Source organism: Pseudomonas sp. Pseusp21, from assembly GCF_059492145.1.
The window spans coordinates 633,085-690,433 of record NZ_CP168520.1 but is presented as its reverse complement, the minus strand read 5'-3'; the positions used below and the strand labels follow the sequence as shown (position 1 = coordinate 690,433).

Here is a 57,349-nt window from a genome sequence, read left to right as displayed (position 1 = left end):
GTAGCCGCACAGCAGGCTCGCGGCGATGGCCAGATACGGGTTGGCGTCGGCGCCGGGCAGACGGTTTTCAACCCGCATCGCCTCAGGGCCGGAGGTCGGCACCCGCAGGCCGACGGTGCGGTTTTCTTCGCCCCATTCGACGTTGACCGGTGCCGAGGTGTCCGGCAGGAAGCGGCGGAACGAGTTCACGTTCGGCGCGAACATCGGCAGCACCTTCGGGATGTACTTCTGCAGACCGCCGATGTGATGGCGGAACAGGTCGCTCATGCTGCCGTCGGCATTGGCGAAAATCGGCTGGCCGCTGGCGATCTCGACCACGCTCTGGTGCAGGTGCATGGCGCTGCCGGGCTCATCGCCGATCGGCTTGGCCATGAAGGTTGCGGTGACGTTGTGCTTGAGCGCCGCTTCACGCAGGGTGCGTTTGAACACGGTGATCTGGTCGGCCAGATCCAGTGCATCGCCGTGGCGGAAGTTGATTTCCATCTGCGCCGGGCCGTCTTCGTGGATCAGCGTGTCCAGGTCCAGGCCTTGCAGTTCGCACCAGTCGTAGACGTCTTCGAACAGCGGATCGAACTCGTTGGCGGCGTCGATGGAGAACGACTGACGACCGCTTTCGGCGCGACCGGAACGGCCCAGCGGTGCCTTCAATGGCAAGTCCGGGTCTTCGCAGCGCTGGGTCAGGTAGAACTCCATTTCCGGCGCCACGATCGGCTTCCAGCCTTTGTCGGTGTACAGCTGCAGGACTTTCTTCAGCACGTTGCGCGGCGACAGTTCGATCGGGTTGCCGAACTTGTCGAAGGTGTCGTGGATGACGATGGCGGTCGGCTCGATGGCCCACGGAATCACGTACACCGCATCGCTCACCGGCTTGCAGACCATGTCGATGTCGGCCGGGTCGAGCAGGTCGTAGTAGACGTCGTCGTCGACAAAATCCCCGGTTACCGTTTGCAGCAGCACACTTTCCGGCAGGCGCATGCCTCGCTCATGCAGGAACTTGTTGGTCGGTGCGATCTTGCCGCGGGCGATGCCGGTCAGGTCGCTGACCACGCATTCCACTTCGGTAATCTTGTGATCTTTCAGCCATGTGAACAGCTGATCGAAAGGGGCATTCATAAAGACCTCGTCGTTGGTTTTGTTGACGCGGGGGAACGCGATTTCATCTTTCGCAGGCTTCCCCTGTGGCGCGTTGACGACTATCTTGGGCGGGCCTTGCCGTTCCATCTATCCACTTTCAGCAGCACCAAAGCGCACCAAAAGAGTGCGCAAGGTTCCCCATGACGACGTGCAATCCGCTTCAGGTTCAAGCGTTCAACACCGCCGATGTCACCGAACAAATCCGCGCCACGCCGGGTTGGGTGCAGCATTACCAGCAGATGTCGCCAGGGCATTTCGCGGGGCAGATCCGCTATCTGGATTTGCAGGGAGTGGAGGTTTACGAAGAACAGATGAACACCCGGGTCGAGCAGAATTTCAGCGCGCCGCAAGGGGCTCTGGCGTTCTGTTTCGATCGCAGCGACAACGCGCTGTATCTGCTCAATGAAGAGAGCCGCAACATCTGGATCACCCCGGAGAACTACCAGGAAATCGCTGTGGTGTTCGGCCCGGAATTCGTCCAGCGCAACGGACTGGACATGGCCCGGCTGGAGGGTTTGTTCATGGCGCCGCTCAATGGCGCGCAGAATGGATTGTTCAGTCGCTGGTTAAGCTCCACTCTCACGAAGTTGTCGCAAGCCCTTGATCTGCCGAGTAAAGAGGCACTGACTCAGCAGCTATTGGAGGACTGCCTGTTCATCCTCGACAACGCGAGCGTGTGTCTGGACGGCGGCGGTTTGCAGCGTCGCGCCGAGGAGCGAATCACCCTCAAACGCGTGGGCGAGTGGGCGGCGGATTCGCCGGAAGAAACCCTCAATCTGCTCGAGTTATCGCGGGTCGCCGGGGTTTCCCTGCGCCAGTTGCAGCAGACCTTCAAGGCTTACACGGGGATGTCGCCGAGCCACTGGCTACGGTTGCGCCGGCTCAACAGTGCGCGGCGCGAATTGCTCAAGCGTTCGCCTGCGGAGACCACCGTGGCGGAAGTGGCGATGAACTGGTCATTCTGGCATTTAGGCCGTTTTTCAAGCAGTTATCGAGCATTGTTCAAGGAGTTACCGAGCGAGACGTTGAAGCGCTCATCGTCCTTGTGACGGGCGCTCTGCGCCACAAACAAAAAAAGGCGGGAGAGGTTTCGGTATTCACCGAAGCCTCTCCCGCCTTTTTCATCTGCCGATATTGCCAAGCCTGTTGCGTTACCGGCTAACCAACTCTGAGACGCTTGAAGGAGGACGAAAGGGATCTTTTCATCAGTCTGGCCATCGGGGTTTCTATTTCCTTATGGATGACATGGGACGCACCTATCATCAAAGCGATGGTGCCCCAGAGCAGCACGTGTGGATTGATGGTCGGATAAGCGATGTTGAAGATCATGAAGCCGATCATTTGATGCAGCAGGTAAAGCGGGTAAGTCAGTGCGCCCAATGCTGTCCAGTCGAACTTCCCCACGGCTGACGTCTTATGCGTCGCGATAAAAAGGAAGGTCATGAAAAACAGGGCAATGACGCCGCAGATGATCAAGGAGTCGTAGTCAGTCGAATATTTCAGTTCAATCGACTCGGCCCACTTGATCGCGTTGAAGCTGGCCAATGCCTGCGCAGCCGCCAGCAGGGAAATACGGGATTTGGTAAACCCCTTGTCCCAGATGATGTAGAACGTCGCGCCAGCGATGAAATAGGCCGCGTAGTCGGTGATCAGGACCGAGCGCAGTTTTTCGAAAGCAAAGACTTCCGCTGCGGCCGAGATCAGCAGCCAGAGTACGAGGAAGGTTTCTATTTTCTCTATCTTCTTGAAAGCCAGCAGGACGGCGATCATCAGGTAGAACTTTATTTCGACGAACAGAGACCAGTAGACCCCGTCTATGGGGGGCACACCAAGCAGGTCGCCCAGAAAGGTCAGGTTGATCAGGTATTGATAGAAATCGGCCGAAAATCGTGGCTGCCCGATGGCCAGCGTGATGAGAAACGTGATCGTGCAACACACCCAGAATGCCGGGCAGAGGCGGATGACCCGAGAAATAAAGAACACTTTGAGGTTGTTGCTCGAAGCGGTCATCAGGATCACGAATCCGCTGATCATGAAAAACAGTTCGACGCCCAGATACCCGTATTTGGCAATGTCAGCCAAAAGTGGATAGGGCATGACCGACATCTCACCCCTCGCATAGCCGCGAAACGCATAGTGAAAAATCACCACGGCGAACGCCGCAAGAAAGCGCAGCAAATCCAGTTCTGTCAGCCGTCGGTTGTTCATGTGCATGCGCTCCGGGGGTGTTCGCGCGAATTGAAAACTGACGACTGTGCCGAGTGAAAATCGACTCAAGGCGAAAGCTATGACGGTCGGGGCGGCTCATCGTCTGGCCCCAGGCCTGGTGTGAGGGTCAAGGATTGCGTTGCCACATGCGGATGTAATCGACTTCAAAAGTGGAGGGCAGGTCAGCATCGTCGACCACGCCGAACCATTTCCACATGGCCTCGCTGTCGAAGACGATCTGCATGGGGAAGAAGAAATAATGGTTCTTCGATTCTCTGACCAGCACACCATCGACGTACCAGCGCAGGGTATCGGGCTGCCAGTCGAAGCCGTAGACATGAAAGTCGCCGGCCAGCCGCCAGGGACTGGTCCAGGTGCTGCCGTTGGCGATATGTTCGGTGCTGTGCGGCGTGGCCCAGAGGTGGGCGTTCATGTTGTAGGCGCGGTCTGAAAGCGCATTTTTGGTCTTGCCGCCGATTTCAAAGATGTCGATTTCGGTAGCGTTGTCAGTCATGCCCGTCCATGCCAGCCAAAAGGCGCTGGACGCCGCGGAATTCATGGGTTTGGCCCGCGCTTCGTAGTACCCGTAGAAGCCGCGTTCAAGGGTACGCACCATGGCTGAGGTGTAGTCCTTGAAGCCGAGCTCGACGTATTTCTGCGCCAAGGTTTCCTTGCGAAAGACAATGTTCAGGTTGCCATTGCCGACACTGGCGTTGCGCTCGGTGAACAGCGCCGGCTTGCGGCCCAGTGACTCATTCCCGACAGCATTGTTGACGTGCCAGCGTGTGCGGTCGAGGGTGGTGCCATCGAACTCGTCGGACAGCTTCGTGTTGAGCACCCATTGACCGGCATTGGCCTGATCGGACAAGGGCAGTTGGGCGTTGATGCGCGTCGGCAATGTCCCCAATGGGCCGACGCGGGTCCAGGTGTCGGCATGCGTGGGGATGGCCACGGACCATTTGTCTGCCAGGTATTGAAAGGCTTGCTGGCGCTCGGCGAGCGAGGCGAATGGACGGTCATACACCAGCACTTCGGCGATGTCGCCGCGAAAATTTTCCGAGTGACCGACGGCATTGCGCCCGACCCCGTAGGGGCCGATCGGCACGTCGTGCAGTTCCAGCACGGAAACCGTCGGCTCGTACTCCCCGGTTTGCGCCAGGCTGACCGCGAAATTCGGCAGCACGTTGTCGTTGCTGGCGGCCTGCGGGCGTGAACTGAACAAGCGTTGCCAGGGATCGACTCCGGCCTGTTCCGGCAACCGCCGGGACACGATCAGTACGGTCACAGATCCTTTAGCCGTGCGCAGGGCCCGGCCGAGTAATCCCGAATTGCCGTCGAAGCGCACCACCGCATGGCCATTGAGGCTGTTTCCTATCCACTGTGGCGGTGAGCTGGCGTCAGCGACCGTCGCGTCATTGGCCTTGCCGGATTTGTCGCTCCAGCGCTGGAGCCGGTTCTGCGCATCCAGGGTCATCGCGGATGAGTCGGCCGCGTCCAGCCACAACACGAGGCCGGTGGTCGGTACAGGCGCTGGCGCCTGCGCGGCGTTGCTTGCCAGCGCAACCGAAAACAGCACGACCAGCAGACATTCCTTGAGCATCGGCATCACTTCACCGCAACGGGTGCCGGAATCTTGAATGACGATTGATACCCCTGCGGATTGCACGACTGCCAGCGCCAGCTATCGGTGATCATCTGTTCCAGGCCGCGTTGCGCGCTCCAGCCCAGTTCGCGTCCCGCCTTGGCCGGATCGGCCCAGCACTTGGCGATGTCGCCGAGACGTCGAGGGGCGAAGCGGTAGGGAATGCTGATGCCGGTGATGTCCTCGAAACTGTGGATGATCTGCAGCACGCTGTAGCCGACGCCGGTGCCGAGGTTCCAGAAGTGAATGCCATTGTCGTGCTGCAGCACTTGCAGGGCCTTGAGGTGACCGATGGCCAGGTCGACCACGTGGATGTAGTCGCGCACGCAGGTTCCGTCCACGGTGGGATAGTCGCTGCCGTACACCGTGAGTTCGGGTATCCGGCCTATGGCAACCTGGGTCAGGCAGGGCAGCAGGTTGTTGGGGCGGCCGCTCGGGTCTTCGCCGATCATTCCGCTTTCGTGGGCGCCGATCGGGTTGAAGTAACGCAACAATCCAATGCTCCAGCGCGGATCGGAGTTGCACAGATCCGTCAGCAACTCCTCGATCATGAGCTTGGTGCGGCCATAGGGATTGACCGGTTTGCCGGTGCCGAAATCTTCGGCAATCGGCGTGCGCGTCGGCTCCCCGTACACCGTGGCTGACGAGCTGAACACCAGCCGGAATACGTTATTGCGGGCCATCGCCTGACACAGGCCAAGCGTGCCGGCAACGTTGTTGACGTAGTAGTCCAGCGGCTTGCGCACGCTTTCTTCGACGGATTTGAGACTGGCAAAGTGCACGACGGCGTCGATGTCGTATCGGCTGAAGATATCGTCGAGCAGGGCCGGGTCGCGAATATCGCCCTTGATGAAGTCGACCCGGGTCAGGGTCAGTTGCTCAAGGCGCCGGATGCACTCTCGACAGCTGTTGCACAGGTTGTCGAGCACCAGCACCTTGTGGCCGGCGTTAATGAGGGCCAGAGCCGTATGCGAGCCAATGTAGCCGGCTCCGCCAGTAATCAACGTGGTTTTGCGCATGGTGAGGCCTTCCTGTCTCAGGGCTGAACTCAGCGGGAGGTGAAAACCGATTTGAATTCCTGTGGCCAGTGCGGGTGCAGGGCGCTGTAACCCACGGCATAACTCAGTGCGCCGAGTACGACGCTGCCGATCAAATGCAGGTAACCCTGGAGACCCAGCTGCGGTAGCACCAGCAGCACGGTTGCAGCCATGACCAGGGAAGCGATCACGCTGCGGTAACTGGCTTCGAAAAAGCCGCGCCAGCTGTAGCCGATCGCCGTGTTCAGGCCGCGGATTTGCAACGGCGTGATGACCAGCATGCGCGCCAGCAGAGCGACGGCTGCAGCCATGCCGCCGTACAGGTTGCCGAGGGCGTAGACCAGCGCCAGGGCCAGCGCGGTGGTCAGCACTTCAGCCTTGATCGTCAGGTGACTGCGGTTGACCGCCACCAGTGCGGTGGTGGCGTACATGGCGCTGTTGCCGATGGCGGCGGTGCAGGCCAGCACTTGCAGCAGCGGGATGGCCTCTGCCCATTTGGCGCCGAAGATCAACAGGATCAGGTCGCTTGCGGTGAGTGCGAGTCCGATGAACAGGGGCGTCAACAGAAAACCGCTGACGGCGGTTGAATCGCCAACGATCCCGATCAATCGCTTGGGTTCTGCGCTGCGCCGGGAGAACGCCGGCAGCGCGTAGCTCAGCAAGCCGTTGTAGATCGCGGTACGTGGCAGTTCGATGATGCGCATCGCCATGTTGAACATGCCGACCGCGTTGGCGCCGGCGGTGATGCCCAGAACCACATTGACTCCGCGCTGCAGGGTTTGCGAGCTCAGCGCGTTGACGGCAACCGGTGCGCCTGACCTCAACAACTCGCGCAGGATCGGGCCGTCGATGTGAAAGGGGATGTGGCGTGGGTCTGCGCGCATCAACACAATGATCGACACCAGTTCCATGATCAGCGCCTGGGCAATGACCGCCCACGCACCCAGTCCCCAAAGCGCCACGGCAATCCCGCCGACACCACCCGCCACTTTGCCCAGCAATGTGCGCGAAGCCAGCATCTTGAAGTTACCGCTGCGGCGCATCTGCGCCACATAGACCCGCGCCATCATGGTGAACAGGATCTTTATCGAGGCTATCGCCGTCATCCATTGCAGCAGCGGGTCGGGGGTGTACAGCATGACCGCGCCGGAAATGACGCCAATGCTCGCCAGACTGACCAGCACCGCCGCCCAGTAGGCGGTGCTGATGTGCTTGTCCTCCAGTCGCTCAAGCCGGACCAGCGGGTCTTCGAGCACCGAGGAGTACACCAGACCGATCAACTCGACGATGGCGATGATTACCGTGCCCACACCCAGCTCGGCAGGCGACAGCAGCCTGGCGTAGGCGACAAAGGTAATCATCGACAGCAGGATCAGGCCGAATTTCTCGGTGAAGATCCAGGTCAATGTCGTCAGACGGTGGTTGGCCATGGCGGATTCCGGATCAATGAGCCGTGGTTGACGCCGTTGCCTTGCGCAAGGTTCTGGCGCGGGCATACAGGTAGCGCAAGGTCGGTTTGCCGCTGGCGAAGATCAGGGCCTGCCAGGAGCAATCCAGCATTCGCCGGTACACGCCGAGGACCTGGTCATGCTCGCCACGTCGGGAAAACGCCTCGAGAAAATCGGTGTGGTTGCCCAGCACGAAATCGATCCGCTGCTGCCGGGTCAGCTGCGCGCCGTAGCGGGCGAGGTACACCTCGATGAAGCGGATTTTGTTCTGGTAGTACTTTTTCGGATTCGCGGTCATGTTGCCGCCATTGACCGTGCGCTCCAGCAACACCTCCGGCACCGTGTGGATCTCCCAGTGTTCGGCGATCCGGGTCCACATGAAGCGGTCTTCGGAATAACGCAGGCTGGCATCGAAGCCGCCGAGTTGCATGATCACGTCACGCTTGACCAGCGCGGTGGAAACGCCATTGACGACGTTGGCGTGGATGAAATCGTAGAAATGCCGGCCGTTCTTCAACCGGTCGTCCCGCTGACGTCTGCCATCGCTGTAATTGACCTGCGCATAGCAGTCGATCAGCCCCACCGGTCGACCCTGTCGCGTGAGCTCGTCATACAGTGCCAGCTGTAACTCCAGCTTTCGCGGATGCCATTGATCATCGGCGTCGAGCATTGCCACAAACGTCTCTTTAGAGTGGCGCATCCCATGGTTACGGGCACTGGCCTGGCCTTCGTTGGCTTGCTGCAACAGGGTCAGGCGAAACGGCGCGGTGAAGTCTCGAACCCGTTGTGGTCCGTCATCGGTGGACCCGTCGTCGATGACGATGACGTGATCGGGCAGTCGGGTTTGCCGGGCCAGGGAGGTCAGTGTCTGCTCGATGCTGTCGGCGCCGTTGTACATCGGGATGATGACGCACACCGAATCTGCTGAAGGGGAGGATTGGTTGGGCACGGTGATTCTCCTTGGGTTACGCGCGGGCGGAATCGCGCGGTAGTGCGCGGCCCGACGAGCGCTGACGCAGCGCTGCCGGTGAGGATTCGGGGTAGGTCGCGTGGTGGTGCCGGAAGGTCAGGGCCAGGGTGCAGAACACCAGAAACTCGGCGGAGCGGTAGTTGGGAATCACGTACGCCACATAATTGGTGACGGCGAACAGGCCGATGATGACCAGCGCACTGGCACGAAACCGGGCTGCCTGATTCGCCGTCACCGCGCGGTATTGCTTGAACAGTGCCTCACCCAACATCAATGCCAGCGCCGTCAACTGGATGAGGCCGCCGTTGAGCAAGGTCTCCATGTAGCCACTGTGGGCGTTGCCGATGTAACCCCAGCGGGTGATGAACGCATCGGCATCGGGGCTTGCCCAGAAGGCGCCGAAGCCGTAGCCCTTGAGTAACTGGCTGTCGATGAAAGGCGCGAGCAGTTCCCAGATAAGGGTCCGATCGGTCAGTGACGGATCGCGCCCGGCCATTTCCAGCAGCACCGCAAAGTTGCTGTACAGAAACAGGCAAACCAGCAGGTAAAGGAGGGTGCATCCGAGGAACAGCAACTGTGAGCGATTGATGCCCAAGCGGATCATCGTGAGGAAGTACCAGTAGCTGATCGTGCCGGAAATAATCAGCGCTACACCGGTGGCTGACTGGGCAAGCAGGATCGCGACCAGCGAAAAGAACGAACAGAAGAGCGCCCAGCGATTGCGCTGCCGGATCATCGGCAGCAACAGCATGATGGCGATCGCATTGAGTCGGGCGCCGGCATTCTTTTCGGCGAAAACGCCTTTGAACGCGCCGTCGCGAATGCCCCCGGAGAGAAACGCCACTTCAGGCATGACCACGGCGAGCAACAATCCGATCAACGCCGCGATGCCGATAGCGCAGCCGAGCATGAAGGCGATTTTTTCAAGGGAGTAGTTATAGGCAATGAAGCCTGCAAAAAACACCACGCCGAGCAGGGCGATAAACCGTTTGAGACTGAGCATCGGGTCGTGGGACCAGCCGATTGATGCGATGACACAGAGCAGGAACACCAGCAGAAAGAAATTGCTGCGATAAAAGGTCTTGCTGAGGAACACCTTGTTGCGGATGAAAAAGAACAACGGCACCAGCAGCGTGATGAGGCCGCAGATCTGATTGGCGACATTGCCTTCGAGGTCTTTGTTGATATCGCCAAAGTTCGCGGCACTGCCCAGACCGAGGACAAAGGTAATCACCTGGATGTAGAACAGGATGCCGAACAGCGTGAAGGCGTCGCGCAGTGTCGAATAGCGGATCGTCAGGGGGCTCATGATGACGGGTCTCCAACCAGTGCTTTGAGGTAGGTCTGCACTGCACTGGCACTCACGAATCGTGCGGCCGCATCAAGGCGTGATTGACGCTGCAGATCGCGCGGTATGGACAATTGCTCGGCGATGGCCTGTGCCAGGGCGATCGGATCTTCCACTGCGACCAGCGGGGCAACCACGCCGCCGCCGAGAATCTCCTGAGGGCCATGGGGGCAGCGGGTCGCCACCACCGGCGTACCCGTGGATAACGCCTCGACCAGCGCGTTGGGGCTGCCCTCGAAACGCGACGACAGCACGAAGCAATCGGCTGCGGCCACTTCTGCCAGGGGATCGTTGGCATAGCCCGGCAGATCGAAGCGTTCCGCCACCCCCAGCTGTTTCGCCTGTTCAAGCAGTTCGGACCTGAGGACGCCTTCGCCAAAAATAATCAGGCGGGCATGCTGATCCGGCAGTGCGGCGAACGCTGTGATCAGCGTGTCGAAACCTTTTTGTGGCGCCAGGCGCCCCACGGCGACTATCACGGTGCCGGACTTTTCCAGCAGCCAGCGGTGGCGGGGCGGTCCCGGTGTCTTCTCGCGAAAGTCGTTGTCGAGCACCGGGTTGTCGGCAATGGTCACGTCCCGGCGTCGGGCGAGGGTGGTATCGACCAGATCCTGGGCGACGCCGCGCGAAACACAGATCACCGGATTGGGAATCAGCCTGTACAACAGGGGCGCTACCCGATAAGCGATGCGCACCATCAAATCGGGGTTCACGTGCCGGTCATGGGAAAAGGCATTGCGCTCGCTGACGTGCAGCCGGGCCAGCGTGCCTGACAGTGCCGCCGCGATGATCGCCACCACGTTGACGTGGGTGAGGGCTGCCAGCTGGGCGTCAAAGCGATTGTCACGCAGGAATCGCGTGAGTGCCGGCACCGCACGGACGCTGCGCGGGCTGTGCAATTCGACTTTTTTCACACGCGGATCGAGATGCGCTGCGTGAAGGCCACCGCCGGTGAGCATCAGCAATGTCACGTCGTTGCCTGCATCCACCAGCGCTTTGGCCAGGCGCGCCATCATTTTTTCAGCACCGCCGGCGCTGAGGTCATGGAGGATGATCAGTAACTTTTTCATTGATTCCAGACCTGGTAGTACGCCTGCGCCGCGTACTGACTGGTGTACGGGCGCAGGGTGGCAGTGAGCGTCTCTTCGCCGGGGGCGATGGCATGACTTGAGATCAGGTTGCGCAGCATTCCCTCGGCCAGTGCCTGTACGTCGTTGACGATCACCAGTTGACCGAGTCGGCCGTGGTCCAGCAGTTCTCTGGGCCCGGTCTCGCAATCGCAGGCCAGCACCGGCGTGCCCAGCGCCAACGCCTCGATCAGCACGGTCGGCATGCCTTCTTGCAGCGAACTCAGAATGAACAGTCGGGCGTGCCTGAGCACGGGATAGGGATTGCTCATGAACCCGCTGAAATGCACACGTTGCGCGATACCCAATTGCCTGGCCTGGGTGACCAAGGCTTCGCGCAACGGGCCATCGCCGACGATCACCAGATCCGGCAGCGCCGCGCTGCGCAGCGCCAAGGCGTAGGCATCGAGCAGCAGATGAAACCCTTTGGGTTCGACCAGACGCCCCAGGCTCAGCCAGTAGTTGCGGGGCAAGTCGGCGGGCCGGGGCGCCCGGGCGGCTTGAAACAGTTGATCGGTGACGACGGCGTTGGGGCAATAGCGGATGCGCTGTCGCCCCCATGGCACGGCGTCGGCGAGGGTCTGGCGCAACGCCGAGGACACCGTCACCACCTTGCCGCTGCCACACAGGTACAAGGCGTAGAGAAAGCGCAGGCTTGAGGGGCCGGTTTTCTGTTCGCTGCAATCGAGGGTCGCATGGCGGCTGTAGATGACTTTGCAGGCACTGCCCAGGGTGGCGAACCACGTGCAGAGGTTGGCCTGCTCCTTGGCTGAAATGAGATGGGTGACACCTTCGTGCCGTATGAGCCGGCGCAGCAAAACGATGGACTTGAACAGGCCGACGAGGCCGTTGCCGCCACCGCTGTAGCATTGAATGTCCCGGGCGTCGGGCATGTCTGCGTTCATGACGAAAAAACTCACCCGCCGACCGTCCTTGAGAAACTGCTCGGACAGCCGCTGCTGAACGCGCTCGACGCCACCGCCGGGCTTGAAATCCTTGAGGGTAAACAGGATGTGCATGGTCATTCCCCAACGCTGATGGCGACTTTGTGTCGAACGATCATGTTCAGCAGGTGCAGGAAGTTGCTCGGGTAATCGATGAGGTAGCGTTTGATCGTGTGGGGCTCGCGGTACATGCGATAGAACGCGCGCAAGTGCAGGCGATTGATCAGCGCCGGGTAGTACTGCCGCGTGGCCAAAGCTTCCTGGCGGATGAACCCGCCACAGCTGAAGGCGACCCCGCGAAAGCCTGCGCGCAGGGCATCCTGCTCGAACTGCTCTTGCCGTCCGGCGCCCAGGCCGACGATCAGAATGTCCGCTGCGCTGCGACAGATGTCGTACCGAATGTCTTCGGCCTGGGAAGCGTCGAAATAACCGTTGTGATAGCCGGCGATGCTCAGTTGCGGATAAAGGCTCTTGATCTTGCTGATGAACAGGTCGAGTTCGGCTTGTCGGGCGCCGACGAAATAGACGCGTTTGCCCTGTTGCTCGGCGCTGCGCAGCACGACGTCGGCTATCGAGGTGAAGTCGAAGCTGACCCGGCCAATCGGTCTGCCGGTGATGCGAGACATGAAGGTTGACATCAGCATGCCGTCGCAAAAATAGGCAACGCTGCTCGGGTTCTGCTCGAAAAAACTGCCGATCGAGGCAAAGTTGATGAAGGAATAGGCCTGGTTGGCCTCCAGCAATTTCGCCGAGTAGTGGCCGACTATCTCCAGTTTGAACATGGCGCGGCTCCTCTCAGAGAACTGAAGGGGTCTGCCGACCCACGGAGACGTAGGTGAACCCACGTTTGCTCAACCGCTGCGGATCGAACAGATTGCGCCCGTCGAAAATCAGTGGCTGTTTGAGCAACCGGCTGAGCTGGTCGAAGTCCGGTGCCCGAAACGATTGCCACTCGGTGACGATGATCAGGGCGTCGGCATTTTTCAGCGCCGCCTCCTTGGTGCCTGTCAGCGTCAGGTCGTCGCGCGAGCCGTATAGGCGCTGGGCCTCTTCCATGGCTTTGGGATCAAACGCCTGCACGCTGGCGCCCGCTTGCCACAAAGCCTCCATCAGTACCCGGCTGGGGGCTTCGCGCATGTCGTCGGTGTTGGGTTTGAAACTCAGCCCCCACAGGGCAAACGTCTTGCCGCGAAGGTGGCCGTCGAAGTGATCGAATACCTTGCGATAGAGGCTGGCTTTCTGTTCCTGGTTGCGCGCCTCCACGGCCTTGAGCACCCGGGCGTCAATGTCGACACCGTCGGCCGCCTGTATCAGCGCTTTCACGTCTTTGGGAAAGCACGAGCCGCCGTAGCCCAGACCTGGGTAGATAAACTGGTAACCGATGCGCGGGTCGGCGCCGATGCCGTGGCGCACTTTTTCAATGTCGGCGCCGAGCCTTTCGGCGAGGCAGGCCATTTCGTTCATGAAGCTGATTTTGGTCGCCAGCATGCAGTTGGCGGCGTACTTGGTCAGCTCGGCGCTGCGAACATCCATGACGATGATTTTTTCGCGGCTGCGATTGAACGGTTCATACAGTTCGCGCATGACCTCTTCGGCACGCGGGCTGTCGGTGCCGATGATGATCCGGTCCGGGCGCATGCAGTCCTCGACCGCGCAGCCTTCCTTGAGAAATTCCGGGTTTGAAACCACATCGAACGTCAGATCGCCGCGACCGTTGTCGGCCAATACTTGCTCGATACAGGCTCGCACCCGATCGCCCGTACCGACGGGCACGGTGGATTTGTCGACGATGATCTGGTGCCGATCCATGTTCAGCGCGATGGTCTGCGCCACGCTCAGCACGTATTGGAGATCCGCCGAACCGTCTTCGTCGGGCGGTGTGCCGACGGCGATCAACAGCACATCGCCATGGTGAACGGCGTCCACCAGGTCTGTGCCGAACCGCAGCCGGCCGCTTTGGTAGTTGTCGCGCACCAGGCTTTTCAGGCCCGGTTCGTAGAGCGGCAGCGTGCCCTCTTTCAATGCCTCGACCCTGCCGGCGTCGACGTCGACGCAGAGCACGTTGTGCCCGACCTCGGCCAATGCAGCACCCTGGACAAGGCCTACGTAACCAATACCGAATACGCTCACATTCATGGTCGAACCTCAGATCGTGGTGACGGTTATCAACGGTCGGGCAGGGGACGGCAGCGTTGGGGCGGGCTTAGTAGATGTTTTTCGAGAACAGGGTGAAGGGGGTCTTGATGAGGATTTTGATGTCGAGCCACAGCGACCACTGGTTGATGTAGTTGAGGTCCTGCGCGACGCGCAGCTGCATCTTTTCCACGGTCTCGGTTTCGCCACGATGGCCGGTGATCTGGGCCAGCCCGGTGATCCCCGGCTTGAGGCGATGCCGGGCCATGTAGGCGCGGACCTTGCCGGTGTAATAAAGGTTGTGGGTGACGGCGTGCGGACGCGGGCCGACCAGGGCCATGCGGCCGGACAGCACGTTGAACAGTTGTGGCAATTCGTCGATGGAACTGCGGCGCAGAAAACCGCCGATCGGCGTCAGGCGGTCATCGTTGCGGGTGGCCTGCCGAACCTGCTGGTCGTCGTGGACGTGCATCGAGCGAAACTTCCAGACCTTGATCACTTCGCCGTTGCAACCGTGACGGTTCTGCTTGAACAGCACCGGGCCGGCGGAGGTCAGCTTGACGGCTATGGCCACCACCAGCAGCACCGGGCTGAGCAGAATAATCGCCAGGGCGGCAAGGCTGCGTTCAAACAGATCCTTGCAAAACAGGCTGGCAGGGTGCGAGCTGATCAGGCTCTCGTTGAGGTAGATGGCCGGCATTCGCTCGATTTCCGAGATCGAATGGTTGAGCAACACCATGCTGCCGAAATCCGGGATCCACACCACGTCGACGTTCATGTCCAGCAGGTCGATGTAGAGGGCTTCGATGGTGGCGGCATGGGCCATTGGCAGCACGATATAGACACGACGCACTTCCAGGCCCGTGATGATCTCGCGGATGGCGGAAACGTGGCCGAGCAACGGCAGAATGCTGGGTGCAGGGCCGCAGCTGTCCTCGGCGGCAATGAAGCCCAGCACCAGCGCGCGGTTCGGTCGGGACAGTTTTTTCGCCAGTTCATGGGCCGTCGGGCAGGTACCGATGATCACCGAACGGCGTCCGTTGCAGACCTTGCGTGAATACAGGCGGGCCAGGTAATGCAGGGGCAGAAAGCTCAAGGCCTGAACCACGAAACCCAGCACCGCCCAGACCATGATCACCTGGCGTGAATAAATGGCGCTGGTCTGGGTGAAGAACGCAATCGCCGCCAGTACGGCCAGCAGGGTCAACCACCCGGCCAGCAATCTGCCGAGCCCGACCAGCAGGCCATGGCGCTTGTGGTAGACCTGCATCACGCTGTAGATCGGCACCGAGCCGAGCACCGTCAGAATGATCAGGATGCGGTATTCGCTGGTCAGACTGCCGACGCGCCAATGCACGAGCAATATCAACAGCGCGGTGACCAGCGACAGCGCGCACAGCCACTGGCCCCAGAACGTCAGGCCTCGGCGGTGTGTCATGTGAGCGGTATAGAGCGATGTCATGGGCTTAACCTCGAGACAGCATTCATGCATCAGCGCGAATCGAGCAGGCACGGCGTGCCTCCCGATGGCTTTTCCGTAGCTCGGCGGAGGTGAAGCGAGTGGTGCGTTGGCAGAAGAGGGCGTAGCGGCGGGCGTATGCGCCCGATGGTTACCTGGGCGCGAAATCGTAGTTATAGAACGCCCGGGAGTGGTGGTAGCCGTACTTGCGCGCCTTGCGCAGGTCGACCTGGTTGAGCACCGTGCCGAAGACCGGCACATGGCTTTGTTGCAACATGGCAATCCCTCGCTGAACCTGGCTGATCGACGTGCTGTCAGCCTTGACGACATAGATCACCGCGTCCGAATGTTTTGCCAGCAGCAGCGCGTCACTGATCATCTCCGCTGGGGGAGAATCGATGATGATGTGGCGATAACGTGACCTGAGCGCTTCGAGCATGCGCGCCATGCGCGGCGAGCTGAGCAAATCCTGTGGCGGTGGCTGAACCGGGTTGAGCGGATCGCCAGGGGACGGCAGGCGCGGCGCAACGAACATATCCAGCGACGGCGGCAAGACCTTCCCGGCCGGCAGCATGTCCAGATTGCCCACTGAAACAATGCAGTCTTCAAGCCTGGCCGTGCCGGCAATGACATTCGCCAGTCCGGGGCTGTCCGGCGGAAAATCGAAGTTCAGCGACAGGGTTGGCTGACGCATGTCGGCATCGATCAGCAGCACGCGTTCCAGCGGCGTGAGCGAACTGGCGAGGTTGGTGGCGATGGTGCTTTTACCCTCGCCGGCAACCGTGGAGGTCACGAGCACCACTTGTGACGGTTTTTCGCTGCTTTGCAGCATCAGCCAGGTGCGCAGGTTGCGAATGGTCTCGGAAAAACGCGGGTTGTCGTTGTCCTCGAACAGGCGCGCCAGTTGCCGACGACTTTTCTTTATCACCAGCGGCACGACGCTGAGCAGTGGAACATTCAACACGCTCTCGATCGATTCATCGGTTTTGAAGGTATTGCTCAGACTCTCGAAGAGCAGTGCCAAACCGACGCCGATCACCGCCGCAATCAGCCCGACGATCGCGACAATCAATGTCTTGCGCGGTTTGCTCGCGTCGACGGGAACGATGGCCGGGTCGACGATGCGCACTTTCGTCGAGTCCATGTCGGCGGTGGCCGTGGTTTCTTTCAGGCGTGTGACGAAGGTTTCATATAGCGCGCGCGTGCTGTCGACCTCACGCTGGAATTCGCGCAACTGGAACTCTTTGCGCGCGATGTCCTGGATTTGCGCCTTGTTGCTGTTGAAGGACTGACGCAGCGACGCTTCACTCGCCGTGGCGAGCTGGTATTGCCGCTCGATACCGGCCACCACTTGCTGCACCTGCAATTGCAGACTGGTGGTGGCGGTGCGCAACTCGGTTTGTGCGGAGATCAGGCTGGGGTGCTTCGGACCATAGCGCCCGGCCAGTTCATCAACCTTGGCCTGGGCCACCGCGCGATCGGCCTGGAATTTCTGCACCAGAGGGTTGCTCAAGACCGCCGGCACGCTGGACAGTCGGCTCAGGTCGCCGTTGCCCAGGGCCTTCGCCTGCCGGTACTCGCTCTCGGCTTCAGCGCGGTTGCGTCGGGCGTCGACCATGCGGTTGCCGGTCATTTCCAGTTCGTTGGCGCTGATGGTGGCAACGCCGCCAACATCCACCAGACCTTGTTCTTCGCGGTAACCCTGCAGCTTTTTCTCGGCCGCCCGCAGGTTGTCGCGCAGCTTGATCAGACGCGTGTTCATCCAGGCCGTGGTGGTTTGCGACGATTTCTCGCTGGTATCGAGCTGGCTGTCGGTAAAGCCCTGAGCCAGTGCGTTGGCCGCCGCCGCTGCGAGAACAGGGTCTGGCAACTCGACTTCGATTTCGAGCAACTGGCTTTTGCCAACGAACTTGACGCTGGTGTGCAGCATGAGGTTCTGCGTGACCTGATTGAAGACGTCTGCTTCAGTGAGTGGCTCTTTCTTTTGCGGTAGATATCGACCTAACCCCGGGATCCATTGATCAAGGTCCAGATCGGCCAGCCATTGGCGCGGCGCAAACCAGGACTTTGGCTGCTGGCGCGGATCGGTGACCGGGTGAGTCGTCAGCCCGAGTTTTTTCACCGCGCGTTCGGCGAGGTCTCGCGATTGCAGGAGCGCCTGCTGAGTCTGCAAGTAATCTGTGGCGTTGCCGCCTGAGTCCTTGACTTGCTGGAACGACATCAGCGGAGGTGTTTTGTCGTTGAACAGCAGGGTGGTGCTGCCAATGTATTGCGGCGTGATATTGGAGACCACCACGGCCGCCAATACGCAACTGAGCAGCACCAGCCAGCCGATGCGCCACTTGGCGCGCCAGATGATCCTCCACAGATTGAGCAGATCCAGGGTGTCCTTGTCTTCGGCGTGCTGCGGATGCAGATGCGCTTGAAGAGGACGTTCGACGTAGTTGCTTGGGCTGTTGTCCATGATCAGAAAAAGCCTTGTGCAATGGAAATGGTGTCGCCGGGGGCGATCGTGGTGCTGCGTGAAATGTTATCGGTGACGCTTTCGCCACTCTCGCTGCGCAAGATGGTCACTCGCTTCATCGAGGCCCGCTCGGTCAAGCCACCGCCCAGTGCAATGGCTTTTTCCAGTGTCAGTCCGGGCACGAACGGATAGCTGCCGGGCTTTTTCACTTCGCCATTGATGTAGAACGAGCGGTATTCAATCTGGCTGAGACTGACTTTCGGGTCGATCAGATAACCCTGCTTGAGCCCGTCGACGATGATTTTCTCGACCTGGCTGGGGGTCAGTCCCTTGGCGGAAATCTCTCCCAGAAACGGATAGGAGAAGGTGCCGGCATCGCTGAGTCGGATCTTTTTGATGCTCAACTCCGGTTCACCGAAAACGATGATTCGCAACACGTCGCCGGCAGCGAGTTTGTATTGCGTGGCAGGATCTGCCGCATGGACGTGAGGCAAGAGAAACAACGCGAACAAAAGGACAAGTGTGCGAGTGTTCATGTCGAGACCCTCTTAAAGGCTGACGTTGAAGCTGATCTGGAACACGTTGCGGGTGAAGCTTTCGTTGTCGGCATCGGAATCGTTGTCGCGATATCGATAACCCAGTTCAATATCCAGCCAACGGCGCATGGCGTACACCACGGCCAGGTTGTAGTCCTGAAGATTGTCGGTACGGCTTTGGCCTTCGTAGACATAACGCCCGTAGCCGGCCTGTGCCACCGTGGTGATCCGTTCGGTCCAGCCGTGACGCCAGCCGACCTGGGTGAACGTGGACTTCACGGCATCCGCGCCGTCGTCACCCTCGGCGAGGGCCTGGCGAGCGACGAAGGTGAATGTCGAATAGGTCCGCGGTTTCCATTGCAGATCGACTTGCCAGGTCGGGTTGTCGAGGTCTTTGGATTCGCTGTTGTCGAAGTTCTTTTTCTCGTAACCGACGCGGACTTTACCCGTCGTGCGTGCCGTGAAATCCCATACGGCACCGGCCATGACGGCGTCGGATTTACTGCTGCGCGGGCTGTTGGCCTGCTGGTAATCAAAGTCGGTGTGGTTATATTCCACCAGACCCCGGGTGTTGCTGCCGATGCGGTGATACCAGGTGCTCGTCAGGGCAGTGGTATTGCGTTCCTTGTCGTCGTTGATGCCATCGGCGTTGTCGTAGCGCAGTTGTGCGTAACTGGCCCCGAGATCGATTTGGTTGTCAGCGCTTTTCGCCCCGAAGGTGTAGAGACCGCCCACCCGTTTGTTGTTGAGCTTGTCGTTGATGCCTTCGACCGCCGTCGATTCCGTGCGCTCCCATTTCCGGTACTCGGCGTCGAGCTTCAGACGATGCCGGTCAGTGAACTCCATGATGCTGTCGGCACGCACGCGTTGTGCCGTGTTCGAGGCATCCGACTCGTCGTGATAAATGTAGCGAGTGGGTTGCCAGATCAGTCGCGTGGCACTGTTGCGATCCTCGGCCTTGAGCTCGAAAGAAGGCGCCAGCTTGGTGACCATGGAGGACTGTTTGCTGTTTTCCAGTTCGCGAAAGTTGTCGTCATAACTTTCTGAAAACAGGAACGATGGCGTGAAGTCGAATCCATACACATCAATGGCTTGCGGATTGATGCTCCAGGCCATTTCGGGATAGAGACAGGCCATCATCAGCGCGACAGGGCATCGTGACTTCAAAGCCATGTTATAGCTCCTGAGCAAGGGCATATAAGGCAAGTCGTTAGTTGTAGGGGTGAAAACCGGCTTGTTGTCGTTCAATCACGCTGAGTGGCAGGCAGACCGGCTGCTCACGGTTGAGAAACTGCAGGAGGATCATCACGCGGTCGGTTCCGTGCAATCCGAGGAACACGCCCTCCAGTGGCGCGAGCGGGCCGCTGACAATCTGTAGATTCTCTCCGGGTTTCAGCGCTTCATCCGGCCCCGACGTCATTGATTCGATGCAACGCGTACGCAGATGCTCGATGACGTGCTCAGGCACGGTCGCGGGACCATGATTGAATTCGACAAAGCGACTGACCCCTCGGGTGGAACGCAAGGGTGCCCAGTTGTCGTCACGACTGAGCTGGATGAACAAATATCCAGGAAAGAGGGATTCGTGCACTCGCTGGCGTTTTCCGCGAATAATGCGCTCGCTGACGAGTTGGGGATGAAAGACCACGTAATTCTGTTGAAGCAGATTGAGATGAGCACGCTCATCCTGACGTGGCTTGCATTGCAAAAGGTACCAATTTGGGTGGTCCGAGCTGATGACTGGCATGCTGGTAAACTCTGTAATGATCGAAAGTTTATGGCAGGCAGAAGCTCTATTGAGGGCTAAGTAAGGGCAGTCAGCGAAAGTGCTTTTTTATTATGGGTTATTGAAGTGTTTCAAACATGAATCACAAAGTGTTTCATTGGTGTGCATCGAGCAGTGAAGTTTCGCTCTGTTATGCGGCACCTCTGGAGGAGTCATCGGTTCAACTTTTTAGAGGGCAAAGCTACCGCACGGTCTGTTCATGCAGGCTTAAGGTTAGGTAACTAAGTAGTTGTCCCTGAAGCGACAGGGCGCGAGTAAGTAACTGCTCGCGCCCTGCAAAAAATCAACCTTGGTAGTTATCGGCCAGTCTTTCTGGTCTGTCAAACGTTAGCAGTCAAAAAACACGCCATCCATCCAGTAATGCTTTTGCCGATGGATAACTAACTGTTTTTTAATGACTTATTCTTTTGGCTGAACGGTAGAAACTTTTTCTGCCTGTTATGGTCGCGACTATTATTTAGATCGAAAGCTTTCCCCACTATTGGGTGCTGTTATAAAACCTGGACTGAATAAGTCATCCAGCGCTATAACTTATCGCCTGTCGGCTTGTGTGGAGCAGGGATTATGACCGTTCTTGTTACAGGCGCTGCGGGCTTTATCGGCTATCACGCGGTCAAACGATTGGCGCAGCAAGGCCAGGAAGTTGTCGGTATCGACAACCTTAACGATTACTACAGTGTGGATCTCAAACAGTCGCGGCTTGAACAGTTGAGCAGTCTGCAGAGTTTCAGTTTTGAAACACTGGATATTGTCGACAAGCCTGCCTTGATGGCGTTATTCAAAGCGCACGATTTCACCGAGGTGGTGCATCTGGCCGCTCAGGCGGGTGTGCGCTATTCGCTCGACAACCCGGATGCCTATGCGCAATCGAACCTGGTGGGGTTTCTGAATGTGCTGGAAGCCTGCCGACATTATCCGCCCGCGCATCTGATCTACGCGTCGAGCAGCTCGGTATACGGGGCCAACAGCCAGTTGCCATACAGCGTCGATGATGCGGTCGAGCACCCTGTCTCGCTGTATGCCGCCACCAAGCGCGCCAATGAGCTTCTCGCCGACAGCTATTGCCATCTCTACGGCTTGAAGGCCAGCGGCCTGCGCTTTTTCACGGTTTACGGGCCCTGGGGCAGGCCGGATATGGCGCTGTTCAAATTTACCGAAGCCATTCTTCAGGGACGACCGATCGACATCTACAACCAGGGTCAGATGGCGCGGGACTTTACTTACGTCGATGACGTTGTCGAAAGCATCGTCCGCCTGTGTCTGAAACCGCCAGCGCCGGAGAAGGAGGCGAGTGGCGTCAACCGGATTTTCAACCTGGGGCGCGGCAAACCGGTCGCGTTACTGGATTTCGTCGACTGCCTCGAACAGGCACTGGGCATAAAAGCCCAGCGCAATCTGTTGCCGATGCAGGCCGGCGATGTCATCAAGACCTGGGCTGATGTTTCGGCATTGGAACAATGGATCGGGTTTTCTCCGCGAGTGGAAGTTGCAGAGGGTGTGGCGCAGTTTGTGAGTTGGTATCGCCAGTACTATCGAATTTGAGCGGTGCTTCATGCGCCTGGAGTACGGTCATGAGCCGAGACCCACCCGGTTGTTGCGCATGATCGAAAAATTAAGCGCCGCAGCAACACACAGCCAGGCCAGATAAGGAAACAGGATCAACCCGGTGATCACATCCAGGCGCAGGGCCAGGACCACCATCACGGCGACGACCAGCCACAACAGTACGAGAATAATCATCGCGGCAACGATCCGCTGCGCGCCGAAAAACACCGGCGTCCACAGCGTGTTCAGGGCAATCTGCGCCGCCCACAACGCCAGGACCATTTCGCTGCCGGGAATCATGGTCAAGCGATAGCCAACCCAGGCCAGCAGCAGATAAATCGTCGTCCAGGCCACCGGAAACACCCAGTTGGGTGGCGTGAACTTCGGTTTGTTGAGCTGCGCGTACCATTGGCCGGGCTTGAAAACCATGCCGGTGGTTGCCGCCGCACCGCACGCGATCAGAAAAATCAGGAAATTCACCATTTCACACTCCTTGGCCGCAGCCCGTTTGCCTGGTTTGTTCCGCCGCAGCGGTCGTTCATTCGGATCTTGAGCACATCAGTTCACTGACCCGCGCCACCAGCGTATCGACCGCGAACGGCTTGGTCAGCACCTGCATGCCCGGGCCCAGTTGGGCGGCGCCGATGACTGCGTTCTCCGCGTAACCGGTAATGAAGAGGGTCGTCAGGTTCGGGCGGATCTCCCGGCCGGCGTCGGCCAGTTGCCGGCCGTTCATGCCACCTGGCAGGCCGACATCGGTGATCAGCAGGTCGATATGCACGTTTGATTGCAATACTTTCAGCCCGGCAACGCTGTCGCCTGCCTCAAGCAAGTTGTAGCCGAGATCGCCAAGCACATCGGTCAGCAGCGCGCGCACCGTGGGTTCGTCGTCCACCACCAGAATGGTCTCGCTGGCCTTGGGCACCACCGCCGGTGCGATGTGCTTGTCATCGTGGCTCTGCACGGGATCGCCACGGTGACGAGGCAGGTAGATGCACATCGTGGTGCCCCGGTCGACCTGCGAGTGCACGCGCACCTGGCCGCCGGACTGTTTGGCGAACCCGTAGATCATCGACAAGCCCAGCCCCGTGCCCTGGCCCAGCGGCTTGGTGGTAAAGAACGGGTCGAAGGCCTTGGCGATGACATCGGCCGACATGCCGGTGCCGGTATCGGTGACGCACAGGCACACATACTCGCCCTCGGGCATGTCCAGCGCGCCGGCGATCTCGGTGTCGACGATGCGATTGGCCGTCTCGATGGTGATGCGTCCGCCATCGGGCATTGCATCGCGCGCGTTGATACACAGATTGAGCAGCGCGTTCTCCAGTTGACTGGCATCGACCAGCGTTGGCCAGAGCACGGGCGAACCGATGGTTTCCAGGAGAATGCTTGGGCCCACGGTGCGCTGGATCAGCTCGGTCATGCCGGTCATCAGTGTGTTGACGTCGGTCGGTCGTGGATCGAGGGTCTGGCGTCTGGAGAACGCCAGCAGGCGGTGGGTAAGGGCGGCGGCTCGCTTGACCGCGCCCTGGGCGGTCACCATGTACTTGTCGACTTCGTTCAAACGGCCCTGATTGATCCGCGCGCCCATCAGCTCCAGTGCGCCGGAAATGCCGGCCAACAAGTTGTTGAAATCGTGAGCGAGGCCTCCCGTCAGCTGGCCGACCGCTTCCATCTTCTGCGACTGACGCAGTTTTTCCTCTGCCTGCATCAACTCGGAAGTGCGCGATGAAACCCGTTGCTCGAGGGTGTCGTTGAGCGAACGCAACGCGGCAAGAGCCCGGTCGCGCTCCGCCTCGACGGTGCGCCGCTCCTCGACGTCGATCAGCACGCCGGGAAACCGCAGGGGAACTCCGTCATCTGCACACTCAACGCGTCCGTTGGCTTCGATCCACTGGAATCTGCCGTCCTCGCGCCGTACACGGTACTGGTGGGAATAGGCGCCCCCACGGCCAATGGCTTCGTCGATTGCCATGGTCAGGCTATCGCGGTCGTCGGGGTGCACGCTGGTGATGACTTGTTCGAGGCTGAGGCCTTCGCGCCCCAGTGCCGGGTCGAGGTTGAACACCTGAGCGAAGCCTTCGTCGATGGCAAAACGGTCGGTCAGCAGGTCCCAGTGCCAGGTGCCGATGATGGCGCCGGCGGCAAGGGCCAGTTGCACTCGTTCGACGTTTTCCCGGGCAATTGCCTCGCTGGCGCGCAAGCGTTCCTCGGCGGCGCGCCGCTCGGTGACGTCGTTGAACAGGATCGCGATCTGCCGGTCGGCCGGATCGCCGACCCGCACCGCGCGCACATCGAACCAGCGTTCAAAGGTATTGGCGTAATTTTCGAAGTTCGCCGGTTCCCCGGTCTTGGCCACGTGGCCGTAGGTTTCGAACCAGAAGCGTTCAAGATTGGGCGCGAACTCGGTGACCCATTTACCGCGCAGGTTGACCCCGCACTGGCGCTCGAAGGCCGGGTTGGCCTCGACGAAGTAGTAGTCGACAGGCTCGTCGTTGGCGTCGAATTTGACTTTGACGATGGCAAACGCCGACTCGATGGTTTCCAGAATGGTACTGAAACGCTCTTCACTCCGGCGCAACGCCGTTTCGGCACTGCGCGAGCGCGTCAGGTCAAGCATCGCGCCGATCATGCGTTCGGCCTGGCCGGCGGGATTGCGAATCAAGTGGCCGCGATCGAGCACCTCGGCGTAGGAGCCGTCCTGACAGCAGAACCGATACTCCGCGCTCCATGTCGTGCCGTCGCCTTCGATGGCGGCGCGGATCGATGCCTGCACCCGCGCCTGATCCTGCGGATGGATCCGCGCGAATCGCCAGTCGCCACTGGGATCAACATTCTCCAGCGGGAACCCGTACGCCTGTTGCAACGCCTGGTTCCAGATGATCTGGTTGGTTTGCAGGTCCCAGTCCCACACCGCATCGCTGGTCGCCATGACGGCCAGTCGATAGCGTTCTTTTGTTTCGATGATGGCGCGCCCGTAGAGATGCTCCTGAGTACGGTCGCGGAGTATTTTCACGAAACCCAAGTGAGTCTGGTCTGGATCGTAAAGCGGCATCAGCTCGCCAGAGGCCCAGAATCGCTCGCCGTCCTTGCGCAAATGCCATCGCTCATCGTAGGCACGGCCTTCGACAAGGGCGCGCTGCATTTCATCTTCTACACGGCCGGCAGCGCGGTCCTCAGGTGTGAAAAAGCAGGCCGCGCTCTGGCCGCGAACCTCTTCGGCAGACCAGCCGAGCACGTTGGTCGCGCCGCAGTTCCACTCGGTGATGTACCCGGCAAGGTCGGTGACGACCATGGCAAAATCCACGGCACTTTCGAATACCGCCCGCTGCCGCGCTTCACTGCGGGCGAGCGCGGCTTGACTGGCGTGCAGTCGCGCCGTGATGTCGCGCTCAATGTCGACTTCATTGCTCTGCAGCGCGGCGCGTAATCGCTTGACCTCGCATTCGAGCGCTTCGCGACTAAGGTGTTTGAGGGTGTCCATCTCACCTTCTTGGTCAGGTTTTTCATGGGGTGGGTAAGCCCGTCAGGTGCAACCATCAGCGCGAAGCGGTGTGGCTCTGTGGTTGCTCATCCGTTGACAGGTTGCGTCGTCGTTAAGTTTCACTGATGAAGCAAGGTCGCTTCGGGTGAACGCTGATTTCAAATCGAATCGCCGTTATCCAGGCGCGCCAACAGTGCCTGGCCGCGTTGCCAGAGTGCCTGTTGCCTGGTTTGCGGCATGCGGTCGAGGTTCTTGTACATCATGCTCATGCGCTGATTGCCGCGCAGCAGCTCACCGTGGCGCATCAGGAAATGCCAATACAGCGCGTTGAACGGGCAGGCATTGTCTGCCGTGCTTTCGCTGACCTTGTACGCGCAGCCGCGGCAGTAATCCGACATGCGATTGATGTACTGGCCGCTGGCGCAATAGGGTTTGGAACCGAGATAACCGCCATCGGCGTGCATGACCATGCCCAGCGTGTTGGGCAGCTCGACCCAATCAAAGGCGTCCATGTAGATCGCCAGATACCACTCGCAGATCTGGCTCGGCGCGATGCCGGCGAGCAGGGCGAAGTTGCCGGTGACCATCAGCCGCTGAATGTGATGCGCATAGGCATGCTGCAGGCTTTGCCCGATGGCCTGGCGCATGCAGTTCATCTGCGTCTCACCCGTCCAGTAGAACTCGGGCAGCGGCCGGCTGTTGCCAAAAGAGTTGCCCAGCGCGTAATCCGGCATCTTCAGCCAGTACACGCCCCGCACATATTCCCGCCAGCCAATCAGTTGCCGAATGAAGCCTTCGGCGGCATTGAGCGCAACGCTGCCGGCCCAGTACGCCGACTCCACATCACTGCAAATTTGCCGCAAATCCAGTAGGCCAATGTTGAGCGCTGCGCTGATGCGCGCATGAAACAGGAACGGCTCGTCACTGGCCATGGCGTCCTGGTAATCGCCAAACCCCGCCAGGCCATAATCGAGAAAGTAAGCCCAGAGTGCCTGTGCATCGGTATGGGTGACGGGGTAGTTGAAGTCATCAAGCGCACCGTAGTGCTGGCTGAAGCGCGCCTTGACCAGTGCCAGCACATCGAGGGTGATGGCGTCGTTATTGAAGCGTACCGGGTAGGGCGCTTTGACGCCTTTGGGCAGGGCCTTGCGATTCTCGGCATCGAAGTTCCATGCGCCGCCCACTGGTGAACCGTCGCCATTGAGCAGCAAGCGGCTCTTGCGCCGCATCTCACGGTAGAAAAACTCCATGCGCAGCTGTTTCTTGCCCTCGGCCCAGGCGGCGAACTCTTCGCGACTGCACAGAAAACGCGTGTCGGCGTGCCAGTGAATCGGCAAGCCGGATTCCTTCATCGAAAGCTCCAGCCGCCAGTCGCCACACTCGGTGATGTGCACTTGCTCGGCCTGCAACAGCGCTTGCCAGCGATTTAGTTCACCCGGCACCGAGCCGCTGTTTTGCGGGTCATCCAGGGTCACGTATTCAACACGTATGCCTTGGTCTCGCAACGCCTGGGCAAAATGGCGCATGGCGCTGAAGATCAGAGCAATCTTCTGTGGATGGTGGGGCACATGGCTGGCTTCTTCCATGACCTCGACCAGCAGCACCGTATCGCGCTCCGCATCGAGTGCCTGTAAGGAAGCGAGGTCGAAGGACAACTGGTCGCCCAGGACCAGGCACAAGCGGCGGGTAGTATTCATTTTTTGCGGTTCATTGGCTTGCTTCGGTGCTCTGGCGACGGAAGAACAAGGTCACCTGGCCGACCTCCACGCCGAACTTGGACATGCGGGTGCGGTTGATCAACGTGTCCTCGTCCATCAGGTACATCCAGTCGTCCATGCTCATTTCATAGGTCGAATCGTCGACCGGTACGTTCAGCCGATAGCGCCAGTGAAATGTGTTGCCCGCCACCTGGCCTTGGGCAACGCCGACTACATCGCCGGCGCGACCGCTCCAGCGTCCCTGGCCCTCGGGCGTCAATGTCCATACGCGGTGCTGGCGGGTGCCATCGCTGTACAGAAAGCGCTCGTCGAGAATCAGGTTGTTGCCTTCGCGACGGCTGACGATATTGACTTCGAAACGCTTGGTCACTTCGCCGCTGCGCTTCTGAAACATTCCCCAGGCCTTGACGGGCTGGCTGAAAAACCGATGCAGATCCAGGGCTGGTTGTTGATCGGCATAACGGGCGACGTCCACGCTGGTGCAGCTTGCGATGCTGAGCATCAGTGTCAGTAACAGCAGTAATCGCGTCATTGCCTTACTCCCTGATTGCAAAGGTGTCGAAGGCCAGGTTCGAACCATTTGCTTGTACGGTGGGCTGGACATGTACAGGTTTATCGTTTTCCCCGGCTGGTCTTGACGCTCGAGTTTTGACGACGTCAACGAGAGTCTTACGGCGATGGCCGGCTTTTTTTTCCTCGCGGCAGCGCTGTACGTGAGGGCAAGCCATCGCTAAATAGTTGTACGTAGTTGGATGGTTTGTACAGGTATAAATCAAGATAGGCTGAAAAAAACCATCTGACAATACTTCTTCCCCCACGCAGGGCGCTTGCTGCGCCTTAACGCGATGCCGAACGTTTTGCCCTGGAAACAGCGGTTGGTCGGTCTGCCGGGCGAGCGCTGGTACTGGGCAATATCCAGCGCAGTGAACGCCGGACCGTGAGGCGCAGGATGCTCAGTGAGCATCCTGCGGGGATAGGAGTGGCCGACAGATCAATGCGCTGTCGGACTTGGCTGTGCACCGAATTGCGCAATGATGTGAGTACCCAGCTCCTCAATAACCTCCGCTGCCGGGCGCTTTCCGTATTTGAGATTCAGGATGACGTGATCGACGCCGATTTCCTCAAGCGACTCCAGCAAAAACCGCAAATGGTAGCGCCCGAGTTTGAACCCCAAATGAATGCGAGCGGGTGGCGTGGACGGGTTTTCATCAAGGTCGATGTAAAGCGACTGAGTGAAGGGCTTATAGACGGAACCACATTGCTTCGTGACCTCCAGCCGCCAATCTTCCACGACCAGTCTCTGCATGTTCGGTATGCGTGGATAGTTGATCCATCCGTTGCTTTCGCGCGCGATCCAATCCAGTGACTGACGGCTATTGCCGGTCACGAGCATTGGAATGAATTGGGTGGTCGGTTTCGGAATCAGATCCGCGCCGCGCATTTCCCCGGCGCTCCAGTGGATGGGTTCGAAACTGGTGCTGTGGGCTCGGCGAATCACCGCGTAGTGCTCGCGAAAGATATCCCCGCGCCTTTCGGGATCGACGCCAAAAGCCGAGAACTCCACCGGGCGGTCGCCGGACGCCACCCCAAGAATCAAGCGACCTGCGCTCAACTGATCGACGCTGGCTGACGCCTTGGCCGTGTGCAGGGGATGGTGCAAAGGGATGGCGATGGAGGCGGTGCCAAGCGCAATTTCCGATGTATGGGCGGCCATATAACCCAGGTAGACCCAGGGGTCGAAGACTTGGCCGACATCGCCGAATCCGGGATCGCGAAGCGGCACGTCACGAAACCAGAGCGCGCTGAAACCCAATGCCTCGGCCTGTTTCGCCAATGCGACCTGGTTGAGCATGCTCGGCGTGTCGCCGTCGAAGGCCTCCATGGGAAAGAACAATCCGAGGCTCAAATGCCCCGGCGTGAAGGTTCGGCTGAACCCTCGATGCTGCTGATAAGGAATCGTGCTCGGCCGATACATACTGATTTTCCTCAGTGGCAGAACGTGAACAGCGCCCCGTTGCCAGAGGTGCTGCGGCATCGGTCGCTTGGGAACGACAGGTGGGGGGACTGAGTGCAGCTTTGCCCATTGCGCCGTACTGCCGGTCGGGTGGACCGGATTGAGGAGCCAGTTGCTGGCGATATGCGCGGGCAGGTCCGGATGGGTGATAAGCGGACGGTAAAAGGAATCATCTCCCGGCTCGATACCGTCAACTCGGAAACGGGCCCAGAGGTTACCTCATCAGCGTAGGCGGTATTGCCGTGTTGCGCCATTGTGCCTCGCACATCGTGGGAGACCTTTGCGACTTCAACCGATCACAAGCAGGTGGCAGGATTACGATCCATCGAGTCCCACTCGACATGACTTCGGTCATTGGGCGAATCATCAATGAATCTCGAGCGGTTCCAGCAAAGGGTGATAGCTGCATGCCATGAGGCATGCAGGGCCGAGCGGGCAGGTTCAGTCTTGGAGATGGATTCAATCCGTTTCAATTTGCAGCCAGCAGTCGCCTGGCGGTAGCAAGGATTGAATCGATATTGAAAGGCTTTTCCAGGACAGCATTGAACAAGTCCGATCTCTCCATGCCGAGGTGGGCTTGCGCGCCGCTGATCAGAATGATGGGCAAGAGATGCGCTGAGGGCAGGGCGCGGACGGCCGTGGCGAATTCGAGTCCGTCCATTACCGGCATCATGAAGTCGGTAATGATCAGGTCAGGGCGCTCTCGCTCAAGTACCTCAAGCCCTTTTTTGCCATTGCTGGCCTTCACGACCATGAAGCCTTCATCCTCCAGCGCAAAGCCGAGAATGTCAGCGATCAAATATTCGTCGTCGACAACCAGGATGGTGGTCATGAGAATGCAACCTGAATAGAAGACCTAGGAAAATGAACCTGGCAGGGCTGCAGGATTAGGAACTGGCGGTTCATTTCTTGAAGCCTTTTTCAGATCAACGTCCTGGTCACGGATGACCACTTCAAATCGCGAAGGGTCATAAGAGCTATCTCTGACTTTAAGAATGGAAATGGTTCTGCTTAGTTCAGAGTCATTCTCGAAGAACCGCATCAGCATCAGATTGTCGACGATGCTGGACAGGTCAGAGTTTGGTGAACTGATCTCGGAGCCGAACAGATCTCGCATCTCCCAAGAGGCAAACACGGTCACGCCCCTGGAACGTAATTCGTTCATGAGGGCACTGTAAAAGTCAGTAATTCGGGCTGGATTCGTCGAGACGCGCGTCATGCCGCTAAGGCTGTCGATGAATAAACGCTTGATGCCCTTTTCTTCGACGATGCTCAGCAACCTTGAGCCCAGGCCGTCCAGGAGACCTTCGGTGGTCGGTTGCCACGCGATGCTCAACGCACCGCTTTCTTCCATGCCTTTGATGTCGATTCCTAGTGACTGGCCCTTCAGGCGTAACCGCTCCGGGCTTTCATAAAAGCCAAAATGCAGGCCCGGTGCCTTCACCGTCGACTCACCCAGGAATTTAAGACCTAGGGTTGTCTTGCCTATTCCTGACGGGCCCATGACCAGCGTCACGCTGGAACTGTGCAGCCCGCCACCCAGTATCGTGTCCAGAGAATGTATACCGCTGGGGATGCGCGTCATGTTGGCGCTGTCGGGCGAAGAGGGGTGGCTGTAGAGGCTTTCCAGGCGCGGATAAACCACCAGACCGTTCTCGGTGATTTCGCACTCGTGAAGCCCGGTCAGTGCCGCGCTGCCCCGGGTTTTACGCAGTTGAATACGACGCACCGAGCGGGTGCCATAAAGCTCCTCTCCCATTTCGATCACGCCATCCACCATGGTGTGCTCGGGGCTGCCGTCATCCAGTCGGGAACTGGTGAGAAACAACACGGTGCATCCAGCAAATGCAGCGTGCCCTTGCAATTCAGAGATGAACTTCTTGGTGTCGATGGGCGAGTCGGCTTTAGAGCGTGCGTTCAGCAAGCCGTCGACAACCATGACTGTGGCCTTCTGGCGGCTGATCTCACGCCTCAGCAGTTTTACGACTTCATCCAGACCTTCATTTTCCAGCGTATCGAATGCGCTGACGAACTGGATTTCAGCGCCAACTTTGGAAGCGTCGTAAAAGCTCAAGGTGGACAGAAACTGAAAAAGCCGGTCATGGGATTCGGCAAGCAGTGTCGCTACCAGAACACGGCCGCCGTTGCGCGCATGATGGAATCCAAGTTGGTTGGCGAGGATCGTTTTGCCCGACCCTGGACGCCCCTGAATAATGTAGGAAGCGCCTGAGACCAATCCGCCCTTGAGCAGAGCATCCAGGCCTTCGATTCCACTCTGAAGGCGATTTAACTTTTCCACTATGCGACCCTGATCTTGAAATCATGCTGTTAAACCGAATGTACGGGATGCTAACGCCATTTGTGTGCCGGAGCTATCTGCACTTCACTGACGTTTCAGGCAGCAGTGCCGGTAAAGCTATTCATTCGCCGCTGAACATGCGTTGGAGCAGCAACGCAACTTACTCAACCTGGTTGCACACTCTTTTCCACCCTGGGCGGCTCCAGCATTGTCAGCGGATGAACTACGCTCCTGAAACAACCCCCGCAGATTGAAGAAAACAGTACAAAGGGTCGATATGACCAGAAGGCTGGAGGGAACCAACAGGCCATTCTTCAGGATCCGGTTTTCCTGATGTTCATTGCCCGGAGTACGCTCTGTGAGAAACCAGCAGCGATGAGCCTTGGAGATGAAGGCTTTGCCTGATGCTGGCGGCTGGATTTCATATAGCCTAAGCGTAGCTTTTTATTCCTAAAACGAAGTACATATTAATTTTATAGTGCGTTTTAATCTAACCAGGCATTTCCTGATTGGAGCATTCGCACTTGAAGATCCCCACACATTTGACACTTGGCCTGGCGCTCGCCGTCAGTTGCGCGGCAGCCTTCGCCGGGCCCACCCTCGATCGCGTGACGCAAAAAGGTGAGCTCACGGGTGTCCTGATGGAGAGTTACCCGCCGTTCTCTTTTCTCAATGACCAGAACCAGCTCGACGGCTTTGATGTGGATGTCGCTAAAGCTGTGGCCGAGCGCCTTGGGGTCAAGCTGAAACTTGAAACGCCTTCCTGGGACGTGATTGCCGCGGGGCACTGGAACGGTCGATACGACATCTGCGTGTGCTCGATGACACCGAGCAAGGCGCGGGCCGAAGTGTTCGACTTCCCCGTGGAGTATTACCAGTCACCGGCGGTGATCGTGGTCAATGCGAAGGACAAGGACATCGTCACTGGCAAAGATTTGTCCGGCAAAAAAGTCGGTGTGATCAGTGCCTCGACTTATGAGGCCTATCTGAACAAGGATCTGGTCATTGAAGGTGCCGAGGACAAGCCGTTGAGCTATCCGTTCGACAATGTCCAGATCGCGCCTTACGACAATGAAACCGTTGCCTTCCAGGATCTCGCACTGGGTACTGGCGTGCGCCTGGATGCCATGGTCACCAACCTCATCACCGCGCGTGAACGCATCGCTCAGGATCCGCGTTTCAAGATTGCCGGAGATCCACTGTATGCCGAACCGAACGTCGTGGCGGTCGAAAAAGGCGATGCGCAATGGAATGCGAAAGTCACCGAGGTCATCGCACAACTCAAGACTGACGGCACGCTGAGCAAAATATCCCGCAAGTGGATCGGTTCTGATATCAGCCAATGACAGCCATTAACCCGCATCCGGCCAAAGCGGCTGTCAGCCCGCAAAAGCAGCCGCCACTGACACGTCAGCTGTTCGGTTTTCGCACGCGCCTGTATCTGACGTGGGCGGCGCTGTCGGGTCTGGGCGTGTGGTTTTTCATGCGCTTCGATCTGAAGTTTTCGATCATTCTGGAAAAGTGGCCAAACCTGGTCGGCCTGCATCTGGGCCCGAACGGGTTCTTGCAGGGCGCCGCGCTGACGATATTCCTGTGTTTCTGCTCGATCTGGTTTTCGTTATTGCTGGGCTTTGTCACCGCGTTGGCCAGGCTGTCGAGCAGCGCCGTGGCGTTTGGTATCGCCAGCTTCTACGCCTCGTTTTTTCGCGGCACGCCACTGTTGATCCAGATCCTGTTGATCTATCTGGGGCTGCCGCAGTTGGGTGTGGTGCCAGGCGCAATCAGCGCCGGGATCATCGCGCTGTCGCTCAACTACGGGGCTTATCTCAGTGAGATTTTTCGTGCCGGCATCCTCGCGGTTGCCCCAGGTCAGCGCGAAGCAGCCGCCGCACTGGGCCTGAGGCCGGCCGCGACGTTCATCCATATCATCCTGCCGCAAGCCATGCGCACGATCATTCCGCCGACCACCAGCCAGTTCATTTCGATGCTCAAGGACTCGTCCCTGATTTCGGTCATGGGGGTTTGGGAAGTGATGTTTCTGGCGCAGTCGTACGGGCGCTCGTCCTACCGTTACATTGAAATGCTGACCACCGCAGCCGCCATCTATTGGCTGTTATCCATCGGTCTCGAACTGATCCAGCATCGCCTCGAACGCCATTACGGCAGAGGCTTCAAGCATCAGCGCTGAGCCATTCCGTTGAATGATTTCTTGCAGGAACCAAGATGTCCGATCCTAAACCTCTGCTGTTTGCACTCTATGAACAAGCCAGCGTCGGGTGCGGCGGTGCGCCGAGTCTGTGGACGCACCCGGCTGACGAACGCCTGGCGATCAACTCGCTGGGCTACTGGTCAAACCTGGCGCGGATTGCCGATCAGGCGCACCTCGATATGTTGTTCTTTGGTGATGTGCTGGGCTTCTACGATGTGCTGGGTGGCAACGCCGATGCGGCAGTGAAATGGGCGGTGGAAGCACCGGCCAACGATCCGTTGATGATCATTCCAGCGTTGGCGGCCGTGACGGAAAACCTGGCGTTTGGTGTCACGGTGACCACCAGTTATGAACACCCGTTTACCCACGCCCGGCGCTTCAGCACGCTTGATCACCTCACCAATGGGCGAGTGGGCTGGAACATCGTCACCTCTTACCTGTCCAGCGCCGCCCGCAATTTCGGGCTGGAGCAAATGATCAAGCATGACGATCGCTATGAACGCGCCGAGGAGTTTCTCGATGTGGTGTACAAACTCTGGGAAGGCAGTTGGGCCGACGACGCCGTGGTTGCCGACAAGGCCCGCCAGCTGTATGCCAGAGGCGAGCGGGTGCGACCGATCAATCATGAGGGTGCGCACTATCGTGTCGCCGGGCCGCACCTGACCGCTCCGTCCCCGCAGCGCACCCCGTTGCTGATTCAGGCGGGCTGGTCGGGACGCGGTCGAGAGTTCGCCGCCAAGCATGCGGAACTGATCTTCATCGCCAAATCCAACCCGCAGGAAATTCGTCAGGGCCTGGAAGACATCTGGGCCCAGGCTCAGGCGCGTGGGCGTCAACGTGAAGACGTGAAATCGTTGACGGTGTTGCGCATCGTCACGGCCAAAACCGAAATCGAAGCCCAGCGCAAATACGACGAGCTGCAAAGCAACTATCACTTGCAGGCACAACTGGTCAGTTACGCCGGCGACACCGGCATCGACATCAGCCGCTACGCTGACAGCGATGCGCTATCGACGCACACCGAGGGCCTGACCTCTTACGTGATGCACCCCGATGGCAGTGGCAAGCCGCTGACGGCGGGTGATGTGAAAAAGCGCTTCGCCAGTGTTACCCGTGGCAGCGACCTGATTCTCGTCGGTACACCGCAGCAAGTCGCCGAGCGCATCGAAGAACACGCGCGAATTTCCGGCACCAGTGGCTACATGCTCAACCCGTTGATCAGCCCAGGCAGCCTTGAGGACTTTGTCGAACTGGTGATTCCCGAACTGCAAAAGCGTGGGCTGTACCGTACTCAACCGCAAAGCGGCACCTTCCGTTCGCGGTTACGGGCAGATCACTCCAGCCACCTGCCTGACTCGGCCTATGGGGCTTCGTTCCGCTTCGACAAGGCGCTTTATGGCTGATGGCAGGCGTTGCCGGCGAACACCAGCCACCATTGATATAAAACTGTTGAGCCGTTTGCGAATCCACGGTGTAGGTATTCGAAGATTGTGTTGTCATCCAACTAGCTCCTTAGAGGACTGATGGGGGCTGTTAACCGCAGGGACGGAGGGAGGTCAGAGCAACGCCGGGGCACCGGTATATCGGGTGCCCTGTGGTTTGAATAAGCTAGCAAAAGGGCTCAGTCGAAATATGCCGTTCTTGAAGTCGGCAAGGGATAATCTGCTGTATCTCAGGGGCTGACGTTGCTTCTGTGCGATCGAGCATCAAAGCTGATAGTCAGGTATTACTCACATCGATATTTTTTCATGTCTAAACTTGCCGAATTCCGCCAGCTCGAAAAACACCTCGCCGAACAGCTCTAGGCCCTCGAAGCCCTCAAGGGCGTCTGGCTGTCATTGACGATCCCGACAGCCTCGACGTGATGCCGACGATGTCTGTCAGCAGAACTGATGCACCTGCGAGCTCCATGCTCGAATAATAAACATTTAACGATATCTGAAATTCAACAAAACATAACAGATCATGGTTGCTGTTAGTCCGATCAATATGTACTCGATGCGGGGCAGGAATATAACCAACCCACCTAGAGAAAACACGATCAAGGTATTTTGTAGTATGTATTTCCTTATTTTAGGTACCGCTATGAAGTAGCCATATTGCTTGCCTAAGAAAAACAAAGCCATGCCGATGATTGACGCAATCTGGAAATCGCGCATCGCAATGTCATTCAAGATCGCATGCCTGATCAAATTTGCGAGAAGTGCCAGACCCACAAATAGAAAAAGGTGCGAGTAGATTAAGGAGTGTCCACTCATGCTGCTTTCATTTTTGCTCAACAAGTAAAAGCTATCGAAATATATCCACCATATACTGCAGATCATGATGAATCCGGTGATTGCTGCCATCACATTATAACGATCCCATTGAATGTCAGATAACCCTCCAGAAAGGCTAATTACCGACTCGCCCAATAAGATGAGGGTGAGTAAACCTATTCGTTCAATCAAGTGTTCTGTATGTGCGGGCAATGGCTTTAGCTTACCCCAAGAAAATAAAGGGAGCAGAATATCAAGAAAAATCCCAATGTAAGCAACGATGTAACGCATGGGTGGTTCATAAAGAATGGATGAAAGACTAACAGCTGCGCTAACTAACAGGGCGAAGCCAAGCCTGGAGGAAAATTCGCTACGATGATCGAATTTATTTATGGACGAAATGTACATAATACTGATGATGGCACGTATGCCAAAATAGCAGGCAATAACAAGCGCATAATTGACTTCCAATTCTTCCCCAATCCGTGCAGACAGCACAATGAGCAACAACATTATAAATAATGTTGCCAAGCGGTGAGGATTGCTATCTGTATCAAACCTATTTGAGTAAATCGTGTGGCTGGACCAGATCCACCATAATGGAACAAAAAGCAGTAAAAATGTCCATAATTGCTCCTGTTCAAAATGGCCGTGATGAAGATGTCCGAGAGTGTGCGTAACCTTGCCAATTGCAACAACAAAAATCAGGTCAAAAAACAACTCTAACCATGTGGCGTGTCGATTCTTTTCATAATACTTCAAGGATTTCATTCGCTGCTGGCTCCGTGTTGGCGATCTGTATATGGCCAAATGGCGAGTGCGCAGCAGCGAGCCAATTGGATCGGGCAGATGCTGCAGTTCAACAGCCGTACATGCCGCCTCGATTACGGTGGGGAACTATCAGGCGAATTGACTATCCGGCCATTTCGTCAACTCACCAACGAACGCTCAATCATCTGACTCATTTCGGCGAACTCTGGAACCCCGTCATAGCGAAGCCCGTCAATGTAAAACGCGGGGGTGCCGTTAACGCCGCTGCGTACGCCGCCATTAAAGTCGGATTTTATTTTGGCCAGGTAAGTGCCTTCCTGCAGCGCAACATAAAGTTCTTCACTGGAGAGACCGTGTTTTAGAGCGATGGCCCGAAACAGTGGCATGCCCAATCGATCCTGATTTTCATACAGTTCGTCGTGAGCCTCCCAGAAGAGTCCTCGACTCCCTGCATATTCAGCGGTGACGGCTGCACTCATGGCGTGCGGGTGGGCGGTGGTCAGGGGAAAGTTACGGAACACGAAGAGCAAATCGTTGTGAAAACGCTGTTGGAGATTTTTGACGACCCAATACGCTAAACCGCAATAGGGACATTCATAATCGCCAAATTCCACCAAGGTGACCTTGGCATGCGCGCTTCCCTGGCGATGGTCGTTGGCACTTACCGGCACTTTGAGAGTGGCCATGTGATCACCTGTTAATTTTTGGTTGGCGTGCTTTGTGGTGCATTCGCCAGCGCATCCAGCGCATCCAGAATGCCGTCCGCCCCTGGGTTGATTGCCATTGGTGAGATGTAGCTCCAGGTGATCACTCCCTCCTTGTCAATCACGAACAGTGCCCGCTTACAAACTCCCAAATGGGAGTCGTACGCTCCATACCGTCGCGCCACAGCTCCTTTGGGCTCAAAATCGGCCAGCAGGCTGAAGTGGAAATTCCGATCTTTGGCAAATGCCTGATGACACCAGGCGCTGTCGACTGAGATGCCCAGGAGCGTCGCACCGTATTCTCTGAATGTGGGAAGCAACTGGTTGTACAAGGTCAGTTGATCGCCACAAACCGAACTCCAATCGGCGGGGTAAAACGTCAGTATCACGGGATTTCCCTTCAGCTCGCGTAGCGACAATTGCTGATCGGGAGTCGCATACAGTAAGAAGTCGGGCGCTACGGTGCCGGCTGGCAGCGGCTCCTGAACCAGGTCGTCTTTCGTTTCCTCTGCATCGCCAAATTCTGAAGTGTTCATTGCTTTAGCCCTGATAGATAGGAGTTTGGGGTCTACTCAGGGGGGATGCGACTTGCCCGGCGGGGATAGCTCCATCCACCATCAAGGGATTTATAAGAGGCAACGCTGCCACGATCTCAGCCTGAGCCTGAGTGTTTTCGGCAGCAAGACGTTCATATTCCGCGTCCAGAAGCACGACGACGCTCGCCGTGCTTTCGCGGTATTGAATTGAGGGCCAGGTGGGGAGAGCAGCGACAGGATTCGCTCTGGCTCACCAATGACTATAGTCGCTGTTGTCGCTTGTCGTAGTCGCTAAACGCGTTTTCGGTTTCCTTGGCAAGGCCTCGCGCTCTCGCTCTGTTGCCATACACCTTCGCCGTAAACGCCTGGTCATCTCATTACTGATCGATTCGCCTCTGCGAATTCGCAGATCAAAGCGTTGCTCGATCACTCTGGTGATGCCATAGCCTCAATTGCTGATGAGTGGGTGATTTACCACTGGCGGTATTTCTGATCATGAAGTCGATGTTTTTTACTGGTTTGGCTGAGGTGCAGGAAGGGCTGGAAGCGGACGAACGGGATGGTTTCGTCATCATCGGAAATCGCAGTGAACTGCCTTCACTTGGAACGACCCCTGGGCCCGTAAGTCTATGTGTATCTACTCATTGGTAAGGTACAGCGCAATGGATAAGACAATCACTGTCGATCAACTGGCTACCACCGACCTCAGACCAATCAACGAAATATGGCTCGGCGAAACTCATACTCAACGTTGCCTATGGCGAGGTGAACAAGTCTTTACGCACGAGATGATGAGTGAGGGCACCCACGATCAGAATATCCAGCGCCTGTGCCTGCAGCTGGTCGACCCTGACGATCAAGCCGCAGTTGCCAGCGTTGAATTGATGGTGCGCGAACAGCTCAAAAGGATAGGGAAAGAAGGTGAGTTTTATCCGGCTGAGGAGGCGGATACTCATCGATAAGACATTCACAGGGAATCAATTCAAGGCCTGTTGAGGCTGTCCAGGTAAAGACCCAGCGCCAGTCCTTGTAAGTGCGGTCCGTGATTTATGGTGTAACCTTCAGCTATTACCCACATCGAGATTTTTTCATGTCTAAACTTGCCGAATTCCGCCAGCTCGAAAAACACCTCGCCGAACAGCTCCAGGCCCTCGAAACCCTCAAGGGTGATGCTGGCCTCAAGAAAGAAATCGAGTTCGAAACGAAGCTGCGCGACTTGCTCGCAAAATACGGCTACAGCCTTAAGGACGTGATCAACCTGCTTGATCCGCAAGCAGGTCGTCGCGCTCCAGCCGCCGGGTCCAAAGCCGGCAGTCGCAAGCCTCGCCAGTTGAAGGTCTATAAAAATCCGCACACTGGGGAAGTTGTTGAAACCAAAGGCGGCAATCATAAAACGCTGAAGGATTGGAAAGCAGAGCACGGCTCCGACACTGTGGAGTCCTGGCTGACCAAATGATTTTGGTTTGAACACAAAAGGGCCTGATTACGGCCTTTTTTTGTTTTCGATTTTTAGCTACTTGAGAGGAATTCCATAACTCTAATCAGGGTGTAAGTGAGGCGCCTTTTACTTGCACCCTGGCAAGATATGTGAACTTTAGTGATACGCGAATTTCCATTGCTTGAGAGTGGAGCCGCCTGACTTCCAGCCCGGTAATCGGCCCTCCGAACCTCAAGTCAGGAAGTAGATCGTGAAGACCTTGCCCTCCAAGACCTCCCTGCGCCGGGCCGTTACCGGCCCGATGCTTTTTCTATTTATTCTCGGCGATGTGCTCGGAGCGGGCGTTTATGCTCTTGCCGGGACAATTGCGGGGGAGGTGGGTGGCGCAATATGGATGCCGCTGCTGATCGCTCTTTTTTTCGCGATGCTTACTGCAGGTTCCTATGCCGAGTTGGTGACAAAATATCCCCACGCGGGCGCCGCTTCGGTTTTCGCCGAGAAAGCGTTCGGGTCACCGCTCATTTCTTTTCTCGTGGGTTTTTGCATGCTATCTGCAGCTGTCACGAGCGCTGCGGGTTTATCGCTGGCGTTTGCGGGTGATTACCTGGCGGCGTTCATCCATGTACCACCCCACATTTCAGCCTTACTGTTCCTTCTCGTGATCGCACTACTAAATGCCAGGGGAATCAAAGAATCCTTGGGAGCCAACCTGGTGATGACAGTCATTGAGCTGTCAGGCCTTCTTTTGGTCGTTGTTGCCGCCGCTTGGTATTTGCGTACAGGTGATGCAGATTTGGGTCGCAGCCTGGAGTTCAAGCCGGGAGTCAGCCCGGTGTTAGCCGTTTTGGGTGCGGCACTGATCGCCTTCTATTCTTTTGTAGGATTCGAAACATCCGCCAATCTTGCAGAAGAAATTCGAGACGTTCGAAAGGTTTACCCCCGCGCATTATTTGGCGCATTGCTGACCGCCGGAGTCCTCTACATGGCGGTCGGTGTAGCTGCATCTTCCGTACTGCCCATGGAAAAACTGGTTGCAACCTCTGCTCCTCTTCTTGAGGTGGTTCGGGCGTCAGGTTTGAACATCCCGCCTCGCGTCTTTGCCTTTATTGCATTGGTCGCGGTAGCCAACGGTGCACTTCTAACCATGATAATGGCCAGCCGCCTTACTTATGGCATGGCCTGCCTTGGACTTTTGCCGAATGCCTTGAGCAAGGTGCTGCCTCAACGACGCACCCCGTGGATAGCAGTGATCGCTACCACCCTTGTGGCAATCGGGCTCACGCTGACGGGGACGCTAGCCACGCTCGCTGAAACGGTCGTCCTGCTCCTGCTGTTCGTATTTCTCAGTACCAATTTGTCCGTGTTGATCCTGCGCCGTGACGAGGTTGCGCAAGATCATTTTCGAGTACCTACGTGGGTTCCGCTACTTGCTATCGTCTCGTGCCTGGTACTGCTTAGTCAGCAAAGTCTGGAAACCTGGATGCGTGGAGGCGCGCTGATCCTGACAGGCATGCTGCTTTTCGCCTGTGCAAGAGTGGCACTGCCGGCGCCAGTGGAGCCTGGCTAGGCTTGTAAGCGCTTTCCCTGTCTACCGCAGCGTTAACTTGGCTACGTCATACAAATGCCAGAGGGCGAGCGGTTGTATTGGGTGCATCCGACCTAGGATCGGCGGTTGTGAGCAACACTGGAACTTCATCCGAATCCCGCCTTACGCCGAGAGTTAATCAGGCTCTTGGAGCGAGCTGAACCATTCGGCATAAGGGGAATTGATGACCAGCCGCCGGTTGAAGTCCGGGCTTCCATCAGTCCACCAGACAGGCCCCCGTTCCCCGAGGGCCACTTTGGCCATTTGTACCTTTTCCCGAGCGCGCTTCAGTTGCGAAGCGTCTTGCGAACCCTTGGCGTTCTTGACCTCTCGTCGAGCGGCCATAAGCGCATCGACAAGACGCTGACGCACATCTTTATCCAATGATGGGTTGGAACATCGCCATAGCTGGCCTTTGACAACAAAGTAGCGACCGTCTGGTGTCACTGGATGCATTCCTGTCTCCGATCGTTTAAAGAGCACTTCTCCAAAAAATCAGCAAGGACGGCTATCTCGGTTTTCGGGCAGGAAGGCGATTGGCTTGTTTGACTCCAAGCAGTATTCCCAGTACTAGCGCGGCGCCTGCCGCCAGGAGTATTGGATACGGATGTTTACCTGACATCCGGACGCCCTCGACTCCGGGTTGATCGCTTGCCGGGGCAGGTCGATGTCGTGATGACGATGGAGTAAGACGGCTTGGACTGGCAGTGGGGTCGGCGTCTGCCCTGTACGGCATTTCGTTCAAGGGCAATCGCGCACCGTCCGCGAGAGTCAGGGTGAGGTCTTCGACAGTCCCGGCGAGTCGATCTGGAAACACCGGCTCACCCGTGGGATCAAGCTCATCGTAATAAAACTGCTTTCCTTCCAGCCAACCTATGGCCGTCATCAATTCCGGGCCAAGGTAATATTTTCCGTCGAGGAAGAAACCCGGGAAATGTCGCGTGCGTTCGAGACTGTCTATGGTGTAGCGCTCGCCTGCCTTCATACCGGTTGCTGGGTCGATCATGATGAAATCCTCAGATTCGCTGGTGTTGCGATAGAGGACGGGGCCTGGCGCAACGTTCCATCGAGATTACCGAAAGGCTGTTCTTCGTCAGACCTTTTGAACCTAATTCGAAAACTGTTGCTCAACCGGGAAATGTTCGGGGTAGGTGAAATGAATGCTTTCAAGAATCAACTGACGCTTGAGCAGGAATCCAAATTGAAAGCCCTGGATGCCTGGCATCGTGCGTTGGAGAATCGAGCGTTACGCATGGAGTGTCCCGATGCCTATCACGAGGAGCTATTGCGCCAGACTGATGAGATGCATCGGTTGGGTCGGTTGACCGATTCCGAATGGCGTGACCTGAGAAGGGAGGCAGATGCGGCCTATCTGCGTGCGGTCGCCGGTGAGGATTATCACTGAGGTCATTCAGCTCATGTCTATTGCCGACGACACTGTTCACTACCTGCGCGCCAATGGTTTGGTGCTCACCACAGCGGAGTCGTGTACCGCCGGTAAAATTGTGACGCTGTTATCCGAGGTCGAGGGTAGTGGCGAGTTCATCGAGTGCGGGTACGTGGTGTATTCGCCTCAGGCGAAACAACGTCTCCTGCATGTCAAACCGCAGACCATCGAAACGTTCAACCTCACCAGCGTGGAAGTTGCGCGGGAGATGGCAATGGGCGCATTGCGCGATAGCACCGCCAATGTTGCCGTTGCTACAACGGGCATTCTCGGCCCGGACGATGTAGACGGTATCCCGGCTGGCACGATCTGCTTTGCCTGGGCGTTTCAGGTAGCTGATGAGTGTCACGTGTTCAGTCACCAGCATCGCTTCTGCGGCGGACGCTGTGAAGTACAGAAATACGCCACCGAGTATGCGTTGCAGTACTTGACGCGTTTCCATCAGCGAGTTCTACAAGGTGAGCCCGATGAGCGATGAGCGCAACCGTCCCCACTTGCGTAGCCGGAATTATCCAATACGCGAGGACATGGCCTGTCAGTTGAAAGTCTGGATCTCCGTTATTGTCCAGGAAGACTGACTCGCAGGTTTCCACGAGCAAAGGGAAATCAGCACCCGTTGGTCGACAGGGCAGAAGGTTTTTGAAATTAACCCCGGCGCATTTGCTTCAGATGAATGTGGGTTGGCATTCGGTCTATTGCCGAGTGAACGGCAGCCCTGATGCACCTGAGGAGAATGTCATGTTCCTACATAACAAACGACTTCAATACACCGTGCGCGTTGCTCAGCCCAATCCGGGGTTGGCCAATCTACTACTGGAACAATTCGGGGGAGCCCAAGGGGAACTCGCTGCAGCTTCACGCTACTTCACACAGGCGTTGGCCGAAGATGATCCAGGCAGAAAGGATCTCCTTATGGATATTGCCACCGAGGAGCTCAGCCACCTTGAGATCGTCGGGTCGATTATCGTGATGTTGAACAAGGGCGCCAAAGGGCAAATGGCCGAAGGTGTCGAGGAAGAGGGCGAGTTGTATCGCGCCATCAACGGGGCCGGCAACGATTCCCACATCACAAGTCTGTTGTACGGAGCGGGTGCTCCTTTGACCAACTCGGCAGGCGTTCCCTGGTCGGCGGCTTACGTCGATACCATCGGCGAACCGACTGCAGACATGCGCTCCAATATCGCCGCTGAGGCCAGGGCGAAGATCGTCTACGAGCGTTTGATGAATGTCACAGATGATCCGGGTGTAAAGGAAGCCCTCGGATTTCTGATGACCCGTGAAATCGCCCATCAACTGTCTTTCGAAAAAGCACTGCACGCCATCCAGCCTAATTTCCCTCAGGGCAAACTGCCGGGTATGCCTGAATTCACCAACGTTTACTTCAACATGTCTCAGGGCGAAGGCAGCACCCGCGGGCCGTGGAACGAAGGGGAGGACTGGGAGTTCGTAGAGAATCCAGCGCCGGCGGTGGATGGAGGCGAGGGCACCGCGACTGTGCAATTGAGCGCCGAGGATGAAGCGCTGCTCATGGACATGAAAGCCAGGACGATGTCCGACCCAGACAGCAATCCGATCACGGGTGCGGACCTGGGGGCGGGTGTGCAAGGCGAACCACAACCTTAACGACGCGACCGCACGCCAAAAGGCGTGCGGTTTTTCCAACTCAAGAAAACAGGAGGGTGCGATGTCCGAGCCGTTGACCTCATCTGGCGCAACACTTCGCTCACGGTTTGTTCGACTCTCAAAATCCGGATGGGGCGGGTTAGCCTTCTGGTCAATTCTGATTGGCGTGACGCTTTGCTTGCTGATCAGCGGGTACGGCGCCTTCGTCGGCGCCAACAAACAAAATCTGCACTTTGCATTTCTCGGCGGCATGTCAGGCTTCGCTGCGACGGCCATAGGTGCGTTGGCAGCGATTGCGTTACGCGATATCGCCGCCAGAACGCAGGACATCATGCTCGGCTTCGCTGCCGGGATGATGCTGGCCGCCAGTTCGTTTTCGCTCATTCTTCCGGGCATCGAAGCCGCCCAGGCGCTGTACGGTAACCAGTTGCTCGCAGCCTGTGTCGTCGTTGCAGGATTGGGATTGGGGGTAGCGCTGATGATCGGTCTGGATCGCTTCGTGCCTCACGAACATGAGAAAAGCGGTCGCCGTGGGCCCGAGGCGCAGCGCATCAATCGTGTATGGCTGTTTGTCCTGGCAATCACGCTGCATAACTTGCCGGAGGGGATGGCCATTGGAGTGAGCTTTGCCAATGGCGATATGAAGGTGGGATTGCCGCTAACCACTGCCATCGCCATTCAAGACATTCCCGAAGGCCTGGCTGTGGCGCTTGCGTTACGCGTGACCGGGATTTCAGCGCTTCGCGCTGCGCTTATTGCGGTGGGCTCAGGGTTGATGGAGCCCATTGGCGCGATCGTCGGCTTGGGGGTTTCGAGCAGCTTCGCATTGGGATATCCCATAGCGCTCGGTCTGGCGGCGGGCGCGATGATTTTTGTGGTGTCCCATGAGGTCATTCCCGAGACCCATCGCAATGGTCATGAGACACCTGCGACCTTGGGGTTGATGCTCGGTTTCGGAGTCATGATGTTCCTCGATACGGCTTTGGGTTGACCCTTTACCTCCCATCCATCATTGGACGGCTTGGTTGAATAAACTGGAAGCAAAAATCCGACGGTAGGCGTCGCGATCCCACCTGCACTGCCTTTCAATTACGTGCAGCAAGGAGAAATCATGACAACGCACAGGCTGACAACGAAGGGCTTGCAGTTGAACGTTTCGATCTGCGGTCAAGGCTCTCCGCTGCTTTTGCTTAATGGTTTGGGTGGTTTGATTCGTACCTTCGATCCGCTGCGCAATGAGCTTGACGACTTCATGACCATCACGCTGGACGTGCCCGGAGTCGGCAAGTCGCAAATGCCCCGTTGGCCCTTTCGCCTGCCACGCCATGCCGACGTGATTGCCGGGATGCTTGAGCAATTGGGGATCGACCAGGTCGATGTGTTCGGTGTGAGTTGGGGAGGTGCATTGGCTCAGGAGTTCGCTCTTCGTTACCCGAGCAGGGTACGCAGGTTGATCCTCGCGGCGACCTCTCCCGGCCCATTGCTGTTGATGAAGCCTGCAGACGTTATGGATTTTTTCCGCAAGAGCAAAAACACCAAAACGCACCAGCAAGAACGATCCGGCCATTCAGTTCAGACGCTGCTGCGGTTCGGTGTAATGAAGGGCATGCTCTCTGTTAATCCGCGAACCTACTATTTCCAGCTCGCAGCCTTGATCGGATGGACAAGCCTGCTTCGCTTGTCCCGACTGCTTCAACGCACGCTGATTCTTGCCGGCGACCGCGATCCGTTAATACAGGCGTACAACGGCCATGTCCTGCGCCGCACAATTGGACGTTCAGAACTTCGCCTTCTGAAAGGTGAGGGACATTTCTTTGTGGTGACCAGCGCTGGACGAACTGCCGTCCTGGTCCGCGAATTTCTTTGCCGCCATTACGACGATGAAGAGAAGGCACCGAGGATCGCGAACTGAAACACCAAGGCTGGCCTGGAGCGCACACGCTCGTCTCATCAATAGTCGCTCTGTACCTGATAAAGAAAAGGGGAGACCCGCTACACGCTGATGCTGAAGCAGCGTCTCACGCGTGCTCCTCAAGCCTGCGCACATCACCCAACGAATCACGTTGCATCGACTGCAAGTTCTTTTCAATGGTTTCGCACAGTGCTTCCATTTGAATCTGGTGTTCGCTGTGGCGAAACGGGCTTTGCAGATCGGTGCCGATGCGTTCGATGGCCAGCAGCATGAATCCCACCACGGTCGACGCCAGCGGCGTGAACCAGCCCAGGGATTCGACCAGTCCCACCGGTACGATCAGGCAGAACAGCGAAATAAACAGCCGCGGAAAATAGACGTAAGGGTAGGGTAGCGGGGTATTGGCGATCCGCTCCATGCCGCCCTGACTGTTGGACAGGTCGACCAGCGTCGACTCAAGCCGCGCCAGGCGAATACTGTCCAGATGCCCGGCCTTGTATTCCTTGGCGAGCAAAGTCGCGGAGCCGGTGAGGATATCGTTGGCAAAGTTATTGGTCGTGCCACTGCGGGCGAACTCTTCGGCGGGAATAAACGCCCGCACCTCGTCGGGACAAGGCTGGCCTTGCAGATGCGCCGCGAGGCAGTTCACATAAGCGACGTGGCGGCGCAGCAGAGTGGATTTGACCGGATTCACCTCGCCGCCGGCGTCGTCCAGCAGCGTCAGAACCTGCCGGGCGAAGCTGCGGGAGTTGTTGATCATCGCCCCCCACAACGTCCGCGCTTCCCACCAGCGGTTGTAGGCGCTGCTGTTGCGAAAACTGATCAATACGATCAACGCCGAACCCAGCAAGGTCAGCGGCATCAGCGGCAGGTTCAGCTTGGCGTTGAGGAATAGCATGAAGTCGACGGTGACGGCGATGTCCCACAGCAGCAACCAGAACAGAGACCAGCCCACGTAGCCCAGGGTCTTGATGATCAGGCGGTATTTTTTGACGATGGCAGCTTTCAAACGGAAACCTCGTGTCTAGCAGTTTGCTTAAACGCTTAAGCTCGGACGACGCCTGGCACCGGCAGTTCCCTGGTGAAGCAGCCAACCGTCAGTCAATCTGCGAAGCCCGGCCATCTGAATGGCCAATGTTTGCGAGAGAAATCCTCGTATCCCGATTGGACCGCAGATGAACAACGCGGCAAGCAAGTGCATGAGCGTCAGGCTCTGGAAGTCGCCCACTGGTTACAGGCACACCCGCAGATGAAGCAGGCGCTCCATCCGGCCTTGCACCATCCCGGCCATGCCTTGTGGCGCCGGGACTTCACTGGCAGCAATCAAGCGTTGACCGGCACGGCTTTGGGCCTGCGATACAGGATCGTTGTCGGTGTGCAGCACGTCCGGCGGTCGGCACGCAACAAACCAGATCGCTTTGAAAAGCACCTCCGGAAAACCGGGCGGGAAGGCCTAAGCTCATTCCAAAACCAGGCGGGGCGATTTGGCACGTGAGCAGCATGGGGTGAAACGGTCATTGGCAGCGTGTTCGGCGGCGGTCATGAACTGGTCACGGTGATCGGCAATACCTTCGAGCAAGCCCGTGACGCAGGTGCCGCAGACGCCTTGCTCGCACGATGACTCGATGGCAATCCCGGCCTCATCGAGCACTTCGAATACAGTGCGATCGGCGGGGATGTAAAAAATCTGTCCTGTGCTCGCCAGTTGAACTTCGAAGGGCGAATCAGCGCTAGCATCGACCGGTGCAGCGGCGAAGAACTCTCTGTGCACGCGATCTTCGGGCCAGCCAGCGGCGTGCGCGGTGTCGAAGATGAAATTCATGAAGCCGACCGGGCCGCATACGTAGAGGTGGTTTGTGGTATCTGGGGTGGCGAGGAGGGCGGTCGCATCGAGTTTCTGTGCAGGCGATCCGCTGTCGTCATGCAAATGCACGCGGCTGGCGAAGGGCGCTTGGGCGAGCCATTGGATAAACGCGGCACGCTCACGGGATCGAAAGCTGTAATGCAGCTCGAAATCCGCGCCTTGATAATGAAGCTCATGAGCCATTGCCAGCATCGGCGTAATGCCAATACCGCCGCCAAACAGCAGGTGACGCTTGGCTGAGTCCGCGAGTGGAAAGAGGTTGCGTGGTTCGCTGATGCTGAGCGTCTGTCCCTGACTGATGGTGTCGTGCATCGCAGCGGAACCGCCGCGCGAGGCGGGATCTTTCAGCACACTGATGACGTAGCGATGACGCTCTTTGGAGTCATTGCACAGCGAGTACTGCCGGGTCAGACCTTCGGCAATGTGGATGTCGATGTGTGCCCCGGCGTTGAACGGCGGTAGGGGGCGACCGTCTGCTGAGCACAGCTCGAAACTGCAGATATCCTCGGCCTCGTCGACTTTGCGGGTGACGTTGACTTGAAGCATGACTTCTCCCTCCACATTGAAGTGGCTGCTGAAAAAAGAAAGGGGGCGAGCGGGTGACGAATCAGCCGGGCAAGAAGAAGTAGAAAGGGTGGCTAATCATGGGCGCCAATAAAGGGCACGGGTGAGGAGCGTTCATAAGCAAGACCTGTTAATTATTTTTTTGAGGTTGTGCTACGGCGTATCATGCGGCGCATTGTCCGCAATGCTTGGCTGAGTGAATCCTCAGATAAAATGGTTGCGGTGTCAACCAATATCCAAGGTCTTTGATCTATGGTGTTTTCTCGATGGCTACTGATACACAACTGAACCTGTCGCGTTATGTACCTGGCCTGGTGACGTTCCTGGCGAACAAACTCGCCACCGGGGCCTCCCAGTGCTATCGCAAACACTTCGGAATCGGCGTGGTTGAATGGCGGATGCTTTCAATGCTGGCCGTTGAATCCGACATCACCGCCAATCGAATCTGCCAGGCCATCGGCCTCGACAAGAGCGCTGTCAGTCGTTCATTGCAGACATTGGAAGCGGCGGGGCGGATCACCAGTCAACTGGATCCCAAGGATGCACGGCGTTACACCGTGCGATTGACGGCCAGCGGTAAAGAACTGCATGACCGCGTGCTCAAAGTTGCACTTGAGCGAGAGTCGCGTCTGCTCAGCGGCTTGACTCCGGCTGAGGTTGATACATTGGTTGACTTGCTTGGGCGCCTGCATCTGCAAGTGCCCAATGTGAACAGCTACGACCCGAGTGAGGAATGAATCAGCGGAAGACCGAGATTTAGCTGTTAAATTCGTCGTTCGTCTTGAATTTTCGCTTAACTACACTAAATGGTCGTTTAGTCGAGTTATTACAGTATGTATTGAAAATCAATGGAGCAGGCCATGAATCCGAGTCAGATCAGTGCGTCGAACCTGATTGCATCACTGGACCTTGAACCTCATGTTGAGGGCGGCTATTTCCGCAGGACATACCAGGCTGATCACCGGGACATGCTTGAAACCACGAGCGGCTCACGCTTTCTGATGACGTCGATTTACTACCTGCTGACCGAAGATTCACCGGTCGGCCAGTTTCATTTCAACCATTCGGACATCCTGCATTATTTCCATCTGGGCGATGCCATTGAGTACAGCTTGATCCTTGAAGACGGTTCACTGCAGACGTTGGTGATGGGCAGCGATGTTCTAGCCGGACAACATTTGCAATTGCACGTGCCGGGCGGAATCTGGAAAGCCTCCAGATTGCTGAATGGCGAGAACGGATTTGGTTTGATCAGCGAAGCAGTTTCACCAGGCTTTGATTTCGCCGATATGGAAATGGGGAACCGGCAGAAACTCACAGCGCGGTATCCGCAGCATCGAGCGCTGATTGAAAAGCTGACGCGTGCCGAGGATTGAGAGCAGCACATTTCAAATAGAGAGATCAGCAAGCATCAAGGATCAGGTCCTTTGAGAGAGATGCCTGAGATTGAAATCGCGCGCGCAACCGGGCTGACTTCGTAATACTTTGTTACGTGTAATGTATATTATGTTAAATGGTGTTTCTGACCGGAACTTCCTCGGTTCACCTTTGACGCCAGGACGCCCTGACTCCCTGGTGATATGCAGGTTGAAACCAAACCGTCGTTTGGCTCTTTGGGCTGGATGCGGCCGTTTCAGGGTCAGGTCGGTGGGAATGATCAACGTGTACAACACCGCAAGCACCAGGCCGAACGCGAGGACAAAGACCCTCAACGCCGCGAACAACGGCAGGCAATGTAAACGGCTACGAAACCCAACAGCAAAACCCGCCAGCAGTCCGCAAAGAATCGACGCAGCCGGGAAACCGACCCACGGCGATGTCAGCCGTTTGGCATATTGCGTCAGTTCGGCCATGTTGTTCATCTGCATCGCGCCATCGCCCACCAGGGCGATCATCCATGTTTAACCTCATCTTTTCATTGCGTATGACATCCAGGCGCCGGCATCAACGGCACGCACGGTAGATGTAAAGGTCTGGATCGCCCGGCAGACGGCGAAGTTTCGATTAATTGCGGATCACGACGGAGAGGCAAGACAGGGTTATATGGCGCTCTTCATTGTGAGGAGGCACGCGCCCACCACCGCCAGTCACTTCCCCCGCCTTTCATTATGAACTTACGCTCTCTGTGTGCCCTCTCCCACTTACATTCAGTGAAAGTCAGAGGTAGGACGCCATGAGAGCACTTACGTATCACGGCGCGCACAGCGTCAAAGTCGACAACGTTGCGGATCCAGTCATCCAGGACAGCGATGACATCATTCTTCGAGTGACGGCAACCGCGATTTGCGGATCTGACCTTCACCTTTATCGAGGAAAGATTCCAACCGTCGAGCATGGCGATATTTTCGGTCATGAGTTCATGGGGATCGTCGAGGAGGCAGGTTCAGCGGTCACCGCCGTGCAGCCGGGCGATCGGGTTGTCATTCCCTTCGTCATTGCCTGCGGCAGCTGTTACTTCTGCGCAATGGATCTGTTCGCGGCCTGCGAAACTACAAATACCGGGCGTGGAGCGATCTTGAATAAAAAGGCGATACCCCCGGGAGCCGCGCTGTTCGGATTCAGCCATATGTACGGCGGAGTGCCTGGCGGGCAGGCCGAATACGTGCGTGTACCGAAAGCCAACACCGGGCCGTTCAAAGTGCCAGGGACACTGCCGGATGAGAAAGTTCTTTTCCTCTCCGACATCCTCCCGACTGCGTATCAGGCTGTAACGAACGCGGGGATTGGCAACGGCTCCAGCATCGCCATTTATGGTGCGGGCCCTGTCGGTTTATTAAGTGCAGCCTGCGCGAGAATGCTCGGGGCCGACCAGATTTTCATGGTCGATCACCATCCTTACCGCTTGGCTTACGCGCAGAAAACATACGGCGTAATTCCCATCAACTTCGATGAAGACGACGACCCTGCAGATACGATCATTCGGCAAACCAAAGGAATGCGGGGAGTCGACGGCGTCGTGGACGCGGTCGGGTTTGAAGCGAAAGGCAGTACGACGGAAACGGTTCTCGCGACACTCAAGCTCGAGGGAAGTAGCGGCAAAGCTCTGCGCCAGTGTATTGCAGCTGTCAGACGTGGTGGCATTGTGAGTGTCCCTGGAGTCTACTCTGGATTCATACATGGATTCCTTTTCGGGGACGCGTTTGACAAGGGTCTGACTTTCAAAATGGGTCAAACCCACGTGCATCGCTTCCTGCCGGAGCTGCTCCATCACATCGAGGCAGGCCGCCTCTCACCGGAGGTCATCATCAGCCATCGTATGTCGCTGGAACAGGCTCCAGAGGGCTATAAAATTTTTGATAAAAAGGAAGAGGATTGCCGCAAGGTCATTCTGACGCCGGGCGATAGCGATGTGGCTCTACCGGAACACGATGTCAACACCACGGCGTTGGCCACGTAAATGTGTGAATAAAAGAAAGGACGTGAAATATCAAAAGATTGTGAGTCATCGGTGGGTCTTTGATTCGGGCCAGGGACCGATCGGCCGGGACGAAATTTTCCCCGTCCCGACCTGTCTGTCGCCGTTATATCTGACCACCGTTGCGCGCAGCGACGGCAACGGTGGTCGGTGAATCGGACAGTGGAACGAAGCGTCGAGTGGCTCCATCCAGCGCATCGATGCAACCTGCCTCGATGTCATAGACCCAGCCATGCAAATTCAAGCGTCCTTGCTCAAGCGCAAGCGCCACCGATGGATGAGTCCGCAGGTTTGCCAGTTGTGCGATCACGTTTTCACGAACGAGGCCATCGAGCTTGTCGCGTGGCGTATCGAACTCATGCGCCGCGTTGATCGCTTTCGCGGCATCCGCGTGACGAAGCCAGTTGGCAACTGCCGGCAGATGATCCAGACACGTGCAGCGTGAAATCGCGCCCATCGCTCCGCAATCCGAGTGGCCGCAGATCACGATGTCCCGTACGCCGAGCACTGCAACCGCATATTCGACGGTGGCCGACACACCACCCGGTTCGGGACCATATGACGGCACAATGTTGCCGGCGTTGCGGATCACGAACAGCTCACCCGGCTCACGCTGTGTGAGCAGTTCAGGCACTACACGACTATCCGAGCACGTGACAAACAGCGCCTTTGGGTTTTGCTCTGTCGCGAGCTGCCTGAAAAGCTCGACACGTTGTGGATACACCTCGCGCTGAAACCGCAGAAAGCCATCAATAATGTCACGCATAAAGTCCTCCAAAGCCTGATTGCGGATGCTGAGACGAGCACTCGATGCCTTCGCGCCTCACTGGGTCGTGATTATCGCAGACGTTGCAGGCGAGTGCGCGACCTCACACCGCTCAAGCTTCGTTTCAAAACCTGTTACGACCAAAACCCCCTGTGCGGTTCAGCCGCCTCTCCCTCCAGCATCGGCCCCAAGACGCTGACCTTGCGCTGCCCCTTGGCGAACACCTCGCGGCACGGCAGCGAGAACGTCGGATTTTCCGGATGGTCCCCCGTCAGTCCCAGCAAGGCATGCTCTGACAAGGCATAGACCACACGCCCGATCCCCGTCCAATACACCGCGCCGGCGCACATGCAGCATGGCTCGGCGCTGGTGTACAGCGTGCACAGCTCCAACTCCTGCGGCGACAGCAGTTTTGCCGCTGCCGCCGCTGCCACCAACTCGGCGTGCTGCGTTGGATCACCTTCCGGGGGCATCGAGTTGTTCCCCGCTTCGACAATCACCTTGCCGTTGCGGTCGGCCACCAATGCCGCGAACGGATGGCGACCGCGTTGCTTCGATGCCTCGGACAAGGCAATGGTCTGGCGCAGTAACGTCAGATCAAGCGCGCTGATGCCAGCCGGGATGAGTTCAGTCAATTGATTCATGGGTAACTCCAGGGCAGTGGAAAACAAAAGTCAGTCGGCCAGTTCAGCCGATGTAGCGCCGATGGTTTCGGTCGATTTTTTTTCATCGTTGAGCAGAACGTTGAGGACGATGGCGGTGATCGCTCCGAGGAAAATCCCGCTGTCGAGCACCAGTTTCAGGGTCGGGCCGACGTGTTCGAACAGCGCCGGAAAGGACATCGGCAGCACCCCGACACTCACTGACACGGCGACGATAATGCCGTTGCGCGTGCCCTCGAATTGCACCCGTGACAGTTCCTGAATCCCCGCCACCGTGGTCATGCCGAACATCACAATCGCGCAGCCACCGAGCACCGGCGTCGGCACCGCGGCGATCAACGCGCCGAGTTTCGGAAACAGGCCCATCAGCACCATGATTGCCCCGGCAGCGGCCACAACGAAGCGGCTTTTAACGTTGGAGAGCGCAATCAAGCCGGTGTTCTGAGTAAAGGCGTTGTAAGGAAAGCTGTTGAACAAGCCACCGAGCATGGTCGACAAGCCATCGGCGCGGAATGCGTTGCCGAGGGTCTGCTGCGTGGTCGGTTTGCCGGTCAATTTGCCGATCGCCAGACAGTTGCCGGTGGTCTCGGCCATGATGACCAGCATCGCCAGGGTCATGATCAGAATCGGCACCGGCGCGAATTCCGGCGCGCCGAAAGCCATCGGCGCACTCAACTCAAACCAGGCCGCTTCGCTGACCCGATTGAAGTGCGTCATGCCGCAAGCCGCTGCGATCAGGCTGCCGACAAAGAGGCCAATCAGCACGCTGAGGTTGCCGATGAAGCCCTTGAATCTGGCGTAGATCACCAGGGTCACACTGACCGTGGCCAAACCCAGCAACAGGTTGGCGGGATTGCCAAAATCTGCCGAATCGGGATTGCCACCGCCCAGCCAGATCGCCGCTGCCGGCATCAGCGAGATGCCGATAATGGTGATCAGACTGCCAATCACCACCGGCGGAAAAAACCGCAGCAAGCGGCTGAACACCGGTGCCAGCGCAACGGTGATAAATCCCGCCGCGATCACCGCACCGAAAATCTGGCTGAGCCCGAACTCCTTGCCAATCATGATCATCGGCGCCAGGGCAATGAACGAGCAGCCCTGAATCAGCGGCAGGCGGGCGCCGAACTTCCAGAAACCGAGGGTTTGAATCAGCGTCGCCACACCAGAGGTCAACAGGTTGGCGTTGATCAGCAACACGACTTGCGCCGAGGTCAGCCCCATCGCGCTGCCAAGAATCAGCGGCACCGCCACCGCTCCCGCGTACATCACCAGAACATGCTGCAAGCCAAACGTGAACAACTGGCGCAGTGGCAAAACCTCGTCCACCGGATGAATGCGTTGTGTGGTCATTTCCCACGCTCCTGAAGGTGCGGCATCTGTTGAGATTGCGGGCATGCCCAAGGCGTTTGAAAGGTGCATCCGCCCCGGAGATCGTTTGAAGCGGGGCCATATTTGAACGTTTATTGCGATGAAACAAATTAGCAACCATCGCTTTTTCCGATGGCACGGATCTGGCATCCGTTAGCCGCTCCAAACCTTCATTTTCGAACCGGGAGTTCAACGCTTGCGCTTCTCACTCGATCAACTGTTGATGTTCGTCCAAGTGGTCAAAAGCGGATCGTTTTCCGCCGCCGGGCGCAAACTGGGCAAGACCCAATCGACCATCAGCGCAGCGATTGCCAACCTCGAAACCGACCTTGGCGTCGACCTGTTCGACCGCAGCAACCGCAGCCCTGCCCTCACCGCCAGCGGCCACAAATTGCTGGTGCAGGCCGAAGCCGTGCTTGAACGCTGCATGACCTTCGAAGCCCACGCCAATTGTCTGTCGGAAAACGTAGAGCCCAGCCTGACACTGGCCATTGAAACGCCGTACGGCCCGATCATGCCGGTGCTCAAAGCCTTCGAAGCAGCCTTCCCCTTTGTCGACCTGATCATTCGTCATCCGGTCCATGGCGACGTCAGTGAACTGGTCAGCAGCGGCGAAGCGGTGCTCGGTGTGGCGTTCTCACAGCCCGGCTACCCCAAGGAGCTGGCGTTCCAGCAGCTGGGCAAACTGATCATGCTGCACGTCTGCCATCCCCGGCACCCATTGGCGCAACTCGATAACGTCACGTTCGAGGATCTGCACGTCCATCGCCGCCTGGCCTTCAGCGCCCACGCGAGCAAACTGCCGAGCAGCGAATACCTGCGTTCGACCCAGCTGTGGCAGGCGGAAAGTTATCTGGCGTTATTGGAAATGGTCCGCGCCGGACTCGGCTGGGCCACCCTGCCCCGCCAGCTCGTTCAGCGTGAACTGGCCAAGGGTGAGCTGGTGGAACTGCAGCTCTCGGCATATCCGCATACGGACTGGCAGATTGGTGTGGATTTGCTCTGGGCGCGGCAGCGGCCGTTGGGTAAGGCAGAGCGATGGCTGAAGGAGAAGTTGCAGGGCAACAAGGTGTATGAACTGGATCGCAACGGGCAGACCACCACGCTTTGAGGTCAATGCAGATGGAACGAGTCGCCTTATGCCTGCCCGAAGCTTTACCAATCCCCTGCTTCAGATTTGCGATAAACCACCATCGACCATCAGCTCCACGCCGTTCACGTATCTGGCGTCGTCCGAGGCGAGAAACAGTGCCGCGCTGGCTATTTCTTCTGGTTGTGCCATATAGCCCAGAGGCGTGATTTGCTCGACGTGCTGGCGCAGCGCGGCGATGTCGCTCTCGCTCATTTTCAGCCCGTTGTCCATCAGCGGTGTGCGGGTGAAGCCAGGACTCAACACGTTTGCGCGGATTTTGCGGTCCTTGAGTTCATTGGCCCACGTCCGTGCAAACGATCGGACCGCTGCCTTCGACGCGTTGTACAGACTCAATCCTTCCATGCCGTTGCTGGAGCAGATTGAGGCAGTCAAGACGATGGACGAAGCGTCTTTCATCAACGGAAGAAGCGTTTGAACGCTGAAGAAAACGCCTTTCACGTTCACGTCGAACATGGCGTAGTAAGCAGCCTCGCTGGTCTCTCCGAGCGGATTTTTCTCACAGATCCCGGCATTTGCGAACACTGCGTCCAGCCGATCGTCGCGCGTTTGGATTGTCGCTTTGAGCGCGTCGAGATCAGCCTGACGCGAGACATCGGAAACCACCGCGACAGCTTTGTCGCCGAGTCTGGCAACTGCCGCCTCCAGCCTGTCTGCTGCCCGTGCAGTGATGTAAACGCGTTTGGCGCCCTCGGCGATCAAGGCTTGCGCGATGGAAAACCCGATCCCTGTGGAACCGCCGGTCACGACGGCAACCTGATCACTGAATTTACCTGACATGTCTGACTCCTCGGTCGTTGATGAAGGGAATGTCTGAAACGACCTGCCCATGGTGAGCGTCATCGCAGCGGCGCGGCACTGACACGAATGAACGTTGGCCGTGCAGTTTTGTAAGGCGAAAACGCAGGAGCGATTCCCTAAATTGGGACCCGGCGACCTGACCCGGGCAGGCGCGAAGCCTTGCCCTTCGGTCGTCGTCAAACCTGAGTTCCCTACAGGATGCCTGTCATGTCTCGAATCGAAATCGAAGTGCCCGAACCCCGGCGCTGGTTGATGTTTGCCATATTGCTCGTCGGTGCGTTTCTGCCGCCCCTGGATTTTTTTATCGTCAACGTCGCCCTGCCCTCGATGCAGGAGGATCTGGGGACAGGCTCCTCTGCCGAGCAGTTGGTGATTTCTTCCTATGCAACGCTCTATGCCGTGACGCTGATTACCGGCGGACGACTCGGCGATCTGTACGGCCGCGGGCGGATGTTCTTCCTTGGCCTGTTGGGCTTCGCCGCCGCGTCGCTGATGTGCGGCCTGGCGGTTTCGCCGTGGATCCTCATCCTCGGACGCGCCTTGCAGGGTGTGACCGCCGCCGTCATGGCTCCTCAGGCACTTGCATCGGTGCAGGCGATTTTCCCAGTGTCGGAAAGACCATTGGCATTAAGCATTTACGGGGCCGTATTTGGACTGGCGTCTGTGATCGGTCAGGCACTGGGCGGCTTTATGATTGAGGTCGACGTGTTGGGCATGGGATGGCGCGCGATCTTCCTGGTCAACCTGCCGATCGCGTTGCTGGTGATTGCGTTTGGCATCCGTGTGCTCAAAGAAACCCGTGCGCAGCACGCGAGCAAGCTGGATCTGGTGGGCACCGCGTTGTCGATGCTGACCTTGACCACTTTGGTCGTGCCTTTGATTGAAGGCCGCGAGGCCGGATGGCCGTGGTGGGCATGGCTGTCGCTGGCCGCCAGCCCTGCGCTGGCGGTAGCGTTCTGGCGCTACGAGAGCTGTTT

General features: G+C 57.7%; 52 protein-coding genes and 3 pseudogenes (2 of these 55 running past the window's edge). 19 read left to right on the top strand and 36 right to left on the bottom strand.

Annotated elements, in window-relative coordinates:
• Positions 1-1,113 carry the 5' portion of a glutamine synthetase family protein gene (locus ACEN93_RS02970; protein ID WP_074690683.1) on the bottom strand. It extends 246 nt beyond the left edge of the window, so 1,113 of the gene's 1,359 nt are visible here — the first part of the coding sequence; the start codon lies at positions 1,111-1,113; the stop codon falls past the left edge of the window.
• 161 nt (positions 1,114-1,274) lie between these two features.
• Here ACEN93_RS02970 and ACEN93_RS02965 point away from each other — a divergent pair, with 161 nt between their 5' ends.
• Positions 1,275-2,183 (top strand): helix-turn-helix domain-containing protein, encoded by a 909-nt coding sequence (locus tag ACEN93_RS02965; RefSeq protein ID WP_074690530.1) that lies wholly within the window; start codon positions 1,275-1,277, stop codon positions 2,181-2,183.
• Between the two features lie 109 nt (positions 2,184-2,292).
• On the opposite strand, the gene ACEN93_RS02960 is transcribed toward ACEN93_RS02965, so the two are convergent.
• From ACEN93_RS02960 to rfaH, 15 genes are all read right to left on the bottom strand, one after another.
• The gene (locus ACEN93_RS02960) at positions 2,293-3,342 is read right to left on the bottom strand and encodes an acyltransferase family protein (RefSeq protein ID WP_039768593.1); all 1,050 of its coding nucleotides are present in this window, start codon (positions 3,340-3,342) and stop codon (positions 2,293-2,295) included.
• Between the two features lie 127 nt (positions 3,343-3,469).
• Positions 3,470-4,948, bottom strand: a complete 1,479-nt coding sequence (locus ACEN93_RS02955; protein WP_495611023.1) for a family 16 glycosylhydrolase — start codon at positions 4,946-4,948, stop codon at positions 3,470-3,472.
• Positions 4,948-6,003 (bottom strand): UDP-glucose 4-epimerase GalE, encoded by a 1,056-nt coding sequence (gene galE / locus ACEN93_RS02950; RefSeq protein WP_495611022.1) that lies wholly within the window; start codon positions 6,001-6,003, stop codon positions 4,948-4,950. The genes ACEN93_RS02955 and galE overlap by 1 nt, the downstream gene beginning before the upstream one ends.
• A gap of 29 nt (positions 6,004-6,032) precedes the next feature.
• Positions 6,033-7,451: an oligosaccharide flippase family protein gene (locus ACEN93_RS02945; RefSeq protein WP_103385232.1), complete on the bottom strand. Its 1,419-nt coding sequence runs from the start codon at positions 7,449-7,451 to the stop codon at positions 6,033-6,035.
• Between the two features lie 13 nt (positions 7,452-7,464).
• On the bottom strand, positions 7,465-8,418 hold the full coding sequence (locus ACEN93_RS02940; protein ID WP_495611021.1) for a glycosyltransferase family 2 protein: 954 nt from the start codon (positions 8,416-8,418) through the stop codon (positions 7,465-7,467).
• A 16-nt stretch (positions 8,419-8,434) separates the two neighbouring features.
• The gene (locus ACEN93_RS02935) at positions 8,435-9,748 is read right to left on the bottom strand and encodes an O-antigen ligase family protein (RefSeq protein WP_495611020.1); all 1,314 of its coding nucleotides are present in this window, start codon (positions 9,746-9,748) and stop codon (positions 8,435-8,437) included.
• Complete coding sequence (locus tag ACEN93_RS02930) at positions 9,745-10,857, bottom strand: glycosyltransferase (protein WP_495611019.1); 1,113 nt, start codon at positions 10,855-10,857, stop codon at positions 9,745-9,747. Before ACEN93_RS02930 ends, ACEN93_RS02935 begins: the two co-directional genes overlap by 4 nt.
• Positions 10,854-11,933: a glycosyltransferase gene (locus ACEN93_RS02925; protein ID WP_495611018.1), complete on the bottom strand. Its 1,080-nt coding sequence runs from the start codon at positions 11,931-11,933 to the stop codon at positions 10,854-10,856. Before ACEN93_RS02925 ends, ACEN93_RS02930 begins: the two co-directional genes overlap by 4 nt.
• Positions 11,934-11,935: 2 nt before the next feature.
• The gene (locus ACEN93_RS02920) at positions 11,936-12,640 is read right to left on the bottom strand and encodes a WecB/TagA/CpsF family glycosyltransferase (protein WP_495611017.1); all 705 of its coding nucleotides are present in this window, start codon (positions 12,638-12,640) and stop codon (positions 11,936-11,938) included.
• Positions 12,641-12,653: 13 nt separating this feature from the next.
• Positions 12,654-13,994, bottom strand: coding sequence for a UDP-glucose dehydrogenase family protein (locus ACEN93_RS02915; protein ID WP_064596759.1), 1,341 nt, complete (start codon positions 13,992-13,994; stop codon positions 12,654-12,656).
• 67 nt (positions 13,995-14,061) lie between these two features.
• Entirely contained in the window at positions 14,062-15,453 is a 1,392-nt protein-coding gene (locus ACEN93_RS02910; RefSeq protein ID WP_074690539.1) for an undecaprenyl-phosphate glucose phosphotransferase, read from the bottom strand.
• 148 nt (positions 15,454-15,601) lie between these two features.
• Complete coding sequence (locus ACEN93_RS02905) at positions 15,602-17,914, bottom strand: GumC family protein (RefSeq protein WP_039768574.1); 2,313 nt, start codon at positions 17,912-17,914, stop codon at positions 15,602-15,604.
• A 2-nt stretch (positions 17,915-17,916) separates the two neighbouring features.
• Entirely contained in the window at positions 17,917-18,450 is a 534-nt protein-coding gene (locus ACEN93_RS02900; RefSeq protein WP_039768572.1) for a polysaccharide biosynthesis/export family protein, read from the bottom strand.
• A gap of 12 nt (positions 18,451-18,462) precedes the next feature.
• Positions 18,463-19,623 carry an outer membrane beta-barrel protein gene (locus tag ACEN93_RS02895; RefSeq protein WP_039768571.1) on the bottom strand — a complete coding sequence of 387 codons (1,161 nt, stop codon included), beginning with the start codon at positions 19,621-19,623 and terminating at the stop codon, positions 18,463-18,465.
• Between the two features lie 37 nt (positions 19,624-19,660).
• On the bottom strand, positions 19,661-20,197 hold the full coding sequence (rfaH, locus tag ACEN93_RS02890) for a transcription/translation regulatory transformer protein RfaH (protein ID WP_039768569.1): 537 nt from the start codon (positions 20,195-20,197) through the stop codon (positions 19,661-19,663).
• Between the two features lie 603 nt (positions 20,198-20,800).
• Here rfaH and ACEN93_RS02885 point away from each other — a divergent pair.
• Positions 20,801-21,778 carry an NAD-dependent epimerase gene (locus ACEN93_RS02885; protein ID WP_495611016.1) on the top strand — a complete coding sequence of 326 codons (978 nt, stop codon included), beginning with the start codon at positions 20,801-20,803 and terminating at the stop codon, positions 21,776-21,778.
• A gap of 27 nt (positions 21,779-21,805) precedes the next feature.
• On the opposite strand, the gene tspO is transcribed toward ACEN93_RS02885, so the two are convergent.
• From tspO to ACEN93_RS02850, 7 genes are all read right to left on the bottom strand, one after another.
• Entirely contained in the window at positions 21,806-22,261 is a 456-nt protein-coding gene (tspO, locus tag ACEN93_RS02880) for a tryptophan-rich sensory protein TspO (RefSeq protein ID WP_085745856.1), read from the bottom strand.
• A gap of 58 nt (positions 22,262-22,319) precedes the next feature.
• A complete protein-coding gene (locus tag ACEN93_RS02875) occupies positions 22,320-25,265 on the bottom strand; it encodes a PAS domain-containing hybrid sensor histidine kinase/response regulator (protein ID WP_495611015.1) in 2,946 nt (981 codons plus the stop codon).
• Between the two features lie 158 nt (positions 25,266-25,423).
• Entirely contained in the window at positions 25,424-26,962 is a 1,539-nt protein-coding gene (locus ACEN93_RS02870) for a cryptochrome/photolyase family protein (RefSeq protein WP_495611014.1), read from the bottom strand.
• 10 nt (positions 26,963-26,972) lie between these two features.
• Positions 26,973-27,515, bottom strand: a complete 543-nt coding sequence (locus tag ACEN93_RS02865) for a DUF3833 domain-containing protein (RefSeq protein WP_495611013.1) — start codon at positions 27,513-27,515, stop codon at positions 26,973-26,975.
• Between the two features lie 459 nt (positions 27,516-27,974).
• Complete coding sequence (locus ACEN93_RS02860) at positions 27,975-28,958, bottom strand: LLM class oxidoreductase (protein WP_221397376.1); 984 nt, start codon at positions 28,956-28,958, stop codon at positions 27,975-27,977.
• Between the two features lie 508 nt (positions 28,959-29,466).
• Positions 29,467-29,829 carry a response regulator gene (locus ACEN93_RS02855; RefSeq protein ID WP_039768563.1) on the bottom strand — a complete coding sequence of 121 codons (363 nt, stop codon included), beginning with the start codon at positions 29,827-29,829 and terminating at the stop codon, positions 29,467-29,469.
• Positions 29,830-29,853: 24 nt separating this feature from the next.
• Positions 29,854-31,299 (bottom strand): ATPase domain-containing protein, encoded by a 1,446-nt coding sequence (locus tag ACEN93_RS02850; protein WP_166742306.1) that lies wholly within the window; start codon positions 31,297-31,299, stop codon positions 29,854-29,856.
• A 521-nt stretch (positions 31,300-31,820) separates the two neighbouring features.
• On the opposite strand from ACEN93_RS02850, the gene ACEN93_RS02845 reads away from it, so the two are divergent.
• Genes ACEN93_RS02845 through ACEN93_RS02835 form a run of 3 tightly spaced genes read left to right on the top strand, consistent with a single transcriptional unit; the run spans position 31,821 to position 34,908 of the window.
• On the top strand, positions 31,821-32,642 hold the full coding sequence (locus ACEN93_RS02845; protein WP_495611012.1) for an ABC transporter substrate-binding protein: 822 nt from the start codon (positions 31,821-31,823) through the stop codon (positions 32,640-32,642).
• Positions 32,639-33,484: an amino acid ABC transporter permease gene (locus ACEN93_RS02840; RefSeq protein ID WP_085603571.1), complete on the top strand. Its 846-nt coding sequence runs from the start codon at positions 32,639-32,641 to the stop codon at positions 33,482-33,484. The genes ACEN93_RS02845 and ACEN93_RS02840 overlap by 4 nt, the downstream gene beginning before the upstream one ends.
• A gap of 35 nt (positions 33,485-33,519) precedes the next feature.
• Entirely contained in the window at positions 33,520-34,908 is a 1,389-nt protein-coding gene (locus tag ACEN93_RS02835; RefSeq protein ID WP_495611011.1) for an LLM class flavin-dependent oxidoreductase, read from the top strand.
• 525 nt (positions 34,909-35,433) lie between these two features.
• Here the strand turns inward: ACEN93_RS02835 and ACEN93_RS02830 are convergent.
• From ACEN93_RS02830 to ACEN93_RS02815, 4 genes and pseudogenes are all read right to left on the bottom strand, one after another.
• Entirely contained in the window at positions 35,434-36,534 is a 1,101-nt protein-coding gene (locus ACEN93_RS02830; RefSeq protein ID WP_495611010.1) for a low temperature requirement protein A, read from the bottom strand.
• Positions 36,535-36,692: 158 nt separating this feature from the next.
• The gene (locus ACEN93_RS02825) at positions 36,693-37,220 is read right to left on the bottom strand and encodes a DsbA family protein (RefSeq protein ID WP_495611009.1); all 528 of its coding nucleotides are present in this window, start codon (positions 37,218-37,220) and stop codon (positions 36,693-36,695) included.
• A gap of 11 nt (positions 37,221-37,231) precedes the next feature.
• Positions 37,232-37,774 (bottom strand): redoxin domain-containing protein, encoded by a 543-nt coding sequence (locus tag ACEN93_RS02820; RefSeq protein WP_103385245.1) that lies wholly within the window; start codon positions 37,772-37,774, stop codon positions 37,232-37,234.
• A 32-nt stretch (positions 37,775-37,806) separates the two neighbouring features.
• Positions 37,807-38,088, bottom strand: a pseudogene (locus tag ACEN93_RS02815) (TolC family protein); the annotation flags it as partial.
• Between the two features lie 348 nt (positions 38,089-38,436).
• On the opposite strand from ACEN93_RS02815, the gene ACEN93_RS02810 reads away from it, so the two are divergent.
• The 3 genes from ACEN93_RS02810 to ACEN93_RS02800 all read left to right on the top strand — a co-directional run bounded on the left by ACEN93_RS02810 (position 38,437) and on the right by ACEN93_RS02800 (position 40,779).
• Complete coding sequence (locus ACEN93_RS02810) at positions 38,437-38,736, top strand: hypothetical protein (protein WP_495611008.1); 300 nt, start codon at positions 38,437-38,439, stop codon at positions 38,734-38,736.
• A gap of 128 nt (positions 38,737-38,864) precedes the next feature.
• Positions 38,865-39,230, top strand: a complete 366-nt coding sequence (locus ACEN93_RS02805) for a histone-like nucleoid-structuring protein, MvaT/MvaU family (RefSeq protein WP_039768520.1) — start codon at positions 38,865-38,867, stop codon at positions 39,228-39,230.
• Between the two features lie 232 nt (positions 39,231-39,462).
• The gene (locus tag ACEN93_RS02800) at positions 39,463-40,779 is read left to right on the top strand and encodes an APC family permease (protein ID WP_495611007.1); all 1,317 of its coding nucleotides are present in this window, start codon (positions 39,463-39,465) and stop codon (positions 40,777-40,779) included.
• Positions 40,780-40,932: 153 nt separating this feature from the next.
• Here the strand turns inward: ACEN93_RS02800 and ACEN93_RS02795 are convergent, their stop codons facing one another.
• Both ACEN93_RS02795 and ACEN93_RS02790 read right to left on the bottom strand, forming a co-directional pair.
• Positions 40,933-41,253, bottom strand: coding sequence for a hypothetical protein (locus ACEN93_RS02795; RefSeq protein ID WP_490843321.1), 321 nt, complete (start codon positions 41,251-41,253; stop codon positions 40,933-40,935).
• A 291-nt stretch (positions 41,254-41,544) separates the two neighbouring features.
• Positions 41,545-41,803, bottom strand: a pseudogene (locus ACEN93_RS02790) (short chain dehydrogenase); the annotation flags it as partial.
• A 150-nt stretch (positions 41,804-41,953) separates the two neighbouring features.
• Between ACEN93_RS02790 and ACEN93_RS02785 the strand changes: the two are divergent.
• The 5 genes from ACEN93_RS02785 to ACEN93_RS02765 all read left to right on the top strand — a co-directional run bounded on the left by ACEN93_RS02785 (position 41,954) and on the right by ACEN93_RS02765 (position 45,779).
• Positions 41,954-42,202, top strand: a complete 249-nt coding sequence (locus ACEN93_RS02785; protein ID WP_490843320.1) for a hypothetical protein — start codon at positions 41,954-41,956, stop codon at positions 42,200-42,202.
• Between the two features lie 13 nt (positions 42,203-42,215).
• A complete protein-coding gene (locus tag ACEN93_RS02780; protein WP_490843319.1) occupies positions 42,216-42,722 on the top strand; it encodes a CinA family protein in 507 nt (168 codons plus the stop codon).
• Between the two features lie 260 nt (positions 42,723-42,982).
• Positions 42,983-43,867, top strand: a complete 885-nt coding sequence (locus ACEN93_RS02775; protein WP_064596678.1) for a manganese catalase family protein — start codon at positions 42,983-42,985, stop codon at positions 43,865-43,867.
• A 61-nt stretch (positions 43,868-43,928) separates the two neighbouring features.
• On the top strand, positions 43,929-44,858 hold the full coding sequence (locus tag ACEN93_RS02770; protein ID WP_011334200.1) for a ZIP family metal transporter: 930 nt from the start codon (positions 43,929-43,931) through the stop codon (positions 44,856-44,858).
• 120 nt (positions 44,859-44,978) lie between these two features.
• Positions 44,979-45,779, top strand: coding sequence for an alpha/beta fold hydrolase (locus ACEN93_RS02765; protein ID WP_074690566.1), 801 nt, complete (start codon positions 44,979-44,981; stop codon positions 45,777-45,779).
• A 106-nt stretch (positions 45,780-45,885) separates the two neighbouring features.
• Here ACEN93_RS02765 and ACEN93_RS02760 read toward each other — a convergent pair whose 3' ends face one another.
• Entirely contained in the window at positions 45,886-46,788 is a 903-nt protein-coding gene (locus ACEN93_RS02760; RefSeq protein ID WP_039768508.1) for a bestrophin family protein, read from the bottom strand.
• Positions 46,789-46,971: 183 nt separating this feature from the next.
• Between ACEN93_RS02760 and ACEN93_RS02755 the strand changes: the two are divergent.
• Positions 46,972-47,115 (top strand): annotated as a pseudogene (locus ACEN93_RS02755) (PLP-dependent transferase); the annotation flags it as partial.
• Between the two features lie 123 nt (positions 47,116-47,238).
• Here the strand turns inward: ACEN93_RS02755 and ACEN93_RS02750 are convergent.
• Entirely contained in the window at positions 47,239-48,189 is a 951-nt protein-coding gene (locus ACEN93_RS02750; RefSeq protein WP_490843318.1) for a PDR/VanB family oxidoreductase, read from the bottom strand.
• A gap of 284 nt (positions 48,190-48,473) precedes the next feature.
• Here ACEN93_RS02750 and ACEN93_RS02745 point away from each other — a divergent pair, with 284 nt between their 5' ends.
• Together ACEN93_RS02745 and ACEN93_RS02740 are read left to right on the top strand one after the other, a co-directional pair.
• Positions 48,474-48,944: a MarR family winged helix-turn-helix transcriptional regulator gene (locus ACEN93_RS02745; RefSeq protein ID WP_064596594.1), complete on the top strand. Its 471-nt coding sequence runs from the start codon at positions 48,474-48,476 to the stop codon at positions 48,942-48,944.
• Positions 48,945-49,067: 123 nt separating this feature from the next.
• On the top strand, positions 49,068-49,583 hold the full coding sequence (locus ACEN93_RS02740; protein WP_011334146.1) for a cupin domain-containing protein: 516 nt from the start codon (positions 49,068-49,070) through the stop codon (positions 49,581-49,583).
• A 42-nt stretch (positions 49,584-49,625) separates the two neighbouring features.
• Here ACEN93_RS02740 and ACEN93_RS02735 read toward each other — a convergent pair whose 3' ends face one another.
• On the bottom strand, positions 49,626-50,102 hold the full coding sequence (locus ACEN93_RS02735) for a hypothetical protein (protein WP_495611006.1): 477 nt from the start codon (positions 50,100-50,102) through the stop codon (positions 49,626-49,628).
• A gap of 278 nt (positions 50,103-50,380) precedes the next feature.
• On the opposite strand from ACEN93_RS02735, the gene ACEN93_RS02730 reads away from it, so the two are divergent.
• Entirely contained in the window at positions 50,381-51,604 is a 1,224-nt protein-coding gene (locus ACEN93_RS02730) for a zinc-dependent alcohol dehydrogenase (RefSeq protein ID WP_495611005.1), read from the top strand.
• 124 nt (positions 51,605-51,728) lie between these two features.
• Here the strand turns inward: ACEN93_RS02730 and ACEN93_RS02725 are convergent, their stop codons facing one another.
• The 3 genes from ACEN93_RS02725 to ACEN93_RS02715 form a co-directional block, all read right to left on the bottom strand.
• On the bottom strand, positions 51,729-52,388 hold the full coding sequence (locus tag ACEN93_RS02725; protein WP_103385275.1) for a carbonic anhydrase: 660 nt from the start codon (positions 52,386-52,388) through the stop codon (positions 51,729-51,731).
• A gap of 134 nt (positions 52,389-52,522) precedes the next feature.
• Complete coding sequence (locus ACEN93_RS02720; protein WP_011334143.1) at positions 52,523-53,032, bottom strand: nucleoside deaminase; 510 nt, start codon at positions 53,030-53,032, stop codon at positions 52,523-52,525.
• Positions 53,033-53,062: 30 nt separating this feature from the next.
• A complete protein-coding gene (locus tag ACEN93_RS02715) occupies positions 53,063-54,403 on the bottom strand; it encodes a nucleobase:cation symporter-2 family protein (RefSeq protein WP_103385277.1) in 1,341 nt (446 codons plus the stop codon).
• Positions 54,404-54,617: 214 nt separating this feature from the next.
• Between ACEN93_RS02715 and ACEN93_RS02710 the strand changes: the two genes are divergently transcribed.
• Positions 54,618-55,532, top strand: coding sequence for a LysR family transcriptional regulator (locus ACEN93_RS02710; RefSeq protein ID WP_011334141.1), 915 nt, complete (start codon positions 54,618-54,620; stop codon positions 55,530-55,532).
• 60 nt (positions 55,533-55,592) lie between these two features.
• Here the strand turns inward: ACEN93_RS02710 and ACEN93_RS02705 are convergent, their stop codons facing one another.
• Entirely contained in the window at positions 55,593-56,351 is a 759-nt protein-coding gene (locus ACEN93_RS02705) for an SDR family NAD(P)-dependent oxidoreductase (RefSeq protein WP_011334140.1), read from the bottom strand.
• A gap of 228 nt (positions 56,352-56,579) precedes the next feature.
• Between ACEN93_RS02705 and ACEN93_RS02700 the strand changes: the two genes are divergently transcribed.
• On the top strand, positions 56,580-57,349 hold the 5' portion of the coding sequence (locus ACEN93_RS02700) for an MFS transporter (RefSeq protein ID WP_495611004.1). The gene runs 685 nt beyond the window's last position; only the first 770 of its 1,455 coding nucleotides appear in the window; its start codon is at positions 56,580-56,582; its stop codon lies off the right edge, out of view.

Excerpts from the sequence above, each read along its gene's own strand:
- ACEN93_RS02965 (WP_074690530.1), top strand. The coding sequence starts at position 1,275 with ATGACGACGTGCAATCCGCTTCAGGTTCAAGCGTTCAACACCGCCGAT.
- ACEN93_RS02960 (WP_039768593.1), bottom strand. The coding sequence starts at position 3,342 with ATGAACAACCGACGGCTGACAGAACTGGATTTGCTGCGCTTTCTTGCG.
- ACEN93_RS02955 (WP_495611023.1), bottom strand. The coding sequence starts at position 4,948 with ATGCCGATGCTCAAGGAATGTCTGCTGGTCGTGCTGTTTTCGGTTGCG.
- galE (WP_495611022.1), bottom strand. The coding sequence starts at position 6,003 with ATGCGCAAAACCACGTTGATTACTGGCGGAGCCGGCTACATTGGCTCG.
- ACEN93_RS02945 (WP_103385232.1), bottom strand. The coding sequence starts at position 7,451 with ATGGCCAACCACCGTCTGACGACATTGACCTGGATCTTCACCGAGAAA.
- ACEN93_RS02935 (WP_495611020.1), bottom strand. The coding sequence starts at position 9,748 with ATGAGCCCCCTGACGATCCGCTATTCGACACTGCGCGACGCCTTCACG.
- ACEN93_RS02930 (WP_495611019.1), bottom strand. The coding sequence starts at position 10,857 with ATGAAAAAGTTACTGATCATCCTCCATGACCTCAGCGCCGGCGGTGCT.
- ACEN93_RS02925 (WP_495611018.1), bottom strand. The coding sequence starts at position 11,933 with ATGCACATCCTGTTTACCCTCAAGGATTTCAAGCCCGGCGGTGGCGTC.
- ACEN93_RS02920 (WP_495611017.1), bottom strand. The coding sequence starts at position 12,640 with ATGTTCAAACTGGAGATAGTCGGCCACTACTCGGCGAAATTGCTGGAG.
- ACEN93_RS02915 (WP_064596759.1), bottom strand. The coding sequence starts at position 13,994 with ATGAATGTGAGCGTATTCGGTATTGGTTACGTAGGCCTTGTCCAGGGT.
- ACEN93_RS02910 (WP_074690539.1), bottom strand. The coding sequence starts at position 15,453 with ATGACATCGCTCTATACCGCTCACATGACACACCGCCGAGGCCTGACG.
- ACEN93_RS02905 (WP_039768574.1), bottom strand. The coding sequence starts at position 17,914 with ATGGACAACAGCCCAAGCAACTACGTCGAACGTCCTCTTCAAGCGCAT.
- ACEN93_RS02900 (WP_039768572.1), bottom strand. The coding sequence starts at position 18,450 with ATGAACACTCGCACACTTGTCCTTTTGTTCGCGTTGTTTCTCTTGCCT.
- ACEN93_RS02895 (WP_039768571.1), bottom strand. The coding sequence starts at position 19,623 with ATGGCTTTGAAGTCACGATGCCCTGTCGCGCTGATGATGGCCTGTCTC.
- rfaH (WP_039768569.1), bottom strand. The coding sequence starts at position 20,197 with ATGCCAGTCATCAGCTCGGACCACCCAAATTGGTACCTTTTGCAATGC.
- ACEN93_RS02885 (WP_495611016.1), top strand. The coding sequence starts at position 20,801 with ATGACCGTTCTTGTTACAGGCGCTGCGGGCTTTATCGGCTATCACGCG.
- ACEN93_RS02875 (WP_495611015.1), bottom strand. The coding sequence starts at position 25,265 with ATGGACACCCTCAAACACCTTAGTCGCGAAGCGCTCGAATGCGAGGTC.
- ACEN93_RS02870 (WP_495611014.1), bottom strand. The coding sequence starts at position 26,962 with ATGAATACTACCCGCCGCTTGTGCCTGGTCCTGGGCGACCAGTTGTCC.
- ACEN93_RS02865 (WP_495611013.1), bottom strand. The coding sequence starts at position 27,515 with ATGACGCGATTACTGCTGTTACTGACACTGATGCTCAGCATCGCAAGC.
- ACEN93_RS02860 (WP_221397376.1), bottom strand. The coding sequence starts at position 28,958 with ATGTATCGGCCGAGCACGATTCCTTATCAGCAGCATCGAGGGTTCAGC.
- ACEN93_RS02855 (WP_039768563.1), bottom strand. The coding sequence starts at position 29,829 with ATGACCACCATCCTGGTTGTCGACGACGAATATTTGATCGCTGACATT.
- ACEN93_RS02840 (WP_085603571.1), top strand. The coding sequence starts at position 32,639 with ATGACAGCCATTAACCCGCATCCGGCCAAAGCGGCTGTCAGCCCGCAA.
- ACEN93_RS02835 (WP_495611011.1), top strand. The coding sequence starts at position 33,520 with ATGTCCGATCCTAAACCTCTGCTGTTTGCACTCTATGAACAAGCCAGC.
- ACEN93_RS02830 (WP_495611010.1), bottom strand. The coding sequence starts at position 36,534 with ATGAAATCCTTGAAGTATTATGAAAAGAATCGACACGCCACATGGTTA.
- ACEN93_RS02825 (WP_495611009.1), bottom strand. The coding sequence starts at position 37,220 with ATGGCCACTCTCAAAGTGCCGGTAAGTGCCAACGACCATCGCCAGGGA.
- ACEN93_RS02820 (WP_103385245.1), bottom strand. The coding sequence starts at position 37,774 with ATGAACACTTCAGAATTTGGCGATGCAGAGGAAACGAAAGACGACCTG.
- ACEN93_RS02810 (WP_495611008.1), top strand. The coding sequence starts at position 38,437 with ATGGATAAGACAATCACTGTCGATCAACTGGCTACCACCGACCTCAGA.
- ACEN93_RS02805 (WP_039768520.1), top strand. The coding sequence starts at position 38,865 with ATGTCTAAACTTGCCGAATTCCGCCAGCTCGAAAAACACCTCGCCGAA.
- ACEN93_RS02795 (WP_490843321.1), bottom strand. The coding sequence starts at position 41,253 with ATGCATCCAGTGACACCAGACGGTCGCTACTTTGTTGTCAAAGGCCAG.
- ACEN93_RS02785 (WP_490843320.1), top strand. The coding sequence starts at position 41,954 with ATGAATGCTTTCAAGAATCAACTGACGCTTGAGCAGGAATCCAAATTG.
- ACEN93_RS02780 (WP_490843319.1), top strand. The coding sequence starts at position 42,216 with ATGTCTATTGCCGACGACACTGTTCACTACCTGCGCGCCAATGGTTTG.
- ACEN93_RS02775 (WP_064596678.1), top strand. The coding sequence starts at position 42,983 with ATGTTCCTACATAACAAACGACTTCAATACACCGTGCGCGTTGCTCAG.
- ACEN93_RS02770 (WP_011334200.1), top strand. The coding sequence starts at position 43,929 with ATGTCCGAGCCGTTGACCTCATCTGGCGCAACACTTCGCTCACGGTTT.
- ACEN93_RS02765 (WP_074690566.1), top strand. The coding sequence starts at position 44,979 with ATGACAACGCACAGGCTGACAACGAAGGGCTTGCAGTTGAACGTTTCG.
- ACEN93_RS02750 (WP_490843318.1), bottom strand. The coding sequence starts at position 48,189 with ATGCTTCAAGTCAACGTCACCCGCAAAGTCGACGAGGCCGAGGATATC.
- ACEN93_RS02745 (WP_064596594.1), top strand. The coding sequence starts at position 48,474 with ATGGCTACTGATACACAACTGAACCTGTCGCGTTATGTACCTGGCCTG.
- ACEN93_RS02740 (WP_011334146.1), top strand. The coding sequence starts at position 49,068 with ATGAATCCGAGTCAGATCAGTGCGTCGAACCTGATTGCATCACTGGAC.
- ACEN93_RS02735 (WP_495611006.1), bottom strand. The coding sequence starts at position 50,102 with ATGATCGCCCTGGTGGGCGATGGCGCGATGCAGATGAACAACATGGCC.
- ACEN93_RS02730 (WP_495611005.1), top strand. The coding sequence starts at position 50,381 with ATGAGAGCACTTACGTATCACGGCGCGCACAGCGTCAAAGTCGACAAC.
- ACEN93_RS02725 (WP_103385275.1), bottom strand. The coding sequence starts at position 52,388 with ATGCGTGACATTATTGATGGCTTTCTGCGGTTTCAGCGCGAGGTGTAT.
- ACEN93_RS02720 (WP_011334143.1), bottom strand. The coding sequence starts at position 53,032 with ATGAATCAATTGACTGAACTCATCCCGGCTGGCATCAGCGCGCTTGAT.
- ACEN93_RS02715 (WP_103385277.1), bottom strand. The coding sequence starts at position 54,403 with ATGACCACACAACGCATTCATCCGGTGGACGAGGTTTTGCCACTGCGC.
- ACEN93_RS02705 (WP_011334140.1), bottom strand. The coding sequence starts at position 56,351 with ATGTCAGGTAAATTCAGTGATCAGGTTGCCGTCGTGACCGGCGGTTCC.